Source organism: Halomicrobium urmianum (genome assembly GCF_020217425.1).
In the GTDB taxonomy this organism is placed as follows: Archaea; Halobacteriota; Halobacteria; order Halobacteriales; family Haloarculaceae; genus Halomicrobium; species Halomicrobium urmianum.
On sequence record NZ_CP084090.1, the window covers coordinates 2,328,236 to 2,385,615 of the forward strand.

The 57,380-nt window shown below is 61.0% G+C and carries 51 protein-coding genes and 6 pseudogenes (2 of these 57 running past the window's edge); 36 read left to right on the forward strand and 21 right to left on the reverse strand.

Going from position 1 to position 57,380, the window contains the following annotated elements:
• A protein-coding gene (locus LCY71_RS11670) for an amino acid permease (RefSeq protein ID WP_225333319.1) crosses the window boundary here: on the reverse strand, positions 1-1,435 show its 5' portion. The gene continues 812 nt to the left of window position 1, outside the view; the window shows 1,435 of its 2,247 coding nt (coding positions 1-1,435); it begins with the start codon at positions 1,433-1,435; its stop codon lies beyond the left edge, outside the window.
• Between the two features lie 120 nt (positions 1,436-1,555).
• The gene (locus tag LCY71_RS11675) at positions 1,556-1,981 is read right to left on the reverse strand and encodes a universal stress protein (protein WP_225333320.1); all 426 of its coding nucleotides are present in this window, start codon (positions 1,979-1,981) and stop codon (positions 1,556-1,558) included.
• Positions 1,982-2,179: 198 nt separating this feature from the next.
• On the opposite strand from LCY71_RS11675, the gene LCY71_RS11680 reads away from it, so the two are divergent.
• Together LCY71_RS11680 and LCY71_RS11685 are read left to right on the forward strand one after the other, a co-directional pair.
• A complete protein-coding gene (locus LCY71_RS11680; protein WP_225335912.1) occupies positions 2,180-2,941 on the forward strand; it encodes an Lrp/AsnC family transcriptional regulator in 762 nt (253 codons plus the stop codon).
• A 1,018-nt stretch (positions 2,942-3,959) separates the two neighbouring features.
• Complete coding sequence (locus LCY71_RS11685; protein ID WP_225333321.1) at positions 3,960-4,328, forward strand: DUF7344 domain-containing protein; 369 nt, start codon at positions 3,960-3,962, stop codon at positions 4,326-4,328.
• A 23-nt stretch (positions 4,329-4,351) separates the two neighbouring features.
• Here LCY71_RS11685 and LCY71_RS11690 read toward each other — a convergent pair whose 3' ends face one another.
• The gene (locus LCY71_RS11690) at positions 4,352-4,807 is read right to left on the reverse strand and encodes a response regulator (RefSeq protein WP_225333322.1); all 456 of its coding nucleotides are present in this window, start codon (positions 4,805-4,807) and stop codon (positions 4,352-4,354) included.
• Between the two features lie 163 nt (positions 4,808-4,970).
• On the opposite strand from LCY71_RS11690, the gene LCY71_RS11695 reads away from it, so the two are divergent.
• Complete coding sequence (locus LCY71_RS11695; protein WP_225333323.1) at positions 4,971-5,324, forward strand: hypothetical protein; 354 nt, start codon at positions 4,971-4,973, stop codon at positions 5,322-5,324.
• Positions 5,325-5,534: 210 nt separating this feature from the next.
• Here LCY71_RS11695 and LCY71_RS11700 read toward each other — a convergent pair whose 3' ends face one another.
• Entirely contained in the window at positions 5,535-5,789 is a 255-nt protein-coding gene (locus tag LCY71_RS11700; RefSeq protein WP_225333324.1) for a hypothetical protein, read from the reverse strand.
• A gap of 2,172 nt (positions 5,790-7,961) precedes the next feature.
• Between LCY71_RS11700 and LCY71_RS11705 the strand changes: the two genes are divergently transcribed.
• From LCY71_RS11705 to LCY71_RS11720, 4 genes are all read left to right on the forward strand, one after another.
• A complete protein-coding gene (locus tag LCY71_RS11705; protein WP_225333325.1) occupies positions 7,962-8,129 on the forward strand; it encodes a hypothetical protein in 168 nt (55 codons plus the stop codon).
• A 142-nt stretch (positions 8,130-8,271) separates the two neighbouring features.
• A complete protein-coding gene (locus LCY71_RS11710; protein WP_225333326.1) occupies positions 8,272-8,874 on the forward strand; it encodes a hypothetical protein in 603 nt (200 codons plus the stop codon).
• Entirely contained in the window at positions 8,852-9,103 is a 252-nt protein-coding gene (locus LCY71_RS11715) for a DUF8150 family protein (protein WP_225333327.1), read from the forward strand. The genes LCY71_RS11710 and LCY71_RS11715 overlap by 23 nt, the downstream gene beginning before the upstream one ends.
• Before the next feature lie 720 nt (positions 9,104-9,823).
• Positions 9,824-10,954, forward strand: coding sequence for a serine hydrolase domain-containing protein (locus LCY71_RS11720; protein WP_225333328.1), 1,131 nt, complete (start codon positions 9,824-9,826; stop codon positions 10,952-10,954).
• A 170-nt stretch (positions 10,955-11,124) separates the two neighbouring features.
• On the opposite strand, the gene LCY71_RS11725 is transcribed toward LCY71_RS11720, so the two are convergent.
• The 3 genes from LCY71_RS11725 to LCY71_RS11735 form a co-directional block, all read right to left on the reverse strand.
• Positions 11,125-14,826, reverse strand: coding sequence for an ATP-binding protein (locus tag LCY71_RS11725; RefSeq protein WP_225333329.1), 3,702 nt, complete (start codon positions 14,824-14,826; stop codon positions 11,125-11,127).
• Between the two features lie 298 nt (positions 14,827-15,124).
• Positions 15,125-15,283, reverse strand: coding sequence for a DUF7837 family putative zinc-binding protein (locus tag LCY71_RS11730; RefSeq protein WP_225333330.1), 159 nt, complete (start codon positions 15,281-15,283; stop codon positions 15,125-15,127).
• 731 nt (positions 15,284-16,014) lie between these two features.
• Positions 16,015-16,326: a hypothetical protein gene (locus tag LCY71_RS11735; protein WP_225333331.1), complete on the reverse strand. Its 312-nt coding sequence runs from the start codon at positions 16,324-16,326 to the stop codon at positions 16,015-16,017.
• A 25-nt stretch (positions 16,327-16,351) separates the two neighbouring features.
• Here LCY71_RS11735 and LCY71_RS11740 point away from each other — a divergent pair, with 25 nt between their 5' ends.
• Together LCY71_RS11740 and LCY71_RS21700 are read left to right on the forward strand one after the other, a co-directional pair.
• Positions 16,352-17,113: a hypothetical protein gene (locus tag LCY71_RS11740; protein WP_225333332.1), complete on the forward strand. Its 762-nt coding sequence runs from the start codon at positions 16,352-16,354 to the stop codon at positions 17,111-17,113.
• A 154-nt stretch (positions 17,114-17,267) separates the two neighbouring features.
• A pseudogene (locus tag LCY71_RS21700) lies at positions 17,268-17,567 on the forward strand (hypothetical protein); the annotation flags it as partial.
• 70 nt (positions 17,568-17,637) lie between these two features.
• On the opposite strand, the gene LCY71_RS11745 reads toward LCY71_RS21700, so the two are convergent.
• Positions 17,638-19,560 (reverse strand): right-handed parallel beta-helix repeat-containing protein, encoded by a 1,923-nt coding sequence (locus LCY71_RS11745; protein ID WP_225333333.1) that lies wholly within the window; start codon positions 19,558-19,560, stop codon positions 17,638-17,640.
• 152 nt (positions 19,561-19,712) lie between these two features.
• Here LCY71_RS11745 and LCY71_RS21880 point away from each other — a divergent pair, with 152 nt between their 5' ends.
• The 8 genes and pseudogenes from LCY71_RS21880 to LCY71_RS11775 all read left to right on the forward strand — a co-directional run bounded on the left by LCY71_RS21880 (position 19,713) and on the right by LCY71_RS11775 (position 25,390).
• A complete protein-coding gene (locus tag LCY71_RS21880) occupies positions 19,713-19,922 on the forward strand; it encodes a DUF8069 family protein (protein WP_505706967.1) in 210 nt (69 codons plus the stop codon).
• Positions 19,880-20,191 (forward strand): annotated as a pseudogene (locus LCY71_RS11750) (DUF7437 domain-containing protein); the annotation flags it as partial. The gene LCY71_RS21880 and the pseudogene LCY71_RS11750, both read left to right, overlap by 43 nt.
• 49 nt (positions 20,192-20,240) lie before the next feature.
• On the forward strand, positions 20,241-20,639 hold the full coding sequence (locus tag LCY71_RS11755; RefSeq protein ID WP_225333335.1) for a type II toxin-antitoxin system death-on-curing family toxin: 399 nt from the start codon (positions 20,241-20,243) through the stop codon (positions 20,637-20,639).
• A gap of 33 nt (positions 20,640-20,672) precedes the next feature.
• Entirely contained in the window at positions 20,673-20,843 is a 171-nt protein-coding gene (locus LCY71_RS11760; RefSeq protein ID WP_225333336.1) for a hypothetical protein, read from the forward strand.
• A gap of 100 nt (positions 20,844-20,943) precedes the next feature.
• Positions 20,944-21,120, forward strand: a pseudogene (locus tag LCY71_RS11765) (single stranded DNA-binding domain-containing protein); the annotation flags it as partial.
• Positions 21,121-21,641: 521 nt separating this feature from the next.
• A pseudogene (locus LCY71_RS21705) lies at positions 21,642-21,842 on the forward strand (heavy metal translocating P-type ATPase); the annotation flags it as partial.
• A 200-nt stretch (positions 21,843-22,042) separates the two neighbouring features.
• Positions 22,043-23,941 (forward strand): hypothetical protein, encoded by a 1,899-nt coding sequence (locus LCY71_RS11770; protein WP_225333337.1) that lies wholly within the window; start codon positions 22,043-22,045, stop codon positions 23,939-23,941.
• 321 nt (positions 23,942-24,262) lie between these two features.
• Positions 24,263-25,390: a beta-N-acetylglucosaminidase domain-containing protein gene (locus LCY71_RS11775; protein ID WP_225333338.1), complete on the forward strand. Its 1,128-nt coding sequence runs from the start codon at positions 24,263-24,265 to the stop codon at positions 25,388-25,390.
• A 7-nt stretch (positions 25,391-25,397) separates the two neighbouring features.
• Here LCY71_RS11775 and LCY71_RS11780 read toward each other — a convergent pair whose 3' ends face one another.
• Complete coding sequence (locus tag LCY71_RS11780; protein ID WP_225333339.1) at positions 25,398-25,667, reverse strand: hypothetical protein; 270 nt, start codon at positions 25,665-25,667, stop codon at positions 25,398-25,400.
• 42 nt (positions 25,668-25,709) lie between these two features.
• Between LCY71_RS11780 and LCY71_RS11785 the strand changes: the two genes are divergently transcribed.
• On the forward strand, positions 25,710-26,702 hold the full coding sequence (locus tag LCY71_RS11785) for a helicase-related protein (protein ID WP_225333340.1): 993 nt from the start codon (positions 25,710-25,712) through the stop codon (positions 26,700-26,702).
• Between the two features lie 29 nt (positions 26,703-26,731).
• Here LCY71_RS11785 and LCY71_RS11790 read toward each other — a convergent pair whose 3' ends face one another.
• On the reverse strand, positions 26,732-28,576 hold the full coding sequence (locus tag LCY71_RS11790) for a homing endonuclease associated repeat-containing protein (RefSeq protein ID WP_225333341.1): 1,845 nt from the start codon (positions 28,574-28,576) through the stop codon (positions 26,732-26,734).
• Between the two features lie 763 nt (positions 28,577-29,339).
• Between LCY71_RS11790 and LCY71_RS21710 the strand changes: the two are divergent.
• The 4 genes and pseudogenes from LCY71_RS21710 to LCY71_RS11810 all read left to right on the forward strand — a co-directional run.
• Positions 29,340-29,813: pseudogene (locus LCY71_RS21710) on the forward strand (DEAD/DEAH box helicase); the annotation flags it as partial.
• A gap of 344 nt (positions 29,814-30,157) precedes the next feature.
• Positions 30,158-31,165 carry a DEAD/DEAH box helicase gene (locus LCY71_RS11800; RefSeq protein WP_225333342.1) on the forward strand — a complete coding sequence of 336 codons (1,008 nt, stop codon included), beginning with the start codon at positions 30,158-30,160 and terminating at the stop codon, positions 31,163-31,165.
• Positions 31,166-31,316: 151 nt separating this feature from the next.
• Entirely contained in the window at positions 31,317-31,988 is a 672-nt protein-coding gene (locus LCY71_RS11805) for a hypothetical protein (protein ID WP_225333343.1), read from the forward strand.
• Between the two features lie 109 nt (positions 31,989-32,097).
• Positions 32,098-32,790: a hypothetical protein gene (locus LCY71_RS11810; protein ID WP_225333344.1), complete on the forward strand. Its 693-nt coding sequence runs from the start codon at positions 32,098-32,100 to the stop codon at positions 32,788-32,790.
• A 177-nt stretch (positions 32,791-32,967) separates the two neighbouring features.
• Here the strand turns inward: LCY71_RS11810 and LCY71_RS11815 are convergent, their stop codons facing one another.
• The 6 genes from LCY71_RS11815 to LCY71_RS11840 form a co-directional block, all read right to left on the reverse strand.
• The gene (locus LCY71_RS11815) at positions 32,968-34,260 is read right to left on the reverse strand and encodes an McrC family protein (protein ID WP_225333345.1); all 1,293 of its coding nucleotides are present in this window, start codon (positions 34,258-34,260) and stop codon (positions 32,968-32,970) included.
• Positions 34,261-34,335: 75 nt separating this feature from the next.
• Positions 34,336-35,814, reverse strand: coding sequence for an McrB family protein (locus LCY71_RS11820; RefSeq protein WP_225333346.1), 1,479 nt, complete (start codon positions 35,812-35,814; stop codon positions 34,336-34,338).
• An 81-nt stretch (positions 35,815-35,895) separates the two neighbouring features.
• Entirely contained in the window at positions 35,896-36,723 is an 828-nt protein-coding gene (locus LCY71_RS11825; RefSeq protein ID WP_225333347.1) for an IS5 family transposase, read from the reverse strand.
• A 66-nt stretch (positions 36,724-36,789) separates the two neighbouring features.
• The gene (locus LCY71_RS11830) at positions 36,790-37,671 is read right to left on the reverse strand and encodes a hypothetical protein (RefSeq protein ID WP_225333348.1); all 882 of its coding nucleotides are present in this window, start codon (positions 37,669-37,671) and stop codon (positions 36,790-36,792) included.
• 431 nt (positions 37,672-38,102) lie between these two features.
• Positions 38,103-38,390, reverse strand: a complete 288-nt coding sequence (locus LCY71_RS11835; protein ID WP_225333349.1) for a hypothetical protein — start codon at positions 38,388-38,390, stop codon at positions 38,103-38,105.
• 19 nt (positions 38,391-38,409) lie between these two features.
• The gene (locus tag LCY71_RS11840; protein ID WP_225333350.1) at positions 38,410-38,802 is read right to left on the reverse strand and encodes a DUF8115 family protein; all 393 of its coding nucleotides are present in this window, start codon (positions 38,800-38,802) and stop codon (positions 38,410-38,412) included.
• Positions 38,803-39,214: 412 nt separating this feature from the next.
• Here LCY71_RS11840 and LCY71_RS11845 point away from each other — a divergent pair, with 412 nt between their 5' ends.
• The 3 genes from LCY71_RS11845 (at position 39,215) to LCY71_RS11855 (ending at position 45,246) form a co-directional block, all read left to right on the forward strand.
• Entirely contained in the window at positions 39,215-39,667 is a 453-nt protein-coding gene (locus tag LCY71_RS11845) for a hypothetical protein (RefSeq protein WP_225333351.1), read from the forward strand.
• Positions 39,668-39,794: 127 nt separating this feature from the next.
• Positions 39,795-42,380, forward strand: coding sequence for a PD-(D/E)XK nuclease family protein (locus LCY71_RS11850; protein WP_225333352.1), 2,586 nt, complete (start codon positions 39,795-39,797; stop codon positions 42,378-42,380).
• Positions 42,373-45,246 (forward strand): UvrD-helicase domain-containing protein, encoded by a 2,874-nt coding sequence (locus LCY71_RS11855; protein WP_225333353.1) that lies wholly within the window; start codon positions 42,373-42,375, stop codon positions 45,244-45,246. The genes LCY71_RS11850 and LCY71_RS11855 overlap by 8 nt, the downstream gene beginning before the upstream one ends.
• Before the next feature lie 49 nt (positions 45,247-45,295).
• Here the strand turns inward: LCY71_RS11855 and LCY71_RS11860 are convergent, their stop codons facing one another.
• Positions 45,296-45,739: a DUF6884 domain-containing protein gene (locus LCY71_RS11860; RefSeq protein ID WP_225333354.1), complete on the reverse strand. Its 444-nt coding sequence runs from the start codon at positions 45,737-45,739 to the stop codon at positions 45,296-45,298.
• A gap of 693 nt (positions 45,740-46,432) precedes the next feature.
• Between LCY71_RS11860 and LCY71_RS11865 the strand changes: the two genes are divergently transcribed.
• Positions 46,433-47,674 (forward strand): orc1/cdc6 family replication initiation protein, encoded by a 1,242-nt coding sequence (locus LCY71_RS11865; protein WP_225333355.1) that lies wholly within the window; start codon positions 46,433-46,435, stop codon positions 47,672-47,674.
• Positions 47,675-48,058: 384 nt separating this feature from the next.
• Here LCY71_RS11865 and LCY71_RS11870 read toward each other — a convergent pair whose 3' ends face one another.
• Positions 48,059-48,421, reverse strand: coding sequence for a hypothetical protein (locus LCY71_RS11870; protein WP_225333356.1), 363 nt, complete (start codon positions 48,419-48,421; stop codon positions 48,059-48,061).
• Positions 48,418-49,266, reverse strand: a complete 849-nt coding sequence (locus LCY71_RS11875; protein WP_308444673.1) for an N-glycosylase/DNA lyase — start codon at positions 49,264-49,266, stop codon at positions 48,418-48,420. The genes LCY71_RS11870 and LCY71_RS11875 overlap by 4 nt, the downstream gene beginning before the upstream one ends.
• 146 nt (positions 49,267-49,412) lie before the next feature.
• On the opposite strand from LCY71_RS11875, the gene LCY71_RS11880 reads away from it, so the two are divergent.
• The 4 genes from LCY71_RS11880 to LCY71_RS21715 all read left to right on the forward strand — a co-directional run bounded on the left by LCY71_RS11880 (position 49,413) and on the right by LCY71_RS21715 (position 51,701).
• The gene (locus tag LCY71_RS11880; protein ID WP_225333357.1) at positions 49,413-50,165 is read left to right on the forward strand and encodes an HFX_2341 family transcriptional regulator domain-containing protein; all 753 of its coding nucleotides are present in this window, start codon (positions 49,413-49,415) and stop codon (positions 50,163-50,165) included.
• A 132-nt stretch (positions 50,166-50,297) separates the two neighbouring features.
• Complete coding sequence (locus tag LCY71_RS11885) at positions 50,298-50,939, forward strand: DUF6735 family protein (RefSeq protein WP_225333358.1); 642 nt, start codon at positions 50,298-50,300, stop codon at positions 50,937-50,939.
• Between the two features lie 46 nt (positions 50,940-50,985).
• Positions 50,986-51,351, forward strand: coding sequence for a MarR family transcriptional regulator (locus tag LCY71_RS11890; protein ID WP_225333359.1), 366 nt, complete (start codon positions 50,986-50,988; stop codon positions 51,349-51,351).
• Positions 51,348-51,701, forward strand: coding sequence for a type II toxin-antitoxin system PemK/MazF family toxin (locus LCY71_RS21715; RefSeq protein ID WP_225333360.1), 354 nt, complete (start codon positions 51,348-51,350; stop codon positions 51,699-51,701). Before LCY71_RS11890 ends, LCY71_RS21715 begins: the two co-directional genes overlap by 4 nt.
• A 169-nt stretch (positions 51,702-51,870) precedes the next feature.
• Here the strand turns inward: LCY71_RS21715 and LCY71_RS11900 are convergent.
• Positions 51,871-52,251: pseudogene (locus LCY71_RS11900) on the reverse strand (RNA-guided endonuclease TnpB family protein); the annotation flags it as partial.
• A 333-nt stretch (positions 52,252-52,584) separates the two neighbouring features.
• Here LCY71_RS11900 and LCY71_RS11905 point away from each other — a divergent pair.
• The 4 genes from LCY71_RS11905 (at position 52,585) to LCY71_RS11920 (ending at position 55,663) form a co-directional block, all read left to right on the forward strand.
• The gene (locus LCY71_RS11905) at positions 52,585-53,046 is read left to right on the forward strand and encodes a DUF7109 family protein (protein WP_225333361.1); all 462 of its coding nucleotides are present in this window, start codon (positions 52,585-52,587) and stop codon (positions 53,044-53,046) included.
• A gap of 54 nt (positions 53,047-53,100) precedes the next feature.
• Positions 53,101-53,718 carry an NUDIX hydrolase gene (locus LCY71_RS11910; RefSeq protein WP_225333362.1) on the forward strand — a complete coding sequence of 206 codons (618 nt, stop codon included), beginning with the start codon at positions 53,101-53,103 and terminating at the stop codon, positions 53,716-53,718.
• 79 nt (positions 53,719-53,797) lie between these two features.
• On the forward strand, positions 53,798-54,574 hold the full coding sequence (locus LCY71_RS11915; protein ID WP_225333363.1) for a DUF7388 family protein: 777 nt from the start codon (positions 53,798-53,800) through the stop codon (positions 54,572-54,574).
• On the forward strand, positions 54,575-55,663 hold the full coding sequence (locus tag LCY71_RS11920; RefSeq protein ID WP_225333364.1) for an NAD(P)/FAD-dependent oxidoreductase: 1,089 nt from the start codon (positions 54,575-54,577) through the stop codon (positions 55,661-55,663). It begins immediately after the preceding gene.
• A gap of 25 nt (positions 55,664-55,688) precedes the next feature.
• Here the strand turns inward: LCY71_RS11920 and LCY71_RS11925 are convergent, their stop codons facing one another.
• Positions 55,689-55,847, reverse strand: a complete 159-nt coding sequence (locus tag LCY71_RS11925) for a DUF7559 family protein (protein ID WP_225333365.1) — start codon at positions 55,845-55,847, stop codon at positions 55,689-55,691.
• Positions 55,848-55,987: 140 nt separating this feature from the next.
• Here LCY71_RS11925 and LCY71_RS11930 point away from each other — a divergent pair, with 140 nt between their 5' ends.
• Positions 55,988-56,644, forward strand: a complete 657-nt coding sequence (locus LCY71_RS11930) for a DUF2270 domain-containing protein (protein WP_225333366.1) — start codon at positions 55,988-55,990, stop codon at positions 56,642-56,644.
• A 49-nt stretch (positions 56,645-56,693) separates the two neighbouring features.
• Positions 56,694-57,380: the start of an ABC transporter ATP-binding protein gene (locus LCY71_RS11935; protein WP_225333367.1), read on the forward strand. The gene runs 1,209 nt beyond the window's last position; the window shows 687 of its 1,896 coding nt (coding positions 1-687); its start codon is at positions 56,694-56,696; the stop codon falls past the right edge of the window.

The window sequence follows — 57,380 nt, forward strand, 5'->3', positions numbered from 1 at the left end:
GTCCGTCCCCGCCATTCGGCGCGACGGCGTCAGCGGCGTCGGCCACCGGTCCGGGAACGGTCTCCCTGTTGTCCCGGAGGAACGACGAGAGCACTCCCTCCCGGGGCGTCCGCGAGCGGGCGTAGAGGGCGTACCAGGTCAGCGCGAGGACGACGAACAGCCCCGCGAGCGCGATCTCAATCGCGTCCATGAACGCCACGAGGCCGAGCGAGAGGAGGGATCCGACGATCGGCGTCACCGGGTACAGCGGGACCTCGAAGTCCGGATCGTACTCGGAGTCGGCCTCGCGGAAGACGATCAGCGCGACGTTCATCAGCGCGTAGACGATCAGGTGCAGCACCGAGGCCGCCTTCGCCAGTATCTCGATATCCCGACCCAACAGGGCCACGAAGACGACAATCATCGCGCCGGTGACGAGGATCGACCGGTAGGGCGTGGCGTAGCTCGGGTGGATCTCGTTGAGCCAGTCGGTGACGATGCGGTCCCGACCCATGGCGAAGTTGATGCGGGCCGACGCGAGGATCGACGCGTTGGCAGAGGAGGCCGTCGCCAGCAGGGCGCCGAGCGTCATTACCGTCGCCGCCGCGGCCGCAACGCCCTCGACGGGACCGAGCGACGCCGGGAAGGCGACCTCGGCCGCCTGGGCGACGGGCGCGTCGTCGCTGAGGTCCGGCCAGGAGACGACGCCCAGCATGATCGACACCAGGATCGCGTAGAGGACGGTCACGATGCCGACGCTCCCGATGACCGCCAGCGGGAGGTTCCGGCCGGGGTTCTTCAGCTCCTCGGCGACGGTGGCGATCTTCGCGTACCCGAGGAAGGAGACGAACACCAGCGCCGTCCCCGGCAGGATGGCGCTCGCGCCGAACGGCGCCAGGCCGCCGCTGCCGGTCAGCGTCCCGTAGTCGAAGGCGAACCAGCCCGCGACCGCGAAGGCAGTGAGAATCGCCAACAGTAGCGTGACGATGACCGTCTGGACGCCGCCGGTCTCCTTCGCACCCACGTAGTTGACGCCGACGAACGCCAGCCCCGCCAGCATGGCACCCACCTGGATCTCGTTGAGGAAGAGCACGCTCGGCAGCGGTGCGAGGGTCGCGAGGTACTGGCCGAACCCGATGCAGTAGAACGCGGAGGCGAAGGCCAGCCCCATCCAGTCGCCCATGCCGGCGATCGAACCGAAGATCGGTCCCAGCGACCGGTTAACGTAGTAGTACCCGCCGCCAGCCTTCGGCATGGCCGTCCCCAGTTCCGAGACCGACAGCGCGTTCACCATGGCGATGATCCCGCCGGCAACGAACGAGACCACGACGACGGGCCCGGCCTCGCTCGCGGCGACCCCCGGCAGCACGAAGATCCCGGCGCCGATCATCGTCCCGATGCCGATAGTCAGCGCGGAGACGAGGCCGAGGTCTTTGGCGAGTTCTTCGTCAGTCACGCCGACTCACCCCCGTGGTGAGTCGATCGGGAGTGACGAAGAACACTGAGTCGCTCATACGAGATCACCTCTCGTGGTGATCGCGTGAGCGGGGGAGCAGTCAGAGTCAGTCACGGGAGATCACTCCCGCTCGGGGTCGGGCAGTGACACCACCGGAACCGCCGGGTCGGTAGTCAGGCGGGTCGCGGTGTCGCCGGTGAGCAGTCGCACGATGCGGCTCCCGCTGCGAGGGCGGAAGACCAGCGCCGTCGCGCCAACGTCCTCGGCCGCCTCGAACAGCGTTACGACGACGTCGGTGCCGTAGTCGGTCCGCGTGTCGACCGCGACGTCGGCGCCCAGGCGCACCTCGACGACGGCGAGGTACTCGGCGGCATCCTCCCGGCGCTTCTCCAGCGGCGCCTTGTCGATCGCCCCGCCACCCTTCTCGATCACGTGGACGGCCGTGACCCGGCTGACCTCGTCGAGGTGCGGCGCCAGCGCTGCGACCGTGGCCTCCGCGTCGGCCTCGCTCGCGACGGGCACGAGCACGTGGTCGAGCAGCGTCACAGGTCGTCGTCACCTCCCGTGAGCGATTCCATGTGCGGGGGCTGGCCCTTCCCAAACATAAGAATGTCGGTGTGTTTACTCGATCCGAAAATATCACCCGATCATTCTAGGGTTACCGTAATCTAGCGGTACTATTTTACTCAACGGTGAATGTCCTCGGAACGGCGGTGTCAAGTAATGCCCGAGTATACTGCCGGCATGGACTACCGGCTCGACGAGATCGACCGACGGATCGTTTACGAGTTGATGCGGGACGCCCGCGACACGTCGGCGCCGGAGATCGCAGAGCAGGTCAACGTCTCTCCGGGGACTATCAGGAACCGGATCAACCAGCTCGAGGACCACGGGATCATCAAGGGATACGCGGCGTCGGTCGACTTTGAGCGCGCGGACGGGCGGCTGACCAACCTCTACATGTGCAACGCCCCCATCTCGGAGCGGGAGTCGCTCGCCCGCGAGGTCAGCGCCATCCCCGGCGTGATCAACGTCCGCGAGCTGATGACCGGCCGGCGAAACCTCCACGTGCTGGCGGTCGGCGAGGACACCGAGGACCTCCGCCGCATCTCGCGGGCCCTCTCCCGGCTCGGGATCGACATCGAGGACGAAGATCTCGTCCAGACGGAGACGACCAGCCCCTACGACGCCTTCGGACCCGACGAGGATCGCCCCGCCGCCGGCGCGACCGACTTCATCAGCCTCGCCGGTGACGCCAGCGTCGTCGACGTGACCGTCCAGTCTGATGCGCCAATCGTCGACCGGACACTGGCGGACGCAGTCCAGTCGGGCATCCTCGAGGAGAGCTCGCTGGTGATCGCCATCGAACGGGACGACCGAACGCTGACCCCGCACGGTGAGACGGTGATCCGCCCAGACGACATTGTGACCATCCTCTGCCGGGGTGGCGACCCCGAGCAAGTGGTGTCCGGATTCGTCGCCGACGGAACCCGGCCGGAACTGTGATCCGCGTCCTCCTCCAGCGGCTGTTTCCGACGGACGCCTCGCTGTACGAGTGTCGCCAGTGCGGGACCGCGATGGCGGAACGCGCCGAGGCCTGCCGGAATGCGAGGTCCCTGAGATTGCACGCTACGACATCGACGAGTAGGATCGTGGACGTCCGACCGGGGACGAATCGATCGGGAAACTACGACTGTCGATCCGCCGGCTCGTAGACGAACCGCTCGACCGGGCCGGCGATTCGGCCGGTTCGCAGTTCCCCGTCGCGTAGGGGCCGATCACGACCCCGGTGAATCCACTGTCGACCTCCGTCGAGAGGTACGTCGCCCGTGCTTCGGCCAGTTCCTTCCCGTCGACGAGGAACCGGTACCGCTCCGCCCGGCGTCGATCCCCAGCGCCACGGGCTCCTCGACCGGTCTCCGGGCCACCGCCTCGGTCGCGTCGCCGATCCGCAGGCGGACGACCGCCTCCCGCCGGTCGCCCCCGACGACGCACAGCGCACAGGGTGCCGTTCCTCCACCACCGGCGCGACCCCCGCCTCGTCGCCCGGAGCGGAACTGAACCGCACGCACTCTCCGAGCAGTACGACCGTTCATACGGATATTGCCAAGCGCTCTCACACCCGGGACAACGGCAATTTGAGGCGACTGGAGGTCAAGAATTAGTAGTATGGGTGTCACGAAGTCCTCCCCTCATATATTAGGTGTTTCATTTATTGATGTGCATGTCGTCAGGTATGACGATGAGTGTTCTTCAGCAACTCCAGGGATTCATACGGTCTCAAAACCAGCCAGAACAACCAGACGACACTGAAAGGCAGTCAGAATGTCTCTATCACTGTGATTCGTGCAATCAGACGTACGTAAGCAGGACGATGGAATCGTGTCCCGGGTGCGAAGGCGCTATCGAAAACGTCCCGACCGGACGAGACCTCGGACAGGTCTGAAACCGGCGACTCCACAGGCCGGCAAAAATATTTGGCCGTGGGGTTATGTCCGTAGCTTTACTTCTCTGAAGTAGATCAATGTCCTATACGCTTGCTGGGGGAGACACGGAAGACACGCGGATCGACGCTCAGGAGGCTGCACGTGAGGACGCTCTCGATACCTACTTCACGGTCCTTTCGAACCAGCGCCGTCGCCGCGTCCTCGACTGTCTGCGGGAGTACGAGACGCCGATAGCGCTGGCCGACCTGGCGGACGAAGTTGCTGTCCGCGAGTACGATTCCCCCGTCACCGAGATCCCGGCCGAGGAGGTCAAGGAGATCTACGTCTCGCTGTACCACGTCCACGTCCCGCGGATAGCGGATGCCGACTTGATAGAATACGACCAGGAAGACGACCTGGTGACGCTGTTGGACGACGGCCAGGAGCTGATCGAGGTCATCCCGTAGCAGCGATTCGGGACCGCTCGGTCTCAGTCGTCGCCGGTACGAAGAACCGACAGCCGGAACTGATCGAACTCGCTGATCACGTCGAGGAACTCGCCCGGATCGACCGGCTTCTCGATGACGGCGTCCTCGTCTGCGTCGTGATCGAGGTCGCGAGATTCGATGACGTCTTCGTCCATTCCGGAGAGAACGATAACGGGGCCGTCGTCCAGTTGGGGATGATGTTTGATCTCGTGGAGGACGTCCTCGCCGTCCACTCTGGGCAATCGGAGGTCTAACAGGACCATGTCCGGACGGGGCGCATCTTCGTAGTCGCCCCGGCGGTGAACGAAGTCCAGTGCTTGCTGGCCGTCGGCAACTGTGTGCAGTTGGTTGTTGATGTGACCGTCGCTGAAGGCCTCTTCGACGAGGCGTACGTCCCCTGGATTATCTTCGACCAGCAGTATCTCCGCCTCGTCGGGAGTGGAGGGCCGGCGGTCCATGCGTGGACCTACTGGTGGGGGAGCATAAGCGACTTGGGTGAGAGGACTCAGAAATCAAGTGTTCCCAACGTAGTGGCTGAAAACTACGTACGCCGGCTGAACGGCTCGCCGAACTCCAGAACCGGACTCGAATCTTTATATTCTAGCGGGAGTTATTCAATTAATGGTACTCGATCCTCTGGGCACTGCGGGGACCGGGTTCTGTCTCGGTATCGTCACTCTCGCGTTCGTGGTCCTTCGTTTCGTGACCGCGGACATCCACGATACGACCGCTTGGGCTGCGTTTCGGGTGGGCTACCCGGTCAGGACGATAGCAGTCGTCGCCTGTCTGGCCGCCGTCTTCCTCGCAGTCGGGCGGCCGGTCGGCACGGTCCATCTGATCGGCCGGACGATCGACACTGCCACCATGCTGAGCGTCGGCCTCTGGGGGACGCTAGTTGGCCTCCTCGTCCAGGTGGCGCTGCTACTGGGCCTCGTCCTCGCCGATCGAACCGTCACTGGCTTGGGGGTCGAGTAATTCCCGTGCACTTCGCCAGTCAGCTCCTCTACGTCGCGGGATATCTGGGGGCATAACTGCGTAACCACTGTGTTACTAGTACATAGAATGACAGAAAACATCCTACACGAGGACCAATCGCGTCGCAAGCGCCGACGGATTTCAATCTTCTTTTGACAACCGCCAACCGTATCGGGAGAGGTGAGCGGGTCGCGATCGACGACTAGAGCGTCACTCGTCAAGCTGGGTCGCATCGACCACTGTGAGTAGTTCAGCAGTCAGTGCATCGAGGACGTCATCGTGTTCTTCGCGTCTGCTATCTGGTGACGGTTCCCAGAGTTCTAGCTTGTATTCGCCGGCCGCAGTCATCGTCCTGTTGACCGTGTTCATCATTATAACAGAATTCCGATATATGATGGCTGCCCGACGTTCGTTGACCTCCAGATATTCGATTCCGGCAGCATCGAAACCGGCGCTGAGATCCACCTGTTCAGAGAGTGCATAGCGCTAGGTTGGTCCATCGTCCCCCATCCTGCTCCACCCTTCTTTCTCTCTGTACTAGTGTTGCACGAAAGTTGGACTTGGGTCAAGTTGTCCCGATTGCGATGTCCTCTTAGCTGATGGCCTCGCCACAACCATAACTAATACTATAGTAACAAATTTATTATTAATCCGGTGTTTCGACGCTACGATGTGAATCTTTGCTTTGGATATTCACCCTGTCCTGTGTTCGACATACCGGACGCGTATTTCGCTGTACTTGCGCCCATATTTCGTGATTCTGTACCCACGGCGTGATTTTCCTAATCGGATTTCAGGGCGGTTTGAGTCGGTTACAACCGATAATTTGCTCAGCTCCAGATTTCCTATTTCGGACAGATGCTCCGGATGTTCGACGTACGCGGCTCGTTCTTCTCCAGGCTGATGTGGACAGGAATTGTCGATACGCGGACGTAGACGCCTTGTAGGGGCGTATCTTGGCTATCTCTGGATCGTTGACCGACTACGAAATCCAGACTGCATTCTCGTTCCGATAGCCTCGTGCAATCCCTCCGGCGGCTGTGAGCGACGAAGTCGCTCAGTTGGTCGGCCCTCATAGTCGTTTCATACCCGAAAACAGAGCTATATGGAGCGTTAACTACCGGTTTGGTGGGGTCATATTCTGATTCTCGTCCGGTAATAGAGAAGAGGCCAACGAGCAACAAGAACTAGACAGACCATCCAGAGCGCGACCCACGCGTACATAAACACTCGAGAGAGCTGCCAGATCCGGAGAGCAGACCAGAACGAGGGACGAGAGACAGGCGATCGAGACCGACCAGATACCCCATCCAAGCGTTCCTAATCGGTCGCCGTCGTGCGGTTAGCCGATCGCGGACGAGTCGACTGGAATCGACGCAGCGACAACCACAGAGAAACGACCGACAAGCGCCCCAGCAGTCCATAGCACTTCGAGCACGACCTGGGCGGACGGCTCCCCGCAAACCGATACATCGTCGCGAGAACCCTACAGACGGCGAATAGGCGGACGCTGGCAGGGGTGCCAACACCGCAGACTATACTGCCGTCGACGAACCGACTCGACCGGTCACGTATCCACACCAGCACGCTCTGCCCCCCTACAGACCACCGGGCTGCACTCGTCCTAATCGGTTGCAGTCTGGCGATTCTGGGCTGTCGAGAGCGGCCGAACAACGGGGGATAACCCCGTCCGGAAGTGCCCTCTGAGTTCTCGCTCGATGCTCGCTGGTCGCCTGTACGACGCCCGTAACTGCCCGTCACGGCTGCTTCTAAGTCGTTCTTGGATACACGGCAGGTCCTCTCCGTCGTACTCGCCGCCCTCGCCCTGCCACTAGTTATCTCGGTTCCTCATTCATCATCCTCTCTTGCGGACGAGCGGGCTATCTAGGAACCTCCGAAGACAGGCGGAGGGCTATCGAGCGCACCGCTCTGGGTATACAGCGCCGTTTGAGTATCTAGGATCCCCGCTGATGACTATCGGCGGACGCCGATCGACAGTCAATCACCGTCGACGGTGTCACTCCTGCCCCGATCAACAGCACTCGACTGTTCGAATCGAGCAGCGCCGTCGGTATTCCGAGAAAGTATCATATGATCCATCATACTTCACAACGGTCAGCAGAATTATGATAATCTGTCGACGGGCGCAACGCCAGCGTTACGGTGGGGCCGACGCTCCAGTTGTACATGGTCGGCGGTCGTGTGTCCGGGACTGGGGCCCGCTTTCCACTCGAGGTCAGATCGATCAATCGAGGAATCCATCGTGTTTCTCGCGATAGTCGAGGGGCATCCGTCGACGCGTACTGATGGGCCGAGATGTAGTGTTCATGTAACATTCCATATCTATAGGGTATGTGGTGTTTCGCCCTTTCGCGACGGATCATCGGACCGATTGCGAAGCCTCATAGCCGTCGCTGGTCAGTCCCCTCGCGGTCTCCATCTTGGGTCTCGGTTGCACCGGAGTCACGTACTGGTCTCGGGTTGGGGCTGATGGAGATTGGACGGGTCCATCCACCAACGCCTCAACGAAGACCACCCCGGGCAGCGCGGACCGGTTCTCGTCGCAGCGCGTAATTTATTTGCCCCCGAGAGTGGTGCGGGCACCCTCGCGTGCCTGCAGTGATTCCAATGACTACCATGGACGACGATGTATTCTCCGACCTTGCAGCGGACCTCGAAGCGTGGCTGGCGACGCAGTCCCAGGATGGCGCCCCCGATCTCGTGCTGGTCGGACTCCTGCGCGGCTACGCCGACGAAATCGAACGCCACGGGTACGTTCCGCGGTCGTGGCTGTCTGACGAGTAACGATTCACGGTTCACAGACATCAGCAACGGTATCGACCCAATCACACGGATCAGCAAGTCCAAGCGTCTCCATTGAGACACCACCACACGAGCATGAGCAGCACGAACTCCACACTCACTCCCGTCGACGAGTTAGCCTAACATGAGCGGGCTCGAGTTACGGGACGGGACCCTCGTCGTCGATCGCGAACCGAATCAACTCGACGAACTCGCGATCGCGTTCTCAGAGCTTCTCGACCAGTTCGATATCGACCACGTCTACATTGCTGGCTACGTCTCGATACTCGCCGGGCGAGCAAGGTCGACGGAAGACGTCGACGTACTCATCGAACCAATCGCGGAATCGACTGCTGAGGAGCTCGCTGCGACGCTGGACGAGCAGGACTTCTGGGGCCCGGCGATGCCCCTGTCGTCGATGTACGAGATGCTTAACAACGGCGACAACATCTGGGTTGCACCAGCCGACCAGATAACGCCACATCTCGAGGTCAAGTTCGTCCGCGACGAGTTCGACCGAGCTTCCCTCGACAATGCGATAGAGGCCCGGATTAGCGGTGAGACGATCCCGATCGGTCCCTTCGAACTCCAGATCGCCTACAAACTCTCTCTTGGGGCCCAGAAGGACATCGAAGACGCAGTCCACCTCTACACGTTTTTCGAGGAAAGCCTTAGTGGCTCCCGCATCGAAGAGTGGGTACAGCGACTCGGCGTCGAAGACGAATATGACCGACTCAAACGTGCGTGACTATATCGACGGGAAACACGCTCGCGACCGGGAGCAGCGCATCGAGTCCATCAAGCGCTGGGTCGAATACATCAAGTCAGAACCGCCTGAGAAGTGGGGCCCACAGCAGAACGCAGTCGTCAACGGCCAGCTTGAGGCCGCCCAGAACGCGCAAACGTCAGCAGATCACCAGCAGCACGTCTCTGACATAGCAAGTGACATCCTGGCCGTACGCGACGATTCTGACTGAGGCCAGCGGGTTGCGGCTAGCACAAGTCCGTCCTTCGAGACACCCGTCTGTTCTATGGAATTCTCGTCCTCGCGTTCAAACACCGAGATCGAGAGCCGACTCTCCTTACGAACGACCAATCGTTCGCCGAATTGCAGCCGACTGCGCACTCGCTGCCCGAGGTCGGTCTCGAATACGTTCCGTAGCTCGTCGATCAGGTAGATCATTCGACGATAGTTCCCTAGTATCCTGCAGTGAGACAGCTGGTCAATACAGCCACCTTTTTCATCGTCGGGTGGCCTCGCTCCGCTCGGCCACCACTCCTCGAAAAACGTGGGCGAAAAAGGCTGAACGCTCGCTTCGCTCGCGTTCAGTGAACCGCGCTCACTGCGTTCGCGCGGATGCTACGCTCAGTCCACACACCTACTGAGCGGCTGTTCCACTCCGAATCGGACAGGGAGAATATCCTCGATGCGATTAGTTGCTTCGGTCAGTACAGAGTACACACCTATCGTTCGATCCAAAGCACATACCTTGTAAAAACTGTCATTCTATTAGAAGAAATCTAGTAGAGTTCCGGGATCTCCTCATTCTCGTCGGTACTGGTCATTGTCCAATCTACCACTCCTATCCCAACATTCCTGAGAACCTCTCGAAGTACGATTTCTTGTAGAAGACATTCTTAGGAGCCGGGTGCGATACCGCTATTTAATATCTCTAGAACTACATATTTCGAACGTCATGGAACGCCACAAAGCCAAATCACGTCTGGAATCCAGGTTACAATCTGCCGTCGAAGACAACTCTGACCTCCACTCTGCGTACTTGTTGGTACATTCCGATAGCCGTGACCTACATTGGAATCTGGCCACCGGGCAGGCGGGAGATGTCGAGGCCGCTCCAGAGCAACCCTACTACGCAGCCAGCATCGGCAAGACCTTCACCTCGACACTCGTGGCTATGCTCTCCGACGACGGCCAGCTCAGTTTTGACGACTCGATCTCGGAGTATCTATCGGAGTCGATTCTCGATAATCTTCACACGATCGGCGGGACAGACTACACCGGCGATATCCGCATCCGTCATCTCCTCGGTCACACCTCTGGGCTTCCTCATTCCCTCCCCGAAGGTGGAAAAATGTTCTTGAACACGCGATTAGAAGAATCTCCCGTGGGGAAGACGCTGTTCGACGAAATGTTAGAAGAACCGGACCGGACGTGGGAACCGGAGGAAACGATCGAATGGGCCAAACAAAATCTGGAACCCCACTTCCCACCCGGCGAGGGCTGCTACTATTCGGAATTCGGATACAACCTGCTCGGATTGATCATCGAAAATGTGACCGGCCGACCGTATCACGAGGCTCTGGAGGAATTCCTTTTTACTCCATTAGAGATGGAGCACTCGTACTTACCGCCGTTCTCGGAACCCGCAGTGGACAGCGCGCTTCCCACAGCCCCGTTTTACATCGAGGAAAAGAAAATCGATGTGGATGATGTACCCGCGTTGAGTGCCTTCTATGCCGGTGGACAAACGGTGAACACCGCAGAAGAGCTGTTCCGGTTCCATCAAGCCTTGGTTGAGGGTAAACTCGTATCCGGGGAGACGCTGCAGGAGATGCTACAGTGGAACAAACTGTGGCAAGGAATCGACTACGGTTACGGCGTCGTCCGTATCCGCCCTTTGCCGTTTCTCAAACGATTCCACTCGTGGGGGGGACTCGGGGCGAGTAGTGCATTCATGGTGTATAATCCCACTATTGACGTCTACCTGGTCGGGACATTCAACCAGTGGTCGTATATGCGGAGGAGCATGATGTTTCTCTTCCAAACGCTACGGTCAATCGCAAAGGTGGAGCGGTCCGGGCAATAGCCTTGCAGGCGATGAAAATCTACTTTTCGAGTTAGCAGTCAGGAGCTTTAGGTACCGAGCTTTGCCATATTGGTGAGTAATCGATACGCACGCTGTATTGGGTGTATTTTACAGTTCCAGTGGCTATATAGTTTATTTCCCTGTACCTTGTCTACTTCTCATCCGTCTTCTCACTCGTCCTCGTCGATCTGGTTCAGCAGATACCGGATCGGATACATCGCAGTCAGTCCGGGCGTGTCGATCCGGAAGTCCTGCGGCGGCGTCGTGTTGCTGTAGGTCTTCTCGACGCGTGGCTCGCCCTCGATGGGGTCGTTGAGCGCACCGAGGACGTCGTGACCGGCCGACTGGGTCATCACGATCCAGATGGCTTCCTCGGGCTCGCAGGCGGCGAGTTTGTCATAGTCCTCGGGGACGGCGCGGTGGTAGTCGTTGTTGACCCGCTCGACCTCGACGGTGACGGTGATTTCACCGTCGGCGTCGAGGCCGACGATGTCGAGTCGCCGCTGCTCGGTCTGCTCGGCCACCTCGGCCAGCGAGTCGGCCTCCTCGCCCGTCCCCATCGCCAGCGACGCGGGGACAGTGGTCTGCTCGTCGTCGGGTTCGTAGTAGGGGACGACCTCGACGACGTCGGAGTCCTCGTCGGCGACGTACTCGGCTTCGAGGTGCTGTCGGCCGGCCTCGACGGCCATGACGTGCTGGCTGGACTCCTCGAGGTCGCCGACGCCGTGGCCGTAGTCGATGCCACGCCGGTAGCTCTCGCCGATCGCCGAGCGGCCGTCCGGGGTGACCGTGTACAGACGATGGGGATGGTCCGCGTCGTGACGCAGCAGGTCGGCGTCGATCAGTTCCTGGACGGCCTCGGAATCGATCCCGACGTACTCCTGCAGCCGGAGCATCGAGTCCCGCAGGAGGTCGTACTCCAGTGGGTCGTAGCGGAGCTGCTGGGCGTTGTAGACGGCCTGCAGGAAGAGCAGCTGGCGGTCGGTCCAGTCGCTGGCCGCCCGCTCGTCGGCAGAGAGTTTCAGTGGGACCTCACAGATCGGGACGTCGTCGCGGTCGACAGCTTTCAGGGTGTGACAGCACTCGATCACCCGTCGCATTCCCCTGCTAGTGGATGCGTACCGGTTGCCACAGAGCTCGCAGACCAGCGCGTGGACCTCGGCGTCGTACTCGACGGGTTCGGGCAGGCGGTTGGTGTACGGCAGCGCGCTGTCGATGTGGCCAGAGGGCGTTTCGAGTGCCTGATCCGTCTCGGCAGAGCTGGCCTCGGTAGTACTCGGCGAATCCAGCGTCAGTCCTGCCTCGGCCCTGGTGCGGGCTTCGAGGTCCCGGCGCGTTCGCTCGAAGGTCGGATCCGCGTCGGCCGTGCCCTCCCGGTCGGGATGGCCAGGAGGCAGCGGGAGCGACTCGACGCGGAACGGCCGGGGTTCGCGGTCGCCGAACCCCGCGGGCAGGCTCACCAGCCACTCGCCGCGGGAGAGCGCCCGGAGGCGGTTCCCGACCGCGTCGGGATCGTAGTCGTCGGTGGCCAGCCGACGGGCGAGTTCCCGGTCGACGGCGACGTTGCCCGTGACGATCGTCGAGACGTTGTTGAGCACCTCCTGGTAGACCCGCTCGCTCTGCGAGCGGAGCTGGCCGGGGAACTGCATCGCCAGCGTCATCGAGCAACCGAAGCTTCTGGACTGGGCCAGCAGTTCCTGGAGGAGGTTCGTGACTGCGACGCTGGCGGCCTCCTCGAGGTAGACGTTGACCAATGCGTGATCGTTGTCGGTGTCGGGGACGCTCTCGTTCTCAGCATCGTCGTCCTGTGCCTCGCTCTCAGTGTTATTCTGGTCCCGTCGCCTGAGGGCCGTCCAGAGGTTCGACAGGAGGACGAGCGTGAGAACGCGCTGGGCGTGGCTACGAAGCCCGCCCGTATCGACGATGACGACGACGTCCTCGTCGAGGTAGTCGGCGAAGTCGAACTGTGGGTCGTCGAGGCCCTCGGGGACGTGGTTGAACAGCGCCGCGAGGCGGCGGTCGGCGGGGATCTTCTCGATGCGGTTGGCGACGCCCTGCATGATCTGGTCGAACGCGCGAGCGTCGTTGGCGACGACGCCGGCGAGCATCCGCTCGAGGTCGTCGTTGGAGACGGTCGGCGCCGACTCTCGCTCGTGCATCTGCCGGACCGAACTATGGAGTTCCGAGTGGGCGAACGCGTCGTCGCCGCTGACAGGATCGAACAGCGCCTTGACGAGGTAGCGGATGACGTCCGGGGAGCGGACGGCCTGGTCGAACCGCTCCTGGCCCATGATCTGGGTGAGCATCTCCAGGTAGTGGTCGACCGTGTCCTCGACGGCCGTGGTGCGATCGACGCCAGCCGCTAGTTCGTCGCGGATGTCAAACACGGAGATGGCCGGGATGACTTCGGCACAGTCGAAGTACAGCACGTTCTCGAGGTGGCCGTAGCGCTCGTAGTGGGCTCGAAGGTAGTCGGTGGCCATGCCGTCGCCCTTCGGGTCGATGAGGATGTCGGCGCCGTCCGTGGCCGCGTAGTTGTGGAGAATTGCGGTCAGGAGGCTGGTGGACTTGCCCGATCCCGTCTTCCCAAACCAGGCGAGGTGGAGCGGCTGGAGCTCCGGTGGGAGGGTGACCGGTTCGTCTCTGGCCGTGGCGTTCTGGGTCTGTGGGCGGCCCAGGGGGAGGCTGCTGTCCTGGTACGTGGTGAGGACGTCGGCAGGCGGGGCCGGGGTGGCCTGGCGTTCGCCCGGTATTGGATCGAGTGCGCGCTGGCCGGCTGCGGTCAGGGCGGTGCCGTCGACGAGGCAGAAGCTGCCCACCTCGGTCGCGTCGGCGACGATGCCTCTCGACGTAGTGTTCATGCCCGGGAGGCGAGCGGTGAGACCGTCGTAGTCGGGCTGGTGGACGGTGCGGTCGCGGATTGCCTCGAGGATCCGTGTGGGGTCGTCGGGTTCGGTCGCCACCACGTCGTAGGTCGTGTGCCCGACGTGGCCGAACGCCGTCCCGAGGTCGTGGGCGAGCGTAGTGGTTGTGGGGGAGTCGTGGACGAGGGCTCTCGCGTTGACGACGAACGAGCGGCGGGCGTTCTTGGCAGCGAGTTCCTCGAAGCGCTGTCGGTCGGGTGCTGGCGGCTCGTACTCCTCGGCCTGGCCGACGAGTGCGGAGACGATGGCGTCGCTGGTCGCGTCGGTTCCGTGTTCGAGGGCGTGGCGGCGTTCTTCGGCCTGGGCCGTCCAGTCGGCCATCGGCTCGAGCAGGAGCTGGACGACCGCTGGTGTGTCGGCTTGTGCGAGGATTTCGACGAGGCCGCTCAGTGGCACGCGATGGTCGTCGGCGGTCGTCGAGCCTCTGTTCGTGGTGGTGTCGACCGTCTCGGTACTGGCGTCCTCGTAGAAGGTCGTGAACGGGGTCAGGCGCGTCTGCCAGTCCTTCGGGTGATCTGGGCGGCCGTGGAACTCGACGGCGCTGTAGTCGGGTGTGGCGTCTGTGTCGGTGTGGAGCAGGTCGACCGCAGGGTGGACATCGGTCTCGGTGAGTTCGTAGCTCGTCGGGAGGCAATCCCGCAGCGTCCGTTCGAGTGGCGCGAGAAGTTCCGGTGGGTCGATGGTGACCGCGTACTCGACGGTGGTCTCGTCTGTGGGGTCGGCGACCAGGAGGACCTCGATCGTCGGGGTTGGAGAGCCCGGTGTGAGTCGATCGAGGAGTGACTGGTCGGCGGGGTGGTCGAGCTGGTGGAGGCGCTGGAAGCCCGTGCTGATCGTTCCCGGGTCCAGCGGGTCGTCGGCCGGTGTGATCGTGAGGTAGGTCGTCGTCTCTGGGGTTGGGAGGGATTCGTCAGGATCGTTAGCTGGTGAGTCGCGTCCAAACCGCATTGCTGATGTTAGTTACACAGTCCGAACTCAGTGATTTATGTATTGCCATCGACCCGGGTGATTGGCATGCTGCTGTGGCCGATAGTGGCTGGTCGCTCGTGAAGGGGAACGCGATGAAGGGTGAACGAGGGTGATCGTGGTGCGTGGATACTGACGTGATCCCGCGGTTAGGTGTATCGAGGTGGCTGGGGTAAGCTTTCTGGCTGTATCGAACGTTCCGTTGCCACCCGTGGTTCGGATGCCGATCGACCGTTTCGGTCGCCAGGGGGTTGTGTGACGGGGTACAGAACGTAGTGCGTCACGCTGGTTCGACGACATCGGTGCATTGGGGGCACTCTGCGAACACGCCAGTCGAGCCGTCGTCTTTCTCGTACTCGATGAGTCGGTATACCGGTGGAACCTCGCTCTCGCAGTGCGGGCAGGTGCCCAGCGCCGCTTGATTGTAGTCTGGCGTCATCTATGTAGGGACGGTAGGACACATGATGCGTGTGATAGTGCTGTTCACTGTCTCAAGTGTCTCATACTCCCGTGGAATGTTATAGCTTATCATGGGTGTAGATATGGATCGGAAAGGTGTGGCGGAGTAGCTGGGTAGAACTCCCCCTCTATTGATGAGTGTTGGTTCTGCGAAAGGGGGCAGATCGCAGGAGAGTGGATGGTGGGCATGTTCGACGATGTGGCGTGGTGGTGGACCGCTTGAAAGCCCCACGGCGCTGGACGGCACCTCAGCGGGATATCCTCGCTGCGCTCGGATAGGGCCCGCTGACGTGGCCGCCAGCGCCGTGCCCCTTTCAGTCCCGCCCAGTGGGGAGTTCCGGCCCACCTGCCGGTGGCCGGCCTGTACCCTCACTCCCGCCCTCCAGCGCGCTCCCTGCGGTCGCTCCCCGCCCACCTCCACGTTCCGGGCGCTCCGCGCCGGGCTTTCGCAGGTGGGTTATATAGCCAGTCTGAGCATTTCTTCTTTATATAGGAATGCGCGGAATATGTGGATGGTGGAAATTGGAGTTTTAGGGCCTGTGTTCGTACTATATGGAGTAATTGCACTATACTAATTCCAGTAATTTTATAAGGTATGAACTCAATGAAATATATGTAGGAAGACACCTTACGGACGCGCCGGACGCACCGCTCTCGGGCGGTCACGTCGGCGCAGAAGTCCGGGTGCTGGAACACCCGAACGGTGTCTTTCTACGAGGGAGAAAGACGATGCAATCTAGCAAATCCAGCGGTAAGAAAGCAACGGGTATCGATCAGGAGATTCGCCTCGGCGCGAAAGTCGAGGGGACCGAAACGCTGCTCGAACAGGTCGCCGAAACCCAGCACGGCGACGAACTCGATTATCGGCTCAACCGGGGCCACGATTCCCGTGGCTCGCACTACGCTCGGCAGACCGATTACGACTGGACGCGCTCGACCGAGGTCGGTCCCGATCGCCGCTTCGGCGAGACGCTCGCCCAGCAAGAACGCCGACACGGTCGGGACGCCGAACAGGCCCGGCATCGGGAGGCGGCCCGCGATGCAGACGATGCAGGGATCGACCGAGCTGCGTCGAGAACTGACCACTGCCGGGCAGGCCCAGCGTCGGCGGGACTTCTGGGAGCGGAAGCATCTCGCTGCCGGTCGGCAGACCGTGACCGTTCCCACGGGGAACTATTCGCGGACGGTCGATCCGCGGCGGCATCTCGAACGGGACACGCTGGCCGAGATTAATTCGCACGCCCATCGGATTGCCCAGCGGTTCGACGTGAGTCGGGCCGGGATTGCCCGGCGACTCGCCGAGGAGTTCGACAAGCAGAGCGTGGACGTCCCCGGGGCCGTGCTGACGGTCCTCGACGGTCTCAAAGACGATATTGGCGTGCCGACGTCAGTCGACGACATCGACCCCGAAGGCGAATCGGTGACTGTCGAGGGACGGATTACGACGCTGTTCGATCCGGCAAGCCCGAACCAGTACCAGGTGGGCTATCTCGAAGACGACGCCGGCAACCGGGTGAAGGTCACCGTCTGGGTACGGTCGACCCACGGCCCGATGATCCGCACGCTTCGAGAGGGCGACCGGGTGCGTATTGTCGACGGCAAGCCCGGGCAGTTTGCCGGGACCAAGACCGTCGCCGTTACGAGCGAGACCTGTCTATGTGTGCTTGAGCAGGGTGAAGGACCTGCTCCGACTGGCGAGTGTCGGATCGCAATGGGCTGTAATGGCTCCCGCGTTCGGATGGCCGCGTGGCGAGCTGACGCACCCACTCATCAGTGGGCGAACGTCCGGAACGCAATCGGGCAGAGCTAGGGCATACCCATCCTAGCCTCAGGGACTAGCCTTACGGCATCGTACTGTCTCGAGATCCTTTTCAGCGCGGTAGAGACGAGCGCATTGAGATTATACAGGATTGTTAGGACTGTGGCTGGCACGAAGCACGCTATATACGCGTCCAATCTATCCACCAGACTCGCGACCGACGTTCGGCCTCGACGACGGTGAAACTGATGGCATCATCCTCGCGAACGCGATCGATGTCGACGGACTTCTCACTGACGAGTTCGGCGGGACGAACTTCCCACTGATTCACGCCGTGCTGTAGGGGCCGCGGATCATCCCGACGCCGCGGCTCATCGTGGATTACGCTCGGAATGGGCATCCGAGCCACGAGAAGGTTCGAACGCTGATCACGACGATCAGCCCACATCGGAGCTGGGAGGCCAGCCCCTACGTCACGCAATTGCTCCAGCGCCTCGACACGTGAATCAGCACTTCCGGTCCCATTTCGAGGTCTGTTTCTGGTTTTGATCTCTCACCGAGGCCAGCAGCAGCTACTACTCGAGAGATGCACTCGTTGATTCGCCGTCGATCCGGAGTGCATTGTCCTCCATGGTGACTTCGCTGCTGTCATTCCGCTGGCCGAAATATTGCAGGCGGTCACTCGTCCCCTCGACCGTGTTGTCCACGATCGTGACATCACGGGCCTTCGCCACCGAGATCCCGTATGGGCCGTAGTCGAGACGGTTCACGTCGGCGATCCGGTTCCCCGCTACTTCGATGCCCGCGGCGTTCTCGATGTCGATTCCGACGCCGGCGGTCATCTCGATGTCGTTGTTCAACAGGCGGATGTTCCGGTTCGGTTGGCCCTCTTCGGGAACGTCCTGTCGAGTCAGGAGGTGTATCCGGATGCCGGCTGGGTGGTCGCCAGCGAAATACACCATCCCCGCACGCCGGATCGTATTGTTCTCGACAGTGACGTCGTCGACGTAGCCCTTCGGCGCGAAGTTCTCGTCGTTGTCACACTCCAGCTCGACGGGATTCCGCGAGGCACCGTCGAGGACGTTCCCTGTAACCGCCCCGTTGCGAGCCACGACGCGTACGAGAATGCCACGGTGATCCCGCAACTCGTTGTTTCGGACGGTGAAGTTCTGACTTCCAGTCTCTCGGTTCCCGATGTAGTCGCCAACTGATAGCGTCTCTGCGATCGGTTCCTCGAACGTAATCGTCGCTGGTTTCTCCCGGCTTCCTGGTGAAGAGAATCGCGACTCGTAGTATGCGATCGCCGGTAAGTCACCCAATCGAACGCCACTCTGGGAGAGCGCCTCGAGCGTATCGTCAGAACCGACGACGAAGGGATGAACACCCTCGACACCGACGGTATGTTCGTCGAGGAGTTCGGTCACGCTGGTGAACTTCTGCTGGACGACGATACTGTCGTCGAGCAGGCACTCGTGCCGGCACCCCTCGATGGTGGCACTTGACCGGCAGTTGACGATGCGGATCCCATCGGCGTCCGACGCTACCTGTCGGTCGCCGTCGGGTGGCGGGATGATCGTTGTTCTGCGGAATACCGGGTCCGAACAGACGGCCGCCGAGAACACCGAACCGCCGGACGCGTAGGCGGTGACGTCCTCAACTACCGGGCGCTCGGTCATGTAGAACGCCCATGCAGTACCATGGTTGCGCGCGACGACCGTGAGCCGATGGCCCACGGCTACTCCGTTCGGGCTCACTCCGTTACGGAGCGACAGCTCGAAACGCCTATTTCCCACGCTCTCGATAGACGAAAAGAACTTGTCGAATCCGTCCTCTTTGCGAATCCCCTCCACGAACGACCCGTCAGCCTGGTGAACGCTGGCCCACACCCGGGCAGCGTTATCGAACATCGCATTCGAGAGCGAGGGATAGCCGTCGTCTACGGCGAGGGTGATTCGCCGGCGGTCAGGCCCGAGGTCGACAATCTCCCCCTGGGTGAACGGAACGGGGTCGTAGTCCAGGGTGAGATCCCGGACGGTCACGTCACGGCCGCCCATGATCCTGATCCCCGTCCGCAACGGGTCGGTGAACACGAACTTTGCACCGTTGCCCTCGATGGTGACGTCGCCGATACCGGTCACCCGGGCATGTGCACGCTTGTTACCCGGTTCGACCTCCCGGAGTGGTTCGAATCGGTAGGTACCCGGGTCGACCTGCAGCGTGGCGTCGGGCAGGCTGCTGGCAGCGTGGAGGGCCGCCCGAAAATCAGCCAACGTCCCACCCGTGAAGATCCGTCCGTTGTTCGTGGTTGCAGTCGCCGTATTCGTGGGGGTAGGAGTGTCGGTGTCGGTTTCAGTGAACACGACGGTGGGGGTTTCAGTTTCGTTTTCCGCGGTAGTTGTACTCGAATTTCCGAAGGCACTACACCCTGCCAGCGATGTGGTCCCTCCCGCGGCTAGAGCCAGCAATTGACGACGGCGAAGCGCCTTCTCGTTGTCCATAGCACGCAGTATCACTTATATACAATAAGGGTGATGGGCAAAGATGCTCCGGGGATACGGCGCTTGCAGGGATTTCTGGTGAACACAAATCCGTTCTCTCTCTCCAGCGACAGCAAATTGGTGAGAGCAGGTGACAGACATCAATTCGTTGGATACAGGCGTTTGGTACTTTCGACGACTCGCCGGACTGCAACCTGGTCAACGATTTCATCGACGCGGATCTCGTCATTCCCGCCCCCGAGGACGATATCCTTGTCCACGAGCCAAGCAGCACTGCCCTCGACTCGACGGCTCAGCGTCCGTTTTCCACTGTGGCTGGACGGTCGCGGGCGACCGCGAATATACGATCATGCCGGCGCTGATCGACTCGGTCGGCCGGCGCGAAACCAACGACGACATCGATACCTGCATCGACCGGCAGGGCGTCGCCGGCCTCGTGACGGCGCTCACCTACGCCGTCGCCCGGGAATGCGGTGACGTGACCCACCGTCTGATGGTCGAGGAGCTCGATATCTCGCCGCTGGCCACGGAGATGATTCTCCAAGCACTCCGGTCCGTTATCCACGAGCATCACGACATCGACGAATCAGGGGCGTCGCTTGACGAGTTGGACGTCGATGACGAGGCCTGATCTCGACAGTTGAGAAACGGTTAACGGGAGGCGTGAGAAATTCGTGTGCGTGACGGACGACCTCACGTATCCGTCTGTGGAACTTGTTCTAGATCTCCACGAACAAATCGTAGCAGAGGGTGACACCACGGAACCGGGAGTTCGGTCTGAGGACGCGATTGACTTTGCGCTGCAGTATATTTCGGAGGGGTTCTTCGGGGAGGCGCCCGAGACGATCCACGATAAAGCGGTTCACCTGATGCGACTGCTGGTTGCGGAGCATCCATTCGTCGACGGAAACAAACGAACAGCGCTCCGAACGGTAGTCGTCTTCTATATGCTAAATGGGTACACGTTCGACTATGGCGATGAAATTCGAGCCCTCTTGCACCGCTTCGCAACTGACGACGCCACGGTCGATACAGACACTGCAGTCATCTACTTCCGGGCCTGTGCTCGTCGCAACTGATAAAGGGACACACTGAGTATTCTCTTTAGAGCAATGGCGTCCAGCACCGATTCCTCGACGGCGGTCGACGACGAGGTCCGCCAGCTGTACGAGCGGTACCAGGCGGCCGAGAGCGACGCCGAACGTCGCGAGATCGCCCTCGAAATGGGGGAGCTCGATGGACGACGCCACGCGGAGATCTACGCAGCGCTCGAAGACGAGTAATCCATCCCGATTACTCTGTGCTGCCGTCGCTATCGACGGGGCAGTCAGTATCCGTTATAGAGCGTGGGGTAGACGACTACTATGGTACATTCACAGGAGTTCAGGGACGATCAAGTTCACTGTTTGGAACAAGAGCAACCAGACGGTCGTGCAGGAAGGTGAAATGGTCCGGTTCCGGGCGGCAGCCAAGAACTGGTACGAAGGCCGGTGCTCAATCGCGCTAACTGGCTGGTCTGATATCCACTTCCCAGAGCGTGGCTGCTGGTGGGACGCATAGCCAGTTGACGCATTCTTCTCCGGTTCCTCGTCGTGGATGACATCGCCGTAGACGAATTCATGTTCATCCTTCTCGAACTCAGCCGACCGGGCGACTGCTCCGGCGACGAAACCTTCGGTTGTTCGGATCGTCTGTCACTCGCTTTCTGATGGGTTTCTTCCACCATCTCCTTTGAGTAGTATTGTTACGTTGTAGCAGGGTTAAACTCCCCGAGCTCTGTCTGGAGAATCTCGAATGCGTTGATTCGTCACTCGTTGCTTCGACCCAGCAGGTTCCGACTGAACTCGTCGTCGAGTCGCACTTCCTGAGGATGTGGCTCTTACCGGTGAACGCCTTGACTCTGTTCGGGAGATACACCGGATTGGACTTGGAGTCAACCCCGAACTGCTCGAACTGTTCTCCGAGGTAGCGCTGGAGGGGAACGGACGTGTTGATCTGCTTCCGGTTCGCGTGTGGCATCATCTTCTCGTACGTCTATCTGTCACCCAGACAGGCGTAGTCGATGTACGGCTTCAGCATGAGGCATCGGCGAAGTCCAGGTGGAACTGCTACCGGAAGAGAAAGTTGCGACGATCGAAGTATTGTTCTAACTACACAAGGGCATGATAATGGTCGGTGACGGTGTCAACGACGCCCCAGGACTCGCCACAGCAACCCTCGGTATAGCGTTGTGCGGCGCGGGAACCGACGTCGCGCTTTACACTGCCGACGTGGTCTTGATCTATCAAACGAGATATCACTACAGAACACGTCCCAGGAACGGGCACACATCGTGCTTTCTGGGGCTAGTTTTATTGACAACTAGTTATAATTTGTGTAGAGTATGACTCCTGACAACAAGAAGCGTCCAACTGTCGATCGTACCAGACGTCAAGTCCTGCAGACAGGTATCGCGGCGGCGGGTCTCGCTGGACTCGGGACGGTGAGCGCGGACTCCGAGTGCGCGCCCCGCCGGCATGAAGACCTCGCCACCGAGCGACTGGGCCCAGCCAGTCTCGCGACTCCCATCGTGACGGCCGAACTTGTGGACGACACCGTCTATGTCGTCACGCGCGGGCTGCGTCCACCTATTCTCGGAGCGTTCGACCTTGGTTCCCGGGAGATCACGAGCCACTATGAACTGCCGAGCGGTAGCGGTTCATGGGCGAGCACATCGATTAACGGCGGATCCGATCTCTACGTTGGGACGTACGGCGTCGCCGACCTCTACCACTTCGAGACGGACACTGCGGATCTCTCGCGGGTCGCGCGCCTCGAGGACGAGTCCTTCGTCATGGACATGGACGCCCACCCCGGCGACCAGCAGGTCTACGCCGGAACGTATCCGACAGCAAGCGTCTACGAGTACGATCAATCGACCGGTTCGGTCCGCGACCTCGGCTCGGTGGCGCCGGACGAAGCGTACGTTCGGAGCGTCGCCGTCACCGCGGACACGGTGTTCGCCGGCGTCGGCTCTCACGCGGACCTCGTCGCCATTGACCGGGCGACTGGTGAGATGGAATCCATCCTCCCGCCGGAGTTCGAGGACGACAGCTTCGTCTATGACCTGGAGGCGGCGGACGGGATAATCGTAGCCGGTACGGAACCGTCGGGCCGCTTGGCCGTCATCGACCAGGCGGACTACAGCTCCTACGAGATCGCACGTCCCGACGGACAGGACACCATCGACGCCGCGACGGTCACAAACGGGTCGGTGTACTTCACGGCGCGCCACTCGGGAGCAGTCTACAGGTACGATCGGTCGAGCAAGGAGATAACGCGGTTGGCGGTCCCGTCACCCGGCGACGAGACACGCGACCTGTTCGAACGCGACGGGACGCTCGTGGGGGCCGCCGGCAGTGGCGCCGTCTGGACGTACGGGCTCGACGACGACGCGGTGACGATTGTGGATCTCCAGTCAGCCGGCTTACCAGCGCACGTTGAGCCGCCGCAGTCGCTGGCGATGCTGGACGGTAACCCCGTGGTCGGGGGACACTGGCGGTTCACCGTCCACGACGTGGACGAGGGATCGACAACTCAGTTCCGAACGTACGGTGAGCCGAAGGCGATGACGGCGGTCGACGAGGAACTGTACCAGGCAATATATCCGGGTGCTATCATTGCGAAGTACGATCCGACGACCGACGAGGTCACGCAGACAGCCAGCGTGGGCAAGGAGCAGAACCGGCCGCGAGACGTCCACTACGACGCTCGGAGCGGATCGCTGTTCGTCGGGACGCGGCCGCAGTACGGAAAGATTGGCGGGGCACTGGTCAAATACGACCCCGATTCGGACGCCGTCACGGACGTTTACCGGAATGTCGTCCAGGACCAGTCGATCACGGCGGTCACGTCGATCCACGACACGGCTGTTGTGGGGACTGAGATCTACGGTGGAATCGGAGCCGAACCCGTCGCCGACGAGGCCAAGCTAGCGGGGGTCAACTCCCGGACGATGGAAAAGCAGTGGGAGATGACGCCGGTACCCGGCGCCGAGACCATCCGACACCTCGTCACCAGTCCGGACTCGTCCGCAGGTCGAGCCACCGTGTACGGCATCACGAACGACGGTGTGTTCTTCGCGATCGATCCGCGGACGCGCTCGACGCTCGCTCGCGAAAACGTCGTCGGCCGTGGCGGCGAACTCGTGATGCGCGATCGGTCGATACTCGGCGTCAGTGACCAGGCACTGTTCGAGTTCGACACCGCGTCGGACGAGTCCGCGGTGTTGAAGCGCGGCTTCGACGCCGGCTGGTACAACGAACCGCAGCTCGCGACGGACGGGTGTGCCGTCTACCTGCTCAGCAGCCGTGACCTGGCTCGCGTGACGGTCCAGCGGTAGCGTAGCGAAACGGACCCTGATTCGAACCCCTCGTCGACTCCCTCTCCGATTCGCCTCTCACCGCAGCAACGGCGAGTCGTGGTCTGCCCGGAACCTGGGCTAGTGGGTGCTCGGCCACAGACTTTTTATTATTTGATTTCTAATTAGTATTGAATTACAATTAATCAGCAACCATAGCGGAGGAAAGTGAGATCACTGACGCGACGAGGAGCGCTGAAAATCGCAGGCGGCGTTGCTGCGACGGCGTCGCTCCCGGCAGGAACTGCCGTGGCCACCGGTTCGGGCGACTCGTCCACCGACTACCCGGCGGAGATCGAACGAATGCTCCCGCAGCCGAAGGCAGTCGAGTATCACGGATCCCACGTTACGCTGGGACCGCGTGCCCTTATCGCGACGACGGCGAGCGCCGACGAACCCGCGGTCTCCCAGCTCGCGTCACACCTGTCCGAGTGGGGGGTCACGGAGGGAGAGGATCCGGTACAGGTCGTCTCGCCCGAGGGAATACGCGACACGCCATTCCTGTTCGTCGTCGACACGCGCGACGCGACGCCGGCCGTCGACGAGTATCTCGACGAGCTGGACGCGACTATCTCGTGGGGCGACCTGGGTGACGAGGGGTACACGCTCCAGATTGGTAGGGGGGCCGACGACCAGAAAACCGCCGTGCTGAGCGGGTCGACGTGGGACGGCATCTACAACGCCGTCCAGACGCTCCGCCAGATCGTGACCGCGGAGAGCAACCAGCACTGGGTCCCGACAGTCTCCGTCGACGACTATCCCGCTCCGTATCCGTATCGTGGCGTCATCGAGGGGTTCTATGGACCGCCCTGGTCACACGAACAGCGCCTCAGCATCATCGACTCTCTCGGCGATTACAAGCTGAACACGTACATCTACGCGCCGAAAGACGACCCCTACCATCGAGCCAAGTGGCGCGAACCGTATCCGTCCGACCGAAAGCGGGAGATCGGTGAACTGGCCGATGCCGCGGACAGGAACCACGTCGAGTTCATGTTCTCGATCAGCCCCGGCGTCGACATCGCCTACTCGAGCGACGAGGACTTTCAGGCGCTCGTGGCGAAGACGGAGGAGATCCGGGACGTCGGCGCGGACACCTTCGGGTTGCTCCTCGACGACATCGTCACTGAGCTAGAAGGCCAGGACGCCGAGCGCTTCGATTCGCCCGCCGAAGCCCAGGCGTACCTCATCAACCGCTACGACGACCACCTCAAGTCTAAGGACTCCGGTCACTGGCTGTACGTCGTCCCGACCGACTACTACCAGGCGGGTAGCACCGATTACCGCGAAACCCTCGCGAATCAGGTCCACGACGACGTCATCATGGGCTGGACGGGCGTTGGCGTCACCGACCCCGAGATCACGAACGAGGAAGCGGCGCGCGTGCGGGACGTGTTCGACCACGAGTTACTGACGTGGGGGCTCTGTTGAAATCCTATTATACAGACACTATTCTCGGTGAAATAGCCGATACAGTGATCACTCTGAGGATTTCAACAGGGCCGTCGGTTTCGAACTGACGGACGCCGAGCGAACAGCCTACCAGCGCCTGACGGACGCCGTCGTCGACGCGGTCTCCGACATCGAACGGCGACATCAGAACCGGCTCTACGACCTCAGCGGAAGCTTCGCCCGGAAGCTCCAGGTCATCAGAAACAACGCCGACGGACCGACGCCAGCCATCGCGGACTACTTCGAGTACACGCAAGAGCGACGCGAACTGATCGCCGATGCCGTTGCCCGACAGGCCGTGACGCTCGAGCTCCTGCGAGAGAGCGTCGCAAGCGACCGGAAGGCGATCGTCTTCCAGGAGCGGATCGAACAACTTGAACGGATGGTCGCACCCAGGGAGACCCGAGGCCGTAATAATCGTACCGGTGAGCTCGCCGACACCGATAACGACCGTGCTCAGCTCTACGAACAGTATCCCGAACTCGAGGAGATAGACGAGCAGCTGGAGGACCTCTTTTTCACGAGTAGTTATCAACCGGTGATGTACCACTCTGGCCACCGAAGCGAGGCCTGGAACGACTTCGTGATAGAGTGGTTCCGGGACGAGGGATTCGCCAACGTCATGCTGAGTGTGAAGGCACTCATCGAGGGCGTGGACGTTCCTAGCGCCGATGTGGGGATCGTCCGAGTCTCGTCCGGGAGCGTCAGGCAACGCATCCAGACGCTCGGGCGTGTACTACGAACGGGGAATGACCCGGATCGCAAGGCAGAGATGTACGTCCTGTATGCCCGGGACACCGTCGACGAGAACATCTTCGAGCGGTACGACTGGCGGCAGGAGCTTTCACAGGCAGAGGTCCGACACCTGACGTGGGAGACCGGCGAAGATAGCATCGACGGCGAACTCAGACCGGCGACCGACGATGAGATTCCGGATCCACCGACGGAAACGACCGTGCCAGACCCAGAGGAGCTAGAGCGAGGCGACGCGTACGACGGACCGAACGATGGGTTCGAGTTCAGCGTCGACGCCGACGGCAAACCGTTCAAAGAGACCCAGGACGGACGGCAGTACATCGAGGCCGATGAGTATCGTGACGTCGCCACCTACGTCCAGCGGCAGAAGGGCGGCGGCACCGTCGTGGTGAACGAGGCCAATCACGCAGTGACGTATCTCGGTGACGAGTGGGTGTTCGTAGACGTCGTCAGTGACCCCAGCGACATCGAGTACAGGGAACAAGACACGAGGGGGCTGACTGAGGAAGCCGATTTTGGGATCGACGACCTGTAATGTAGTACATCAGGACTGCCAGTTCCGGGTCACATGGTGTCTGCGACGTACGTCTGGATCTGCTCCTCGACGAGTTGTGCGGGCTCTTTGCCCGCCTCCTCGGCAAGTTCCGAAAGGACAGCGGCTATCGGTCCCTCGAGCGTGATCGAAAACTCTCGCTGCACGTCTGCGATATCGAGCCGCGCACGAAGTGCGTCTTCGACGAACGCGCCAGTAGAGGCGTACTCGCTGTCGTCCCCGCAGAGAGCGTCGACGAGCGTCCGCTGGTTGGCAGTGAGATCGAGCGGTACCGGTGCAGTCTCGGGAGCAGACACCTGCGTAACGGTCGGCTCGCTTCCGTCGACTGCGCGCTTGAGATGCTCGCTAACTGCCTCGACAACAAATCCCTCGTCGCGACGGCTGGCTAGCGCTGCGACGACTGCCGAGACTTCGACGGTGTCAGCTGTCGCAGTCGGCTCGCCGTTTGTTTTAGCTGTCTCGCTCGGTTCATCTAGCTCTCCGGAATCCGAAGAACCGGCTGTAGCAGCGACGTTTTGGCGCCCGTCACCATTCTCGTTCTCGTCTCTGTTCACGTCTACTCTCGAGCCCGATTGCCGTCGTCCGAGGTCCTGATCGGACTGACTGTCGTGACGTCGGGCGAAATTCCAGAACGACTCGTGCTGCTCGCGCAGCGGACTGAGCGTCTCCGTGGACAGGTACTGAATAGCGTCGCCCGTCCGGTCGGCGGTGACGAGGTTCCAGAACTCGTCTGTGTCGAATGCAACCTGACCACCTGACATACCGACGAGGAGAAACGGCCAGGGCTGATCGGGGCCTTCGACTCTGATGCCGTCATCGTACTGTGCCCAGAGCGTCGTTGTGGCGTTCCAGTCGCGGACGTGCTCGTCGACGGTGAACGCGTACGTATCGCTGTCGGACGACGCGAGAACGATATCTCCCGGACTGACGTGACTCCAGTGTTCTTCTTGCTCTTCCGGTAGCCCCCACGCGTAACCGACATCGCGTCCGATCCCGTCGATTGCGTCGAGGTCGCGCGTCTGGTTCGCGACGGTCGCCTCGATCGCGTTCGCGATCGTCTCGTTGGTCGCCTCGATCACGAGAATGCCCGGAGGTGTCTCGTCGTCATCGGCATCGCCGTCCACAAGTTCCGGGAGAAATTCCTTCGCGATCTCCGCCCACTCGTGGCTGTGGTCCCTGACGCCGGTGATGAGCCCGTGATACGACTTCGATTCGACCATCTGGTCGTTCACCTCGAAGAACGTCCGCATCACCGTTTCCGGGTCGTGTTCCTCCCTAAGGAAGTACACCGGTTCTGGCATACCGCCGGCGGAATCCGTCGCCGCCTTCCCGGCCCGGACCACGAACTTCCACATCCCGTGCTGGCGGTCGCTCACGCTCGACCCCTGTGGCATCTCGGAACTCGGGGTGGGGCCGTGCTCTCTCAGGTGCCGAACGTTCTCCGTCGCTCCGCGGTGTTCTGGCGGGTCAACTTCGGCGAAGTTGTACTGGTTCGTACTCGGCTCGATCCCCGCTTCCTCCAACGCCAGTAAGTACGAGCCGAAGACGGACTCGTACGTCTCGAAGCTATAGGTGCTGAACTCGGTGATCTGCTCACCAGTCGGGGACTGTCCGAGTTCGGACGCGACGCGCTCGAGTTCCGCGACAAGTTCTTCGGGACTGGCGTCCGGGGGATCACGATCGCCAGTGACACCGGCGGCTTCGAGCGCATTATACCACGTACCGAACTCGGCAATATAGTCCCGGATACCGCCGTCACACTCCGCCGCCACGGTCGATATATTGGGCGGTGTGTCGCTGTCAGCAGACACCGCTCGCAGATCCTCGAGAAGTTGTCCCCTGTCGATTGCCTCCATGTAGGGGCTATCTGGGTAGAGTACTGTATCGGTTTTGCTACTGATACTGGCCGGGAAGGCTTTTGCACTCCACTCGTACTTTCATCGTATCGACGACGCGAGCGCTCGTCTATGACAGTGCTCCGGTCTCCAGCCACCAATGCCAGGCAACGACCCTCTCCAGTCGCGTGACGACAAGACGACCCCCGCAGAACAGTTCGAGAGCGATCGTCTCGACCGAGAGTCGATCGACGCGACGAAGTACCCCGCTCAGGTCGATCGCGCTGCCGTCGACGTACTACGCGGGATCGCCGTCGGCGAGACCGACGACATGACCGATTTCGGCGGAACGATCGACCAGTGGAACTTCGACGAGGCGACTGGTCCGTTCTACGTCGAGGGCCTCACCGAGATCGCGGGTTCTGACTCCCCGCTAGCCGCGAACCTCCGAGAGTACGACGAGGAGACGATCGGCGAGCTCGCCTTCCAGCTCAACTCCCTTCGGCACACGCTCGATACGACCGGCGAGCCGATGGACATCGATCGCGCACTCGAGGCACTCCTGGAGAAAAATGCCACGAGTGCGATCGACCGCAGCATCAAGTCTGGTGGTAACCAGGGCGCCGGACTGCGGTCGCTCAGAGACACTGACTCAGTGAGTGACCTTGCAGCTCGGCTGTTCTCGGACCCCCGCGTCGGCGCATACGCACAGGCACTGATCGATCTGCTCCCTGAGTCTGACGTCGGCCGAGCGGAGTTGATCACTCAGCTTGACGAAGCACAAATGACGACGCCGCTGTGGCCCCACCAGCGCGAGGCCCTCCAGCGCTGGCACGCCAATGGCCAGCGGGGGCACGTCGACATGGCGACCGCGACCGGGAAAACCGTCCTTGGACTGGCCGCCGTCGCCCTCCGATACGGTTCGCTCCACCCGACGGATACAAACGAAGCTGAATCACTCGAGCGATCGTCGAACGTCCCGCCAGTTCCGGAGCAGCCGCGTGTCTTGATCGTCGCCGGATCGGACCTCCTGCTCGACCAGTGGCGGTCCGAACTTGACGAGCACCTGGACATCCCTGAAGACCGTACGACGCCGGTTAGCGAGGATGATCACCGGACGATCGAACTTGAGTGGGGAGACATCGAGTTCCGGACCGCACAGGGCCTCCTCAGGACGCCCGAGTTCAGCCGATACGATCTTGTCATCCTCGACGAGGCACACCGGTACTCGAAGGGAAGTGCCGACGGCCGGGGTTGGGGCGACCTCTTCGAGGACTTGACCGACGGCGCAAACACCGTGCTGGCGATGTCGGGCTCCGCCGACAGCGGGTGGACCGGCGACACCGCAGCGAAAGACGCCCTCGAAGGACATCTCGATCGGTGTTACAAGTACGACGTGGCCAAAGCCCGACGCGAGGGGGTCATCGCCGGCTTCTCCTGGCAAGTCCGATACCTTCCAGCAACCGGTGACCGTGTCGACCGACTGGCGGCCCAGATCGGATTACGACCGCGAACTACGATTCCGCCTCGGGGACGCTCGACGCGGATCACCTCGACGTCCCACCGTCGACTCTCCCCGACGACGTCGTCGACTACGATGACTTGCGGTCGTTTGTCCAGTCGAACGACGGGGCCGATCTACGTTCGGAATCCGCGGCGTTCGACGCATTCGCGTCGGCGCTTCTCGCCCGGAAGCCGCTCCGCTGGAACACGATGCCGGATCTCGATGCAATCGCCTCGCTCGTCGCCGAGCATGCACCGGCCCAGAAAACGGTCGTTCTCGTCCGGTCGTACGATGCAGCCGCGGAACTCGCGGAGATCCTGACCGATCAATACGACGTCGACACTGATGACCTCGCGGCGTTCACTGACTCGGGCGACGACCGGATAGAGACGGTCGAACAGTTCAATCAGGGCCAACGCGGCGTCATCGTCGGTCCCGGCGATCTCCTCGGGACTGGTGTCGACATGCCCGATGCCGAAGTCGCAGTCAACGTCTCCCGCGGTGGGGTCAATGCCTCGCTCGTCCAGCGGATCGGTCGCGTCCTTCGGAATCCGACCGGCGACAAGGAAGCGCTGTTCTATCACCTCGTTGCGCAGCCGCTTGAAGACGACGCAATCGATGCTGTTGAGGACGGTGCTAAAATTCTGGAACACGCCGCGGCGTTCCGTGCACTCGGTGAGACGTTCCGTGAACCGCCGATGTACAGGGCACACGGCAATGTTACCCCGGTACTTGTCGAACTCGAAAACAGTGGCATCGAACTGCTCGAACGAATCGATGACGAGAGCCAGCTCGTGGATGACGACAGGGCCCATGAGTTTGTCAGGGCGCTCCAGGCGAGGGTGTACGACGCAAACGAAGCGCTTGACGATCCGCTGCCCGAGACGAGCCGGTCCTCGAAGAGTGGACGAGCACCTCTTCTGCGGAAGATATTGCTGACGGGGAGCAAGTCTTCCCAGAACGCAACACGGCCTACGAGCGCTATCGTCTCTCCCTTGGGCCGTATCGGGCTGCCAAAGCCGTCGCGACGAACCTCTACGGTGCGTCGGTCGACGACGAGGAGACCGACGACGGATACCATGTTACGTTCGACGACGAGCGGCTGACGGGGACGGCCTTCCACAAGGAGCTCGAGCAGTGGCTTAACAGCTACCGCAGCTGGCGAGAGCGCTGTGACAACCGGACGGGAGCGGGGAACCCGGTTCGCTCCCCCAGTACAAGTCCGAGTGGCCGGAACCCCCCGAGGACAAGGGCGTGATGATTTCTCGAGAAGTCGTCGACGAGATCGGCGTCTCGTACGCCGATGCCGATCCGATCTTCTTTCCGTACGTCGACGGCGAGCTGTATAGCCTGCCGCTCCCCGACGGCCGCTATCTGACGGCAACGGGTATCGTCGACGATCTAAATACTACTGACGAAGATGTCGACGAGGACGAAGTCCATAGTGAGGAGGACACGGACGGTGAGATGGATGACGGTGAGTCCGTAAGTGACGAACCCATCGAACAGGAGTCAGACGAGTACACCGTCGATGCAATGCTCCTGGCGGCGGCGCAAACCCGAGATGCACCGCTTTCCGAGCTCGTTTCGGAGGGTGTATCTTCGGTGCTGAAGGATGCGATCGAAAACGATCTATCCGTCTCGACGGACGATGTCGACGGCCCCCGACGGGCGCTCGACGCTGAGATTTCTGACCGACACGAGCGGCTGTTGGACGCGATCGTCGACGATTCGGACGAGATAGAGAGCGTTGACCCACTGCTCGACCTGGCACTTCAGCGGGAGCTCACCGGTGGAATATCAGACCGGACTGTCGAGCTTGACGGCGTTCTCGCTGACGTCGTCCAGTCGATTAGCGACGACGTTTCGCTCGACGAGTACGTGGCGGACGCAGTTCGTGCAAAGATTACTGAAGAGCTGGATCTGTAATGCCATAGTATTGATCCGCAGCTACTGTAAAAGAGTGCAACTGAAAGTGGATTATGGAGAACTATGATTGGAATAGTACCTACCGGTCCTCACCAGGATGCCTGAAGCAATGACGGGACAATTCAGGATTCACATCCGGAAGGTCGACCACGACGAGTTCACTGCGTACAAGTGGGGGACAATCGATCCAGACGGGACGATCTCGATCAGTGACGAAGGCGATAGATTTGGAGACCTCGAAGAGTACGTCCGACAGACCCTGCCCGAAACATACCACTCTGAGCCACTTTCTCCTGAAATCGTGCAGTTCTGGTTAGAGCGTGGCCGCTCATACGGCTCCCAGGCGCACCGTATCAAAGCGACTGTAGAGCATCCGCTCGTCGACCGCCATCTTGCCTTCCCAGAACTCGATCTGGTTTCAGTCCTTCACGGACTCGATCAGCCGGCCTCAAGTTGCGAGGCTGTTCACCAGCTGATCCAGGATTCACCATTTGTGACTCGTTCAGACGCTTCCGAGGATGATCGTGTCGCGAGCGTGGTTTTCAACCTCCCGAAGCAAGTCGACATAGAGACGGCTGTCACTGCCACTATGAAGCAGGTGTTCGATCAGCTCTCTCCTCAGGAAATACTCGATCGGGGCTATGTTCGACGGCTTCCGTCTCGGTATCTGTTTCGAGTAGTCCAGTATGCCCGACCGGTCGCGGAGATCGGGGTCAGCCGTGAGTCCCTGTCGTCAGCAGATTCCCAGGCGGATGTAAATCCGTCAGAGCTCGCCAACAAGTGGGAGATTGTGACTCCCTGAGACGCTCTTCGACGAAGCACCCTGTTGTCATGACCCTAACGGACGGGGCTGTCGATGGATTCTTGGCTGGGGACACCGGGGGCGTCGGACATCACGTTGGGGGCGGTGACTGGGATGCTGCCATCCGTGGCTATGCGGACTTGGTCGGTGAGGGACGACTTTAGCCATGCGAGCGCGTCACTGTGCTCCGTTGCTATCCCGTGACCACACTGTTGTGGGTAATGACTCCCTGAGTGACCGCATGACGGTTTCCGGATACCGCTCTCCCACCGTGGATGTCGTCGGTATCTCTACGAGGTAGAGCTGATGGTCCAGTGAAGATGAATACGTTGAGCCGATATCAGCTTCCTGGCTTGGATAGAACAGCGCGCCAGGCACATCGTGAGCCACTTGATAGGAGATGAGCTGATAGATATCGTCGTTGGACGGTTCCCGGTCGTTGGATTCATCTTCCTTCCATTTCGCGTCTCCGACAAAGACGACGTCAGTTCCATCCTTGACGACAATATCTGGGCGAATGCGAATCGGCCGGTATCCCTCCTCCACAAGGTCGGTGCTCGAGTACTGTCCCTGAACACGCATCGAAGATCCCGCAAACAGATCCTCGAAGACGCGTTCAATGACCCCTTCGAAGATGTCGTTCATATTCACCAGCAGGGAGAATGATGGGCTCTCACCTGTCTGGAGGTTCTCTACGTAGACTCCTTGGAGGATGAGTTTCATCAGTCGGAAGATATCCTCGTAGTGATTGGCAAGTCGGGAGAGCTCGATATATTCTAACTCAGCCGTTCTTACTGGACGAAACGTTACCTGTCGCTGAAGGATCTGTTGATGCCGCTGGAGTGCAGCGCTCACCCGACCGTCCTCGAGCAACCGAAGTAACACTGTCGTCGCATAGAGCAATGATTGATTGAGAACCGTATCAGTGGTTAACTCATCATAGGTACATTCGAACTGTGTCGGTTGTGGACCCTGTCGCTGGAGTTGTCGATGGACATCGAGTCGACCACGGATGTGTTCCTCCGTGTCTGATCGTTCTCGATATTCCTTCACGAGTCCACGCTGCAGGACGTCACTTAGTTCCGTCTCGAAAAGTGTGGCAAGCGCACGAATGAACTCTCGTCCTGCAGTAATACTGGTTTCCTCAGCAATCGTATCCGCTTGGATGCCCTGAGAATACTGCAACATTTCCAGCAGACTTGTCTCGGGCACTTTCGGTTTGACCTCAATGGTCAACCCACTCGGGAGCGTGAGAATTCCGACATACTGCGTTGCCCGGAGTTTAACACGTCCGTCCGGCAGCCAGACCATGCTAATCCGGTCACTGTCGTCGTTGATTTCGTTCGCAATGACGTTGCGATCACGCGGCGTCAACTCGTCCTCAGTCAGCGGGTCGGTCTCTTGGTACTCACGCAGAACCCAGTCTGCTGATGATTCGGCGGACTGCACGGTATCGTGCGTGACGGTCATGGCAGACGTGCCTGTAGGTGACGACTCGTTGGCTGCGCCCGTCCGTGATGGATGTGTTGCGCCATACGTCGGCTGTTACTGGATACCCACCCACTCGGCGCCGACCTCGTCATGGAGATTCGAGAGCGTCTCGAAGAGTGCCTGGGGGCCGAAATCATGGATCTCCTGCGTTGCAGGATCGAACAACTGCTCGCTCGATCCATCGAAGAGCTCCTCGTTGATACGACTAAATTGCCCGAAATAGTACTCCTCCAGAAGGGGCATGATCTCGTATTGCCACCGTTCGACGATAGATTCAACTTGTCTGCGAGGAGCAGCATTCTGGTCGATACCGAGGAGATTTGTGTAGCCGATCTGCTTCCCACGACCGAGATCGGGACTCCCTCGGATTCGTTCGTTGAGTTGCTCGAGCGCTAAGATTGATACCGCGAGAAGACAGCGGGCGGGCTCAGTCGGGGTATTCGCAGCCTGGACGAGATGGGACCGTCCGTTGAACTCGTATTCGTCGTAGAAGACACCCGTTTCCGGCGGGAAATGGACGAACCGGAACCGACGACGCAATGCAGCATCGACGAGCGCAATCGACCGGTCGGCGGTGTTCATAGTACCGATGAGATACAGGTTCGGCGGGATGGCAAACTCTGCCTTCGAGTGCGGAAGCTGGACGGTAGTCGGATTGCTCGCTCCGAGTCGCTTATCGGCCTCCAGAAGCGTGATGATCTCACCGAAAATCTGAGCGAGATTGCCCCGATTGATTTCATCGATGATTAGCACGTAGGGCGGAGCATCGCCCGCATCCGTGTTCTCGTAGGCGTCCGTTGCCCGTTCGACGAATCGTTTGAACACGCCATCTTCAACGGTGTATTCTACGCTGCCGTCGCGTTCAGTCGCAGTAAGGCCCTCGATGAAATCCTCGTAGGTGAACGACGGATGAAACGTAACCGTCTCAAGCTGTTCAGCGGCGGGTTCCCCGTCTGCGGTTTCGTGCAGCCACCAACTGGCGAGTTGCTGGGCCGTGTAGGTCTTGCCAGTCCCAGGTGGCCCGTGGAACACGACCTGATTTTTTTCCTGAAGTTGCCGAACGAGCGTTTCCGCATTGTTGGGGGACTCGGCGACTGGGGTAATGGAGTCGGACGACTTGTACGCTCCACTGCTGATCTTCGTAAACCTGTCAGGGTTGAAATTGACCTCCTGGCCGCTATAGCCCGCTCTTCGTTGCAGTTCCCTGACCAGGACGATAAACAAGACCTGACCTGGCGAACAGTTGTTCAGCGAGCCGATACCGAGATCGCTGGCTTCCGCCTCGAGTTGTGCTTCGTGCTCGGTGTAGACGTCTCTGATCTGATCGAGGACTGCGATGTCCTGAGAGTGGATGTCCGCCTCGATTAGATCGCTTCGCCGGAGGGCCTCCGTCCACTTGCGGATCGTTTCAGTGGCTAATTCGGCTGAGAGCCAATTCCCGTTCTCGATAGCACCGTCCAATCGCTCAAGTACATCGGCTTCTGCCTCGTTGATCCCGTCATATTCATCGATCCGGCCTTCTCCCTCCCGCAAGAGATAATCACCGGCTTCCTCGCTGAGATTGAATAGATACTGCTGATTTGGCCGTGGTGAATCGCCAGACGTAGCTTGATTTCACGGTGTCACGGCTCGCTTGATGTTGTGAACGACACATTTCAGGACGATTTCGCGGAACTCCCGAAACCACGCTCGCGCACGCACGGCGTCGCCGAGCGTGCGCTTGATCGTCGAGAAGACGGTTTCACACGTCGATCGTTGGCGGTAGCGAGGCCCATCGATCCGCGCGTTGTGCGCGTGATCGATGGGCCGGAACTCGCGGTGTTTGATCAGTGGTCTCACGCCCTCATCGCGGAGTTTCTCGCGTAATTCCATCCAGTCGTAGCCTTTGTCTGCAGCGAGGCTGGCCAGGTCGCCCGCGTTGCGGCGGGCGACCTGCCAGCCGAGCTGTGTGTCGTGGCGTTTCTCGGTCGTACAGTGAACGTCCAGAATCGCGTGGCTTTCTGTGTCGACGAGCGCAGTCGTTTTGAGCGTCTGGACGCGGTAATTCGTCCGGCGGCAGTAGTGTTTGCTGGCGGTTTCGCGGTCGAAGAACGTCGCGTCGATGGCGGCGTGACCGCTTGGCTCGTGCAGCTGCGCCGAGAGGCGCAGCAGTACTCGCCAGAGCGCTGTCTTGATTCTGTCAAACCACTTGACTAGCGTGGAGTGGTCGGGAAGATCGGCCGCGTTGAGGCCGATCTCCCCGAGTATTTGTGGCATCTCACTCAGCAAATCGAGTGCTTCTCGGTAGGATTTTTCCAGGTAAACCCGCAGACAGTGCAGCGACACTACCGCATACTCGGCGAAGCCGCCACCCCCTTCGGGGGCGGCGACTTCGCCTCGCCCACCAACAGCATTTTTAGCTAACTGAACGACTTTGCTCGTGAAGCGGGAAATTTTCGACATAGGCATCGACGGTTTCCCGCTTCACTTTCCTCGTTCTGACGGTCGAAGCCGACGCCGTCTAGCGATTCACCAGAGCCGCTGATTTATTCCACCGGGATTGACCGGGTAGTACTGTTCAAGTCGGACCTCTTCTTCCCACAGTTTCGCAAAGACATTGGCGAACTCGAGGGGTTCATCGAATGACGTGAACGACGTCTCGACGATATAGCGTTCAACGAACTCCGTATCGCCGGCCCTGGATGAAGCTTCTTCGGCGGGAATTTCCCTGACCTCGGCCGGTTCCGTCACTTCGTGATAGCCCTGTACCTGGCCGTCAGAATAGCTGAAGACAACGTCGCCGGGTTCGAGTTTCGGTAAGTCGTACTGGAAGTAGTCGTCCGTTGGGGCCTGGAGGTACTCGTCTTCGATCTCGTCCATGCTCTGATTCACCCAGTAGTAGGGTGCCGTCGGCGAGATGCTCTCCAGCCGAGGGTCCTGTAGTATCTCGCTCGCATCCTCTTCGAGAGTCGTCCCAGTGAGATACTCAAAGAGCGCGTTCCAGTTGTCAACGTATCCGCTAAAAGGCTCCTTGTAGTTGCCGGGCTCCGAGGTGTCGATATGGACATCACCTCTCTCACTTGTCTCCTGTCGGAGGACCTCCTCAGTCACTAAGATGAAGTGGTCCTGATCGAGGTCGAACTCGTCTTTTGATCGAACATCAAGTTGTACCGCAAAGACCCGTTCGTTCCCGTCTTCAGCCATCTGGTCTACTTCTCTGTCGAACCGCTGCCAGATGTGGTCTTCTGCGCGACCATCGTATTCAGAAGCCCGAACTTTGCCTATCGCAGGCTGGTCACCGTCCACCCGTATGTGGAAAATGTCGGTTTCTCGAATTTCGATATCCGCACCGACTTCGTCCGCAATCTCATCGAAATACGAGAGCCAATCTTTGACTGCCTGTCGTGGCATTGGATCCACGTTTGGTGATAAGCATAAATGCGTTCTGTACCAATATTACTTATCAGATACCTACCACTCGTTTGTTCGGCGAGGACGAACAGCGATCCGCCTGTACTCACCACTCATTCGTCGTCATCAGCGAGGTCCGGATGCTCCTCGATCACCTCGTCTAAGAGTTCATCGATCGTTGCCCCGTCAGCGCTTGCGCCGTCGGAACTACCTGTTTCCGACCGGTGAGAAAAGTACTGCCGGTCGGTTTCGAAGGCATGGAGTGGACACGGACAGTGGATATGGAGAACCACAGGGCACCGTTCCTGATCCGGGTGGTCTCCGAGACAAACACTCCTATCCTCGGGCCATTGAATCGGTCGGTCACAGAACTGACAGCGCTGGGCCATTACACCGGTACTGGAGTTGCGGACCGCAAATAGTCACCCGACTCACGCATCGGTATCCGAGGAGACGATCCGCACGTCGAGATCGAGTGGGTCGAGTCTGGCTTTTACCGCCTCGAAGAGGTCCTCGCCGGTCACCCGCTCCGCTTTGGTCACCGATTCGAACGGGGAGTCCACTTCCTCGTGATGCGTTATGAAGTATCCTCCCTCGTACCGGTCCAATACGCCGGCAACGTAGCTGTTCTCACCGGTGTACTCTGCGTCTCCAGACGCGGTGAGATATCCGGTCCGGTCTCCGTTTTCGTACACTTCCAACCGTGGTTCCTCAGTCATCTGTCCGTCTAGTCCGGAATCACTCATAGGCTTCGTCGGCCGCTGCGTTCACGGCGTCCTGAAGGACGACGTCGTGCTGCGGCGCCACATCGGCGAGCGCGGTGAGGGCAAGTCGAGCAATCAGCGTCTCCGCGTCTGGGATATCGAACGCTTCGTTTCTACGCTCGCACAGTCGGCGAGACAGGTCTTCGAGAACGGCAGGGTGTTCGTTGAGAACCCGAATGAGCGCAGCCACGGTTTGATCCTCGATGGTCACTGAAGGCGAAGCAGAGCCTTCCGAAACTGCTGTGAGCTCTTGCTGGAGGTCATCCTCGAGGGCGTGGGCGACGTTGTTCGTTGAGCCGAAGCCGACACGGCTGTCTCGAGTACTTTGTTCGGCTTCTGAAGGATCCTCCTCACCGTTTTCTGCCATGATACGCGAGGGTATGCGAGGACTGCGGGATAATGGTACTGACCGATCACCGATGTTAGAACAGTGACCGCGTGAGCCGCCCCTTATCGCACAGCAACGATGTCCTGAACGTCCGCTTTGTCGACCTCTGGGTGGCGAATCGCGGCCGCGTAATAGGTGTCACGACTGGACTGTGCGAACCCGAAACGTTCCTCCCGCTTGCCGAACGGTTCGTTGAGTTACTCACACACGATCGCGAACAAGCCGTTCGCGTCGCAGGCAAGGCCCTGACTAATCTCTGTCATCGTCGGCCGGAGCAGATGACTGCGCACATCTACTAGATCGAGGAGCTAGCAAAATCGGGTGACGACGTCACCCAAGACGTCGCCGAGACGGCGCTCGACCTGTGGGAGCACCGGAAGGACTGACCGCGATGCCCGAGATCACCGAACCCATGATACCGGAGTCGCTGTGGACCTGGCTGGAGCTTCGCGGCTACCGTGTCGCCGGGGAGATCTCACTTCCAGAGCAAGGGATCATCGACCTCGTTGCGCACGATCCCGTCGCGGACGCGTACCTCGGGATCGAAGTCAAGGACGCTAACGAGATTGACGGGGACCGCCTCCACCACGAATCTGCCGTCTTGGTCACGATGTGGCCAAGGAGACCACTGAACTCGTCGCGGGTGCCCCGTGGGAACAGCTGGCCAGATATCACCACGCCGGCTGCTTTGACCGACTCTATCTCGCATCACAAGAAGCTGGTAGAGCCATTGAGAGTTATCCGAAGACAATTACGAATCGGTATTCGATATGAAAGGCAACTGAATATCCGACCATCCAGCTCACCGCATATCAGCTCGCGGACGACGTCCTTGGCCGACTGATGCAGCCGCTCTCGATTTCGAGGGTGTCGTCACTACGTTAGAGCGAGCAATGTACCGTCACACAACGGATCTTCTCTGACTGACTTACACGCCAACCTTTATCCAGATAGTTACGCATTCATTGTGCGTGCCTATTCAGCGCGCGAAATCGATCGATACACTCTACGACGAGGTCGCAGACTACGATCTCGTCGTAACCCCCGACGCGCCGCTGGCGAGTGCGATCAACCGTCGCGTGGACGTCCCTCAGTTCGGGACGTTCGCGACGACACCCCGTCGACTTGCAGCAGGCCGGCGAGAGCAGGCCGAAGACCGGACGGCCTTTCTCGAGGTCGTCAACCGGACCGACCACGACTGGAAGTCGATCAGCTACGCCGTTGGGAACGTCCTCCAGTGCTGGGAGCACCAGGGCGCACACGATGCGATCCACGAGTACGAGCCCTATGTCGACGACGCGACCGAGGCCGTGGTCGACATCATCGGTGACCTGCGAACGACGTCGAAACGACTCGGCGACTACACTATCAATGAGGGATCCGTCGCGGTCGTCGCCGAAGATCAACTCACCGAGCTCGAACGCTCTATCCTCCCCGATTCCTACGACCGGGTTGAGCTGTTTACCGACCAGCGCTTCGACTGTCCCTCGTTCGACGTCTTCGAGTCGTCTGCCGACATCGTCGACGCGATCCTCCACACGGTCGACGGCGAGAACGCTGAGAACGTCGCCGTCGTCCTCGACAGCAACAGTCGGTACTCGTCGCTCGTCGAGTCCGCCCTCGAGGCCAAGGACGTCCCCTACTACGGTGGCCCAGGGTTCGTCGATCGGCCACATCACCGGTGCTTCCTCACGCTCTGTCGCTCGGCGTTCCGGGGCTCCGAGACGACCGTCGCGGACATCAAGCCCGTCCTCACGCAGATGGGCGTCGACGTCGGCGTCGACCACGACAAAAAGCGCCTGCACACGGTCGATCATCCCGACGTCGAGTGGATTCAGACGTTCTGCGAGTCGCTCACGTCATGGACGTTCGCCGAGGCTGTGGCGACCTACGAATCTCGGACCGGAGCCTCGATGACGGCCTTCAGCGACGAACTCGGGGCACTCGGGCTCTCTGAGCGGCGCATCGACGCGCAAGGGGTCGACCAACTGGCCTACTACCTCCAGACCTACGAAGTCCCCGTCGATCGGGAGAACGAGGGCGTCCTCCTGGCCGACGCCAAGTCCGCCAGTTACGTCGATCGACCCGTCGTCTTCCATGTCGGCCTCGACGAGGGGTGGACACACTCACCGCCTAGGCGACCCTGGATCGACGTCGACGAACAGTTCCAGCAGTATATCCAGCAGTTTCAGTTGCTCCTCCAGAGCGGCATCGAGCAGTACTATCTGGTTCAGGACACGGCCGGCGGCCAGCCCGTCACGCCCTGTCTGTACTTCGAGGAACTCCTCGACGTTGACTACGATCGCTTCAGCGATCTCGAGCACGAGTCCCACACGCGGACCTTCGACGACGTCGGCGAGGGGTTCGAGAAAGAACCGGTCGACGTTGAGCCGAAGTCCATCACAAACATCAGCAACTCGAGTCTCAAGCGCTACGTCAACTCGCCACGGGACTACTTCTTCGACCGCCTGCTCGACGGCCCCGACGAGGACTATCTAACTGAGGGGTCGCTCTTCCACGACTTCGCGGAGTTCTACGTCAGCAATCCCGGGTTCGTCGACGAGGCGACGATCGACGAGGTTGCGGACGTGCTGGTCGATGAAGTAACGCCATTCTTCCCCGAGACCCACGAACCCCTTCGACGTCGGGAGTATCGGATCGGACTCGAGACCATCGTCGAGTACCTCGATAGCCAGCGACCCTTCAGGGAGGACTTCCTCACGCCGGCGTCGGGCTGGGGCGAGAACACGTTCGCCCAGTACTTCGATCGGCCAGTGGACTCGCCGCTCACGGAGCGATGGTTCGAGGACGCCAGTCTCGGCATCAAGGGTCAGATCGACTTTGTCGTCGCGCCCGATCATCTGCTCGACTTCAAGAGCGGCACGAAGAACTCGCAGCGGGACATGATCAAACAGGCCGCGATCGACCCGCCAGCTGACACCCCGGACTTCCAGGCGGCACTGTATCTCTGCTACTACCGGACACAGCGCCCCGACGAGCCACTCGAGTTCACGTTCTTCCACTTCCTCGAGACGCTCGACGACGTCGTCACGGGCGACCACGACATCGAGGAGACGCTGACGACCGTTTCGTACTATCCCTGGACGTTCGACGAACACGTCGCCTCGCGGGAGGCCTTCGAGACGCTACTGGACGGCTGGAACGACTGCGAGGCGACCGTCGACGACCTCGGCTACGACGCCTACAGCGAGATCATGGACCGACTCTCGTTCCCAATAGCGACGGAGAAAGACGTGCTTCGAGCGTCGACGTTCGCCGAGGAGTTCACCGAGGCCGTCGATGAGCGCACGTCGGACGCCGTCGACGCCGAGAAGGGCTGCGATCAGGCGATCCGGATCCTGAACGACGTCCGGAAGAAGACGTTCTTCCGCGAGGACCTGGACGCCATCGAGGGCTTCGTCCAGGAACGCATCGAGGAACTCAACCGATATCGCGCCGGAGACGAACGCTTCCCCGTCGACGGACCGAGAGGCGAACCGAACTATCGTCGTGTCGATCACCGCGACCTCCTGCTTCAGGGTGAATCCAATGAGTGACCCAACGCCGAACCAGCAGCAACGCGAACTCATCCAGAGTACCGAGGGGATCTACGTCGTCGACGCCGGCGCCGGAACGGGCAAGACCTTCGCGATCACCCGGCGCTACGCGGAGATCGTCGACCAACCTGCCGTCGAGCCGGAGGACGTCCTTCTCGTGACGTTCACGCGGAGCGCCGCGACGGAGATGAAAGAGCGGATCGTCGACCATTCGTCGTACTCGCTGCAGGAACTGGCCGACGCATCGATCCAGACGTTCCACTCGCACTGCTTCGACATCCTGAAAGAACACGGCTATCGGGCGCCGACGCATCTAGGCATCGACGACCGTATCACTGGATCGATGCGCGTCGTCGAGGACGAACTCGTCGAGAACGAACTGTTCCGGGAGTTCCTCGATGGGTTCCAGGAGAACAACCCTGAGTACGCCGACTTCTTCCGGACGCTCTCCGATCGGACGGACCTACTTGACGTCATCGGGGAGTTCGCTTCCAAGGGGGTCTTCCCGACGGCCGACGGATGGTATCGCGACGGCGACTCGGCTGTCGAGGGCGATTACGAGGCGTTCGAGGACCTCTTCGACGAGGTGAACCAGCCCCGAAACGGCGGGAGCAAGCAGTCCAAGCTTCGGAAGAAGCTCAACGGCTATGGTCGCAACAAGACCTACACGCCGGACGCCCCGGCCAAGAGCGAACTCCGCGGCAGTGGGACGAAGCAGGTTCCCGAAGAGACGGCAGAACGAGCGTTCCACGAGGACCGGGAGGCGCTCACGGAGTTCGTCCACGACGTCTACTTCTCGTACCTCGAGTTCGCCCTTTCGCGGAATTACCTGACCTTCGGGTTCCTCCAGTTGTTCGCGTTCGTCCTCCTGTGTGAGAACCCGCAGCTCCGCGAGCGGATCCGCTTCGAGTACGTGATGGTCGACGAGTTTCAGGACACCAGCGAGATACAGTTCAAGCTGGCGCTGCTGCTGGCCGACACTGATAACATCTGCGTCGTCGGCGACTGGAAGCAGAGCATCTACTCGTTCCAGTACGCCGACGTCGACAACATCCTCGAATTCAGCCAGCGTCTCGATGGATTCACCGACGAGCTCAACGACGACCAGCAGCGGGTGACGTTCGATACGTCGGGTGTCGAGCGGATCGAGTTGACGGAGAACTACCGGTCGACGCAGACGATCCTCGACTTCTCGACGGAGGCTCTCACGACGCCGGCGTCCAGCTACGAAGACGTCGATGATGGTGTCCTCGACGATGTCGTCGAACTGTCCTCGAACGCCGAGTTCGACAACACGCGTATCGAGGGCGTCCACCATGCGGACGAACACGAGGCCGTGCTCTCACGTATCCAGACAATCGTCGGGAACGAGGACTACGCAGTCGAGGACGAGGACGGCGACCCGCGCCCACCGAAGTACGGAGACATCGCGGTCCTCACGCGAACGCGAGACTTCGGACGGGAGCTTCTCTCAGTCGCCGACGAGTACGACTTCCCGATGGCCTACGACGGGGGCGTCGAGTTGTTCCGGACCGACCAGGCCAAGCTACTGCTCGCCTGGCTCCGGATCCTCGACTCGGACGCCGACCGCGGGTGGGCCGTCGTGCTTGAAGAAGCGGGATACACCCTCGACAAGATCGACCACATCCTCGAGACAGCCGAGTACCCGTCGAACATGCTGGAGTTCCGTGAGCGACTCGACGGGATCGCAGGGATCGGGGCGGTCGCGAGGCGAGTGTTCGACAGGTACGGCTTTACTGGCGAGTACGCCGACGTCATCCTCCACACGATCCAGTCTGTCCACGAGACCTCGACGCTCACTAGAGGTGAGCTGATCAGGTTCATCGAACGCGGGATCGAGAACGGCAGCACCCACGACGTCGTTACCAGCGCCGGCGTCGATTCGGTCACCGTCCAGACGATCCACTCCGCGAAGGGGCTGGAGTATCCTATCGTCGTCCTCGCGAACATGAACGATGGCAAGTTCCCGCCGAACGTCGGCGGATCAAGCGTGATCCGATACGAGGCACCGATCGGGCTTCGCCAGCGAAAGGAGTACGGGGACTACGAGGCGCACGAGCATCCCCACGTCTACGACAACTGGACGCACGACGTCCTTCGACATTGCCTCCCGCAGGAGTACGACGAGGAGCGACGGCTGCTCTACGTGGCGATAACGCGAGCGGAGAGCCACGTCGTCTTCGCCGGTGGCGAGGAGCCCAACACGTTCTTCAAGGAACTCCCGTTCGAGCCAGACGTCGTCGAGCCCGATGTTGAACAGGTCGACGTCGGGGAAGCGACACAGACACAGCTCCCGTTCTCAGTGGTGCCGCCGGACGGCCCGACGGGGTACACGCCGCACTCGCTGATGGACGACGGTGTCTTCGAGGGCGAGGACGTCGAGCAGGAATCGATCGAGTTCCGCGGTCGTGACTTCGGGTCGCGCGTCCACGACTTCGCGGAGGCGTACGCTCTCGGTGAGGACGTCTCCCCGACGACCGACCACTACGAGGACGAGCGACACGTCCAGGAGTTCATCGACGGTCTTGCCGGCGACCTCCACGTCGAGGAACGGGCCGTTCTCCCGCTGGAGGTCGACGGAACTAGAACGACAATCACCGGTATCGTCGACCTCGTCCACGAGACGGACGATCGGATTGAGATCATCGACTACAAGACGGACCAGAGTCGACGCGCCGAACCGGAGTACCGGAAACAGCTCAGCGTCTACTACCACGTCGTCCGGGAGTGCTTCCCTGAGAAGGACGTGACGACGAGTATCTTCTACACTGTATCAAGAGAGAGACAGGATGTAGAGCCGCTCTCTATGGATGAATTGCGGCGCTTGGTGGAACACGCCGAGTGAACTTACCTCGCTGGTAGTCTACCCACGGCAACTATACTGATTCTCTGCGTCAGAGTCGGTCGTTGTACCATGACAGGGTCTCACCGATTCGCATTCCTTCGGTGGGAATGATGACGTCACCGACGTCCGAGTCTGTGAGCAGCGGGAGCAGCTCCCCGTAGTAGGTCTTGCCAGCGTGGAGAACCAGACGGGCGTCCGGGGCGAGCAGGCCGGTTTCCTGCAGATCCGCAGCGACAGCGTCAGCCCAGTCACGACGTTCCGATTTAGGAGCTGTCGTGAGCGTCTTGTCGTAGGGCTCGATCGGATTGTCCGATGGATCGAGGAGTCCGTGTTTCGCGGAGAGGATCCACCACTCGTCGTGCTCCTGCTCGGCGTAGGTACGCATCTTCTGGAAGTAGTCAGAGACGTAGAGGTCCTTCGGCAGGGCAGCCTCGTCTCGCTTCGCCTTGGCGCAGCAGACGAGGCCTATTTCCCGGTAGCCGTCTGCAGTCATACGTCAGCAATCTCGAGACAACGGTTAGCTCTGCCGCTAGTGCTTTATCGTACTCCCGTTCATTGCCTTAACTCAGATAACACCGACGTTTCCACTAATATGATGACATATATCAGAGGCTGACTTACGACACTCTCCCCCCCCACCGTTTCCAGTAAAGCTCAACAGAGTATGGGGTACACTGACGTCAGTCTGGATAAGCGGTTATCGATTCAGAATGGCCGAAAGTGTATTTCGAAGTCATATTATATAAATTTTACCAACTGAATCGAATATCTCTTGCACCGAATCTACCACTATTGCCATTTACTGGAAACGATGGGGTGGGGGTGCCCCGTGAAGCTCCTCTACTGCATTTGCATAGGACCTGACTCTAGAATAGGAACATACTGGATGCCATGACATATCTCCTAGAGCGGCTCCCAGAAAGTGTAGGCATTACTAGTTCAGTCTCGTAAGCATCGCTTATAGTGATATTCGAGCTCGAACCGACAAAGCGGCGGTTCACTTTGATTCACTTTCCTGGAAATGATGGGGTGGGTGGCTTCGGCTCGTCACACGGATTGGACTATGGGTACTCACACGTCACTGACCCCTATTACTGGAAACACTGGGGGGTGATGGATATACTGGAAATAGAAGAAACATCGGTCGGAACTATTATGGCAGTAGAATCAGTCAGTCGGCGATAGAATGGCCCCGCGGTTTCAGCCAGACGATACCCTCTACAAGCGTCGTGACACGCTCAAAGTCGAGTACGTTCCTGACGAGATCGTCGGCCGGGACGACGAAATCGAGGAATACGAAGCCGCCCTCCAGCCGATCATCAACGACGAATACCCCGACAACATCTTCATCTACGGGAAGACCGGCGTCGGGAAGACTGCGGTGACCAATTTCCTCCTGAACGAACTCGGAGAGTCGGCAGACCACTTCGACATCGATCTCTCGATCATCCAGCTGAACTGCGACGGTCTGAGCACGAGTTACCAGGCCGCAATCAGTCTCGTGAACCGCCTCCGGGAGCCGGAGCAACGCATCGCTGAAACCGGTCATCCTCAATCCAAGGTCTATCGATTACTCTGGGACGAACTCAACAAACTCTCCGGGACCGTGATCGTCGTTCTGGACGAAATCGACCACATCACAGACGACACGTTCCTCTATCAGATTACGCGTGCCGACAACAACGGCTACATCGACAACATCCAGCTCGGCCTGATCGGTATCAGCAATGACTCGACGTTCCGTGAACAGCTTGATGCGAAGGTTCAGTCGTCACTATGTGAAACTGAGATTTCATTCCCACCGTATGGAATGGACGAGCTACAAAAAGTACTGGAACAGCGTGCAGCCATTGCGTTCCACGAGGGTGCACTGGACGAAGGTGTCATCCCCCTGTGTGCTGCACTCGGCCGTCAGGATGGTGGGGATGCACGCCGGGCGATCACGTTATTGCGCAAGGCTGGCGACCTCGCTCGAACGGAGAACGCAGCGACAGTCACCACGGACCACGTCGAACGTGCACAGGAGAAACTCGAGGCCCAGCAGAGCATGGACATCATGCGCGATCTCACCGAGCACGAGCAACTCACCCTGTATGCACTGACGACACTTGCTGCTGAAGACGCCACTCCTGCTCGATCACGAGTCGTCTATCAACGCTACAAGGACCTCTGTGAGTTCCAGGGTCGGGATCCTCGTACCGCTCGCCGGATGCGGGGCTTTCTCTCCGACTTCGAGATCCTCAATCTCACAGTCTCCCACAAGCAACATCGCGGCCAGAACGGCGGCACGTACCGCGAACACGAACTCAGTCGTGACATCGCGACCGTCGTCGATGCGCTGCAGACGACGATCAGTGATTACGGCGCCCATCGCAGTATCATCGAGTATCTCCCTGATTCGGGGGAGGAATTCCCGACCCTGAGATAAATTCCTATTTCACCAGTCTTCGGGCCTCTACCAGACAAGAATCTTCTCGTGATACAGCGGTAACTCAGTAGTATAGGCACGGACACTACTGCCGGGGACCATTGGATGACGACGATTACCATCCAGGTGCTGGAATCCATGCTACAGTGGATCCAAAAATGAGAGTGTCGCAGGTACGCTAGCAAGCCCGAAACTATTCGCAACGCATGCGTGACTTGAGAATCCATCGGCTAAGCTCTCCAAGGATATGGTCGACGATCTGGAGGCAAGCTACAAGCAGCGAGAACAGAGCAAGATGGTCCTTCGATGAAGCCGCGGAGAATAGTGTTGATATCTATGAATGACTACGCATGACCGACGTCGAGATCAGTCCGAAGCGTCGTACTATTCAACGAGCGGATAGTTATCGACTAACTCTGATGGGTAGTCGTCGGCGGTCTGAAGGAGTCCTCTCATGACACTGCCAATCTCCTCGAAATTCGGTCCTCGACGAACGGCGAACGGCTGTTTCCTCCAGTCGACGTAGTCAGGTTCCGAGAGCGCCGGCAGATGGCAGTGGACCAGTTTTGTATCGACCACGTGCTTCTGGTCCCAGTATTTGGACGACATTGCTGTCTCGGGTAATGAGAGCCAGTCATCCTCATCGGCGTCAGTCAACGAAATCACTAGCTGTCGCCGTGGCTCAGCCGCTAGCAGTTGCAAGATCCGGTCCCATCGATCAACAGGGTCCAGTGTCGAGTCACTCATCGTTCGACGGTCAACTCCGCAGCGAGCGAATCAGCCTGTTCACGCTCGATACCGAGTTCTTTGAAGTGGTCGACCAGCTTTCGTCGAGCGCTCGCCTGGTCCGATTCACCAATTATCTGGCCAGCCTGCCAGACGATGCTGTCGATGCGTAACAGGGACACGGGCGTCTCGAGTTCCTCGTTCACGGCGTCGGCGACCGCTGCCCACGCGTCTATGACCACGTCTGAATCGTCCGTCTCGACGAGGCCAGCAGTCCCAGCCACGCGTTCTACCTGCAGGTCACACGGGATCGGAATATCCGTGGGAAATGACGCGTATTCACCGGTTTCGACGAGAGAGAGGATGTCGTATACCTTCATCGCGAAGACGATTGTCTTCTTGTGCATCTGGTTGTCGAGTGCCGTTGCGAGTTCCTCCCAGATCCGAACTGGCGGGACCGTTGTGTGGTTCTCGACGAACCACTCGGCGAACGACCCCTCGAACAACTTACTGAGTCGGAGCCGCTTTTGCTGGTTCAACCGCTGGTTGACAGACGCGTCCATGAAGGCACCGAGAATGGCCTGCACGTCGTCGATCGAATCGACCTGGTCGTGTTCGAGCGTCACTTCCTCGAGTGCGGCCCAGAATCGCTGCGCGTCGCCGAGCAACTGATAGTCGACAATACCCGCACAGACGCCCAGCAGATAGACGTGATCGTTCGCATCGTAGGACTCCCGAATCGTCATGAGTACGCGATACTCTGGCTCGACGCGGTCGAACCGGGTGATCCCGTCGTATCCAAGGTCGACCATTGCGTCGGCGACGGCGTCGATGCGTTTCTGGTTCAACGTTCTTGAGTCTGTCATCGGTGAAGGGTTGAGGGTGTGCTTGCTTTGCTCACGAGGGCTTCACCTCGATACACTGGTGATCGAGGGATGTAGCTTATCGCGTTACGACCATTAGTAACGTTACTAGCGTTACTTCTATGGCCCCACTGTGGCTGGTACGTTCTATGCAGACCGCAGAACGGATCCACGTCGCCCCACTGGGTTTCGAGTTCGACCGGATCCTGCTTCCCGCGCTCGAGTACAGCGCCGATCGCGTCGTCCTGCTCGAGTATATTGCATCAGACATCGAACGACCTCCCTATCACGACGAACTAGCAGTGGCTCTGGAGGAGGAAGGGATCGACTGCGAGCGACGGGAGTGCAACATTTTCGACCTCTACGAATCTGTGGCCATCATCGCCGAGATTGCGTCCGAACACCGGGACCACAACGTCTACGTGAACCTCTCGTCGGGTAGCAAAATCACCGCAATTGCCGGGATGATCGCCTGTATGGCGACGCGAGCAGCAGAACCGTACTACATCCGCGCAGACACTTACACGTCAGATCCGCACGAGCCATTGACCCACGGGATGGAGAAGGCGATCGACATCCCGACGTACAGGATGGATCGCCCAGAACGCCAGGAAATCGAGATTCTAGAGTACATCCGGTCGGTCAAAGAAGATCACGAGACGCGATCGGTCGTCTCGAAGAAGGACCTCCTCGAGTTCAGCGAGGACAAACAGCTCCCCTTTATCGAGAACTATCAGGGCGACACGACGAAGGGGAAGTATCGGCTTCTCAAGACCCACATCGTCGAACCCCTGACGGAGAAAGGATACATCACAGTCACGGATGCCGGCGTCCGTAACGACGTGTCGCTAACCGAAGCAGGGCGGAACACACTCCGGGCGTTCCGATACCTGCTAGAGTAGTTGCGGTCACGGTAGATCATTCGGCTACACAGTGACTAATGACGTATCCGGTTCTAGTTGCCATCTGATAGGCACGGGTGATTTGTTTGCCCCTGTCGGGTGCGGGGCGCATCCCGTCCTGCAGTGATCTCGATGGGACACAGAGCACTCGTTGCGTACGAACGGCCGGATAGCCTGTACAACGTCCACTACAGCCACTGGGGGGCATCGAACCTCAGACTCAAGCATGCGATCACGCTCGAGACGCCCTTCGGTGGGGAGTATGCACAGGAGTCACGACAGAACCTCTTCACCGATCTTCGAACGGCTGACGACCAGTCCGAAGCAGTGGCACTCGTCGAATCCGACGATCAGCCCGGTGGGCAGGTCGACGTCGACCCGTGGGCCGTCGGCGTGACCCTCGACGAGTTACTCACCAGTCAACTCGACTACCTCAACCACGAAGCCTGCTACGTCGTCGACGAGTCGCTAAACGTCACGGCGTTCCGGACTCACTGGTTCGGCCTGCAGTACGAGTGCCGGACTATCGAATCGAGTCCGACCCGCGGCAATGGGGCAATCAGGACGGTGCGGTGGTACGACGGCAATCCTGTCGGCGACGGCTTCGCCCAGGGCCAGTTCGACGGCCTGAAAACTGTCGTCGGGGACATGCTCGACCGCGGCGTGTTCACGCTCTCGAGTGCTCGCGACTACATCGAACGCCAGATTCGTTCCTGGATGCGGCCGAACGACACCGTGTTCGTACGGATTCCAGACTCAACGACAGTCGAATGACAATCCATACAGTAGATACAAATACAGATACTCCTTACAATCACGTATGCCCGTGAACTTCGACGAGTACAAGGCTCACAGTGACGAGTCAGAGGCCCTGCCGTTCGATCCGAACTCGAACGCGTTCGCGGTTCTGTCGTTTCTTGCCGAACATCCCGAACTCGGCTTCAAACCCGCCGAGATTCACGAGCACGTCGACGTCGCAAAGGGCAGTCTCAACCCGACGCTATCACGGCTCGAAGAGCGGGGGCTGGTCGAGCACGAACCACCGTACTGGTCTGCGGCGGCCGACGATCGGTTGGCCGCCATCACGGGTACGATGCACAGTATGGAAGCCTTCGAGGATCACCACGGTGACGACGACTTCAGCGGGTGGCACGCGAGCGACGTCGACCCACGCGATCATCGATGACTCACGAGCCATTCCACCGAGGCAACGTCGTGTGGCACCCAGCACCGTTCAAGGCACCGCCGAAGGAACGTCCCTTTCTCGTTCTCAGCGATTCCAAGCACCCATTCCACGGGTCCGAATACGCGGTTGTCGGCCTCACGCGGACGAACCGGCCGCCAGCGATCGAGCTTGGACCGTCGGACTGGCGTCTCGGTGATCCAGGAACAGATAGCTACGCGTCGCCGTGGTACGTCTTCACGATTAAACATGCAGACATTAAACGACCGAAGGGGGCACTCACGTCGGCTGCGATCGACCGAGTTGCAACAGCTGTCAGTTCGATGCTCGGCGTTCCAGAAGCTTCCGAGTAGCAGTCCCTGCAACGGGATCGATACCTCGTACCCAGCTGACCTCGTCGGCTTTCTGTTCGTCTAACCAGCCGAGTCTGACTCGTCATCCACGGACGGTGGCCGCTGGGACAGCTCGTCGAAGCGCCGCTGTGCCCGTTCAGAGCGATCAGTCGTCTCCTGCTCCTCATACGTAAGGCTTCGCGCTGATACGGAACGCTACCTTCCCGTCGTCAGTGATCGACAGATCGTACCCTTCCTCGTAGTTCGCTCGAAGCGGGTACGTGCCGTCTTTGGTGTGACTCGGCTGACCGAAGTCGTCGTATTCGTAGTGGTTTTCCATCGCGCCGAGTGCTTTAGAGACGACACGCTGTGTCGTGTTCTTCACGAGGTCGGCATCATCGGCTACGCGGCTGGTGATCGCATCCCAGTCTACGCCCTGCTTGGCGAGCTGGATGGTCTCGTTGTACGCGCCGCGGGCTTCAAGACAGGCGTCGTGGAGTAGACTCTCGTTGTTACTCTGGACGTCGAGCTGGAAATCCAGCGTCTTGACGAGAGTCTGTTCGCGGGTCATACCTCGTTTTTTAGAATTTCTTTTCCGACCTACTCCACTGCATCATCTCGCACACCCACGAGTGGACACATCGTGAACTGCTTGTAGATCTCGTCCTACGTGTAACTAGCCTCTCGGTTCTCTGGTGGCGTCGGAGCTGTGACCGTTGCTGTATTCTTCGGACGTTCACGCTGCTGCCTGGCCCCGTCTTGTGATTTAAAATCTAGTCCCCCACACAGGATCAGATGAGCGAATCATCAGTCCGTTCAGCGCGTCCAGCAGGCTGGCGCTGACGTCGGCCCGCTCGACCCGCCGTCCGTCAGTGTAAAGTCGATATAGCGCACGGTGACGCGCATGCAACCGACGGCGGACGAGCTGGCCGGCGTGGTGGACCTGTTCGGCGCGCTCACGCGCGCGGAGCTCCGGCGGGCGCTCTCGGAACTCGCGTTCAAGCGCGGCGCGGAGCCCGACGACCCCGACGGCGTCATCGACGACGCCGTGGCGTCGTACCGCCTCGTGGCCGTCGACGGCGACGACGGGACCCTGCTGGTGGTCGGCCCGGCGGCGTTCCCGGAGCTACCCGAGGGGGCGGAGGACCTCCCGCACATCATGGACGCGCCTGAGCGGACGATCGACCGCGATCGAGCGGGTCGGGCCGCAGCGGAGCGGTTCCGCGAGGAGGCCACGCTGGCCGTCCGCGAGGGCGACGCCGACGCCGTCGAGCGGCTGCTGGACGTGAGCTACGACCTGGACGCGTGGGCGCCCGTCGACGTGGCCGGGGCCCGCGAGCAGCTGCGGGCCGAAGGCGATAACTGAGCCGGCGGCCGCGGTGCCGAGCAAATTAAGGCCCGGCCGTGCTACCCTCCGCGTATGGAGTTCGACCGCGTGGCCGACCACGAGGCGCTCGCCGTCGACGACGAGCCCCGGGAGGCCGCGGTGGTCGTGCCCGCTATCGAGCGGCCCGACGGGTACTACGTGCTGTTCACGGAGCGCGCCGACCACCTGCCCAACCACGCGGGCCAGATGAGCTTCCCCGGCGGCGGCCGCGAGCCCGAAGACGACGGGCTGGTCGACACCGCCCTCCGGGAGGCCAACGAGGAGGTGGGGTTAGAGCCCCCCGAGGTCGACGTCGTGGGTCGACTGGACGACATCCGGACCATCTCCCGCTACTCCGTGCGCCCGTTCGTCGCGCGAGTGCCGGACCGCGAGTACCTGCCCAACGACGGCGAGGTGGCCGAGGTGGTCCCGCTGTCGGTCGCGGGACTGGTCGACCTCGACAACTACGAGTCCGAGCGCCGCGACCACCCCCACTACGGGGAGATTCGCCTGCACTTCTTCCACGTGGACGGCGTCACCGTCTGGGGCGCCACGGCCCGGATGCTCGCGCAGTTCCTCGAGCTGGCCACCGACTGGGAGATCCCCCCGGAACCCGACCGCGTGACCGGCCCCGACGACGACCTGCCGGAGAGCGTCCGCGACCAGGTCTGACCGCGGTACTCGAAGCGACAGGACTTTGCGCTCCCGACCGGTAGCGGGCCCAAGAACGGGTCCTCGTGCCCGCTGTACCATGCTCTCAGGAGTCACGCTGACGGAGGCCGGCATCGACGTGGTCGCGCTGAAACCGACGGAGGTCGACGTCCGCAGAGCGGCGGAACTGGACGTCGACGCGGCGACCGTCGACTACGAGGGGCGGGACGCCGTCCCCGACCGAGCGGCGCTCGCCGACCTGGCGAGCGGGGTCGACCTCCGCACGACGACGCCGGTCCGGGCCGACGGGTTCGACCCGCTGGGCGACGACGGACTGACCGAGGCGCTCCCGCCGGGCGTCGGGCGCGTCCTCGTCGCGGGCCACCAGGCCTACCTCACCGATCAGGAGGCCGAGCGGGCGGTCGCGCCGCGGCTCCGGGCCGCCGCCGCGGACGCCGACGACCCGTGGATCGGGACCGAGGGCATCGAGCGGGTGGCGATGGCCGTCGGCGGCACGCAGTTCGAGGTGCTCTCGCCGACGACCGCGCGGGACCTCCGGGCGCTGCGGGCAGCCGGGTTCGACGGCGACGTGGCCGTCTACGCGCCGGCCGTGCTGACCGAGGACGAGGACGACGTCCTCGACGCCGTGGGCGAGTACGCCGCTCGCCGCCGGCCGGTCCGGAAGGCGCTCCCCGAGGGCGCAGCCACGGACGCGACGGCGACGGGCCGGGCGCGGGACGTCCTCTCGCAGGCGGTCCGCGACTACGCGCTGGTCGGTGAGCCCGATGCGGTGGCCGACCGCGTCGCGGGGCTGAAAGACGCCGGCGCGACGACCGTCGTCGCCTACCCCGCCCGGGGGCTCGATCCCTTCCTGTAGATGCGCGTGGCCGTCGTCGGCGGCGGCGCCGTCGGGGTGACCGCCGCCACCGAGGCCGCCGAGGCGGGCGCCGACGTCGTCCTCTACGAGCGCTCGGACCTGGCCGGTGGCTCGACCGGTCGGGCCGCCGGCATCTGCTACGACGCCTACGCCGAGGACGTCGACGCCGCCGTCGCCGCCGAGGCCCTCTCGCGGTTCCGGGAGCTGGGCGTGCTCACCGAGTGCCCCTACGTCTGGTACGCCCGGGAGGGCGACGACTCGAAAGCCGCGGCCGTCCGCGAGCAGGTGCCCCGAATGGAAGCGCACGGCCGGGACGTGTCACTGGTCGACCCCGACGAGCTCGGCGAACGCTACCCGCAGTTGCGGACCGACGACCTCGCCGTAGCCGCGATCGCCCACCGGGCCGGCCACGTCGACCCGACGGAGTACGTTCAGGCGATGGCCGAGCGGGCGCTGGCCGCTGGCGTCGGCGTCCGGACCGAGCGGGAGGTGTCGCTGGCCGGGCCGACCACCGTCGACGCGTCCGACGAGACGGTCGAGTTCGACGTCGTGCTGGTCGCGGCCGGCCCCGCGACGAAGGGCCTCGTGGGCGAGGTCGGCGTCGAGATCCCGCTGAAGGCCTACCGCGCGCAGGCGCTCGTCACGGAGCCGGTCCGGGCGACGCTGCCGATGGCCTACGACGCCAGCAGGGAGTGCTACTGGCGGCCCCGCGACGGCGGCCTGCTCGTCGGCGACGGGACCCGCGAGGCCGACCCAGACGACTGGGACCCCGAGGCCGACGCCGCGTTCGAGGCGAGCGCGCTGGAGCGCCTCCGCGACGCGACGACGCTCGATCCCGACGTCGACCGGTCATGGGCCGGCCTCTGCACTGCCACGCCCGACCGGGACCCCCTCCTGGGCGAGGTGGCCGACGGGCTGCACGTCGCGACGGGCTGGCACGGCCACGGCCTGATGCGCGCCCCGGCGCTGGGGGCGCGGGCCGCGGAGCTACTGCTGGGCGGCGAGGGGATCGACGCGTTCGACCCCGACCGGTTCGACGGCGACGAGGAGTTCGACGTGGTCGAGGGGATGACGTTCGACGAGGAGTGACGGGAACGCGGCGGCGCGTCGGAAACTAGACTTCGATCCGCTCGAGGCAGTCCGTCCCGCCGCAGAGGGGACACCGAAGGTCTGAGACGCCGAGGTCGTCGTCCACGTCGTACGTATAATGATTCTCGAACATGTCGAGTTCGCAGTCCTCGCTCGTGCATCGGAGCTCCTCAGTCGCGGGCATGTCCCGGAGTTGGACTGGCGCAGTAATCAAGATTGGGCTGTGCGATCGCCGGATCGCAGCGGGTCAGAGAGCGGGAAACGAGGCGATACCGACCGTAACGGCCCCCTACTCATTGGGCCGGGACGCCTACGGGTGAGGACATGGCTGACGACGAGCCGCCCGACGGCGACCACGTGGTGCAGATCGACGACGTCATCGCCGAGTACGACGGACTGACGGGCGAGTTCTACCGCGGCGAGATCGACCGGACGTCCACCTGGCGGGCCCGGCTGGACCAGACGACCAACTGGGCCGTGGTGGTCGTCGCCGCCATCCTGACGTGGGCGTTCACGAGCGCGAACAACCCTCACTTCGTGATCCTCATCGGCATGTTCGGGGTGTCCGCCTTCCTCGTCATGGAGGCGACGCGGTACAGGGAGTACGACGTCTGGCGCAACCGGGTACGGCTCCTCCAGGCCGGGCTGTACGCCGAACTGTTCGCCGGGAAGACCGACACGCCGGACTGGCGGGATCGAATCGGCGAGCAGCTGCTCCAGCCCGAGTTCAACATCACCTTCCAGGAGGCGCTGACACACCGGCTGCGCCGCTCGTACCTCGCCCTGCTCTTGCTCCTGCTGGCCGCGTGGTTCGCGCGGATAACGGTCTTCCTGCCCGACCAGGACTGGCGCCAGACCGCGTCGATCTTCATCGTCCCCGGGGAACTCGTCGTGGTCGTCGTCGCGGCGTTTTACGCCGTCGTGATCGCGCTCGCGGCGTACTCCGCCCGGGGAGAGCGGGTCCGGGAGTTCCAGGAGTAAGGACGGCCGCCAGCCACGGATATTTCCGTCCGTGGCCGCTGGTTCCTCCATGGCAGAGGACCACGGCGGGTTCGAGGAGGTCCGCGGGAACCTCTCGGGCAACCCGATGCGACGGCTCCTCGCGTACGCGATCCCGTACTGGCCGCGGCTGACGGCGGGCATCGTCGCCTCCTTTCTGACGCGGTTCGCTCGCCTCGTGCCCCCGATCATCGTCGGCGCCGCCATCGACCGCGTCGTCCGCGGCTCGGGCGAGCCCGGCCTGCTCGCGAGGGTCGGGCTCCTCCCGAGCGGCACCATCGAGGGCGAGGCCGCCAGGCTCGCGCTCCTCCAGCAACTGGTCGTCATCGCCGCGCTGGCGTACCTGGTCAGGTCGATCACCAGATTCGCCTCGCGGTACCTGCTCCAGTCCAGCGCCCAGAAGATCCAGCGGGACCTCCGCAACGACACGTACGATCACCTGCAACGCCTCTCGCTCGACTTCTACGCGAACCACCAGACCGGCGGCATGATGTCGATCCTCAACAGCGACGTCAACCGGCTGGAGAAGTTCCTGAACACGGAGTTCCGCCAGATTATCCGGGTGGTGGCGACGGTCGGCGGCATCGCTGCCGTCCTCTACTTCTTCTACTCCGAGAAGCTCGCGCTGATCGCGCTGGCGCCCGTGCCGATCATCGGCGTGGCGAGCTGGTTCTTCTTGAGCTGGATCGAGCCCCGCTACAAGTCGATCCGGGAGACG

What these genes read in the sequence shown, in the direction of transcription:
- LCY71_RS11710 (WP_225333326.1), top strand. Translation starts at nt 8,272, where the DNA reads ATGAGCGGGCTCGAGTTACGGGACGGGACCCTCGTCGTCGATCGCGAA.
- LCY71_RS11715 (WP_225333327.1), top strand. Translation starts at nt 8,852, where the DNA reads ATGACCGACTCAAACGTGCGTGACTATATCGACGGGAAACACGCTCGC.
- LCY71_RS11775 (WP_225333338.1), top strand. Translation starts at nt 24,263, where the DNA reads ATGCTCCCGCAGCCGAAGGCAGTCGAGTATCACGGATCCCACGTTACG.
- LCY71_RS11905 (WP_225333361.1), top strand. Translation starts at nt 52,585, where the DNA reads ATGCAACCGACGGCGGACGAGCTGGCCGGCGTGGTGGACCTGTTCGGC.
- LCY71_RS11760 (WP_225333336.1), top strand. Translation starts at nt 20,673, where the DNA reads ATGGCGTCCAGCACCGATTCCTCGACGGCGGTCGACGACGAGGTCCGC.
- LCY71_RS11745 (WP_225333333.1), bottom strand. Translation starts at nt 19,560, where the DNA reads ATGGACAACGAGAAGGCGCTTCGCCGTCGTCAATTGCTGGCTCTAGCC.
- LCY71_RS11730 (WP_225333330.1), bottom strand. Translation starts at nt 15,283, where the DNA reads ATGACGCCAGACTACAATCAAGCGGCGCTGGGCACCTGCCCGCACTGC.
- LCY71_RS11815 (WP_225333345.1), bottom strand. Translation starts at nt 34,260, where the DNA reads ATGACCGTCACGCACGATACCGTGCAGTCCGCCGAATCATCAGCAGAC.
- LCY71_RS21715 (WP_225333360.1), top strand. Translation starts at nt 51,348, where the DNA reads ATGACTCACGAGCCATTCCACCGAGGCAACGTCGTGTGGCACCCAGCA.
- LCY71_RS11790 (WP_225333341.1), bottom strand. Translation starts at nt 28,576, where the DNA reads ATGGAGGCAATCGACAGGGGACAACTTCTCGAGGATCTGCGAGCGGTG.
- LCY71_RS11690 (WP_225333322.1), bottom strand. Translation starts at nt 4,807, where the DNA reads ATGGACCGCCGGCCCTCCACTCCCGACGAGGCGGAGATACTGCTGGTC.
- LCY71_RS11870 (WP_225333356.1), bottom strand. Translation starts at nt 48,421, where the DNA reads ATGAGTGACTCGACACTGGACCCTGTTGATCGATGGGACCGGATCTTG.
- LCY71_RS11840 (WP_225333350.1), bottom strand. Translation starts at nt 38,802, where the DNA reads ATGGCAGAAAACGGTGAGGAGGATCCTTCAGAAGCCGAACAAAGTACT.
- LCY71_RS11740 (WP_225333332.1), top strand. Translation starts at nt 16,352, where the DNA reads ATGCAGGGATCGACCGAGCTGCGTCGAGAACTGACCACTGCCGGGCAG.
- LCY71_RS11725 (WP_225333329.1), bottom strand. Translation starts at nt 14,826, where the DNA reads ATGCGGTTTGGACGCGACTCACCAGCTAACGATCCTGACGAATCCCTC.
- LCY71_RS11825 (WP_225333347.1), bottom strand. Translation starts at nt 36,723, where the DNA reads ATGTCGAAAATTTCCCGCTTCACGAGCAAAGTCGTTCAGTTAGCTAAA.
- LCY71_RS11920 (WP_225333364.1), top strand. Translation starts at nt 54,575, where the DNA reads ATGCGCGTGGCCGTCGTCGGCGGCGGCGCCGTCGGGGTGACCGCCGCC.
- LCY71_RS11910 (WP_225333362.1), top strand. Translation starts at nt 53,101, where the DNA reads ATGGAGTTCGACCGCGTGGCCGACCACGAGGCGCTCGCCGTCGACGAC.
- LCY71_RS11885 (WP_225333358.1), top strand. Translation starts at nt 50,298, where the DNA reads ATGGGACACAGAGCACTCGTTGCGTACGAACGGCCGGATAGCCTGTAC.
- LCY71_RS11845 (WP_225333351.1), top strand. Translation starts at nt 39,215, where the DNA reads ATGCCCGAGATCACCGAACCCATGATACCGGAGTCGCTGTGGACCTGG.
- LCY71_RS11925 (WP_225333365.1), bottom strand. Translation starts at nt 55,847, where the DNA reads ATGCCCGCGACTGAGGAGCTCCGATGCACGAGCGAGGACTGCGAACTC.
- LCY71_RS11915 (WP_225333363.1), top strand. Translation starts at nt 53,798, where the DNA reads ATGCTCTCAGGAGTCACGCTGACGGAGGCCGGCATCGACGTGGTCGCG.
- LCY71_RS11865 (WP_225333355.1), top strand. Translation starts at nt 46,433, where the DNA reads ATGGCCCCGCGGTTTCAGCCAGACGATACCCTCTACAAGCGTCGTGAC.
- LCY71_RS11875 (WP_308444673.1), bottom strand. Translation starts at nt 49,266, where the DNA reads ATGACAGACTCAAGAACGTTGAACCAGAAACGCATCGACGCCGTCGCC.
- LCY71_RS11680 (WP_225335912.1), top strand. Translation starts at nt 2,180, where the DNA reads ATGGACTACCGGCTCGACGAGATCGACCGACGGATCGTTTACGAGTTG.
- LCY71_RS11855 (WP_225333353.1), top strand. Translation starts at nt 42,373, where the DNA reads ATGAGTGACCCAACGCCGAACCAGCAGCAACGCGAACTCATCCAGAGT.
- LCY71_RS11810 (WP_225333344.1), top strand. Translation starts at nt 32,098, where the DNA reads ATGACGGGACAATTCAGGATTCACATCCGGAAGGTCGACCACGACGAG.
- LCY71_RS11930 (WP_225333366.1), top strand. Translation starts at nt 55,988, where the DNA reads ATGGCTGACGACGAGCCGCCCGACGGCGACCACGTGGTGCAGATCGAC.
- LCY71_RS11805 (WP_225333343.1), top strand. Translation starts at nt 31,317, where the DNA reads ATGATTTCTCGAGAAGTCGTCGACGAGATCGGCGTCTCGTACGCCGAT.
- LCY71_RS11705 (WP_225333325.1), top strand. Translation starts at nt 7,962, where the DNA reads ATGGACGACGATGTATTCTCCGACCTTGCAGCGGACCTCGAAGCGTGG.
- LCY71_RS11890 (WP_225333359.1), top strand. Translation starts at nt 50,986, where the DNA reads ATGCCCGTGAACTTCGACGAGTACAAGGCTCACAGTGACGAGTCAGAG.
- LCY71_RS11685 (WP_225333321.1), top strand. Translation starts at nt 3,960, where the DNA reads ATGTCCTATACGCTTGCTGGGGGAGACACGGAAGACACGCGGATCGAC.
- LCY71_RS11735 (WP_225333331.1), bottom strand. Translation starts at nt 16,326, where the DNA reads ATGCCGGGCCTGTTCGGCGTCCCGACCGTGTCGGCGTTCTTGCTGGGC.
- LCY71_RS11835 (WP_225333349.1), bottom strand. Translation starts at nt 38,390, where the DNA reads ATGACTGAGGAACCACGGTTGGAAGTGTACGAAAACGGAGACCGGACC.
- LCY71_RS11830 (WP_225333348.1), bottom strand. Translation starts at nt 37,671, where the DNA reads ATGCCACGACAGGCAGTCAAAGATTGGCTCTCGTATTTCGATGAGATT.
- LCY71_RS11860 (WP_225333354.1), bottom strand. Translation starts at nt 45,739, where the DNA reads ATGACTGCAGACGGCTACCGGGAAATAGGCCTCGTCTGCTGCGCCAAG.
- LCY71_RS11695 (WP_225333323.1), top strand. Translation starts at nt 4,971, where the DNA reads ATGGTACTCGATCCTCTGGGCACTGCGGGGACCGGGTTCTGTCTCGGT.
- LCY71_RS11720 (WP_225333328.1), top strand. Translation starts at nt 9,824, where the DNA reads ATGGAACGCCACAAAGCCAAATCACGTCTGGAATCCAGGTTACAATCT.
- LCY71_RS11880 (WP_225333357.1), top strand. Translation starts at nt 49,413, where the DNA reads ATGCAGACCGCAGAACGGATCCACGTCGCCCCACTGGGTTTCGAGTTC.